The sequence below is a fragment of the Paenibacillus solisilvae genome, from assembly GCF_042656405.1.
Lineage (GTDB): Bacteria > Bacillota > Bacilli > Paenibacillales > Paenibacillaceae > Paenibacillus_Z > Paenibacillus_Z solisilvae.
Genome location: NZ_JBHSOW010000096.1, coordinates 57,672 through 114,103 on the forward strand (window position 1 = coordinate 57,672; position 56,432 = coordinate 114,103).

Genomic DNA, 56,432 nt, shown 5'->3' on the forward strand with positions numbered 1-56,432 from the left:
GCCGATGTCGTTTCAAACAAAATCTTTATAAAGGCTTTATCCTCTGTCGTCGACAGCACCATGGTGACGAATATGACGAGTGAAAGCGACAGCATCGTGATCGTCAGCGCCTTGAAAATCCGCTCGCGTGCAAGACGGTATCTGAATAGGACGATGTCCTCTTTTCCCCTCATCATGGCAACTACTGCACCGATCAGCACCGTGAAGGTCGTTGTCTTAATACCGCCCCCGGTTGAACCTGGCGATGCCCCGATGAACATCAGAATAATCGTGAAGAATTGGGTAGCCTGCCTGAGCGATGCGAGGTCAAGCGTATTAGCGCCCGCCGTTCTCGGGGTAACGGATTGAAAGAACGAAGCTAATATCTTACCGCCCCAATCCAGCGATCCCAGTGTCTTACTGTTGGAAAACTCAAAAACAAAGATAACTACCGTTCCGACTGCAATCAACGTACCCGTCATGGACAGGACGACCTTCGAATGAAGCGATAACCGTTTATTTGTTCGGTACTCCATGATGTCGGCCATTACGATAAAGCCGATACCCCCGGTAATGATTAGCAGCATTGTCACTATATTCACGAGTGGGTCATTCACATATTGGGTCAAGCTAATATAAGGAACGCCAAACTGGCCAAACAGATCAATACCCGCATTATTGAAGAAGGAAACGGCATGGAACATCCCGAAATAGATGGCTTTGCCAAGCGGCATATCAAAGGACCAGCGAATCGCGAACAAGACGCCTCCAACAAACTCAATGGTGAGCGAGTACAGGATAACCTTCCTAATCAGGCGGACAATACCCTCCATGCTGGTCTGATTCATGGCTTCCTGCAGGATTAACCGTTCTCGAAGTGAGATCCGCTTCCGCAGCACAATTGCGAACAAGGTCGACATCGTCATAAAGCCGAGTCCGCCCAGCTGTATGAGCGTCATGATAATAACTTGTCCTGGTACAGACCAATGGCTTCCTGTATCTACAGTAACCAGCCCTGTCACACAGGTTGCTGTTGTTGCGGTGAATACGGCATCAATGTATGGTGTAAATTCTCCAGCCGCCGATGCGAAGGGCATAGAAAGCAGCAAGCCTCCGACTAGAATGATAAGTGCAAAACCAGTGACGAGAATACGGGGCGGTGACCATTTGGATACATTAAAAAACGACTTCATTACTAACACTTCCACCCCTCTGACAAAGCTTTACGCGCACAAAAAAAAGCACTGGAAGCCCAATGCTGATGCGATGAGTCCTGTTCCATGAAGCCTACGAGGTTAGCTGACGGATTCGGGCCCGGACAGGCGGCCCTATTCGCAAGAATGATGCGCTAACTTGAGAAATTCACCCCGTGCTGCAGGTTTTATGCGAGTAGACAGTATGCCTTCGCATCCAGCAGCAATATGGTTCCCCCGTTTTCACTTTGAAATTCGGCTTAATATGCAATTGTTCACATTATATATGGGAAGCCCGGAAACGCCAAACGGCGATTTTCCAGATAATGAACCGAATTACGCCAAAATTGCGCAATCCTTGTCCTTAATCAATTGCTTGCTGGCTTTCTTGCCCGTTTACCTCTCTCCTAAATCGAGAATGAAAGCAATCGCATGGATAATTTCGGAACAACTATGATAAGGTAGTTATATGTGTTCAATTGCTTGTATACCATAAACAGAGGTGCATTCATGAAGCTAAATCGAATCCAGCCTAACTGGAGAAATTACTCCTGGTTAGCGGCAATTGGCGCAATTATCTATGTCCTGATTCAAATCGTTCCCTCGACCGCGGAATCCTTCTTCGGTACGAGCAGCGACCCGGTCATCTCCAAGAGCTCAGCCGAGCAGGCGGCCCTGGATTTTGCCAAACTTCAGTTCAAAGAACGGCCACTTAGTGTGCATGCCATTCATCAATCGGACAGTCTGCTGTTTGGCTACTTATCGAAGGAGAAGCTCAATTCTTCCTATGAGAAGAAATTCGACAAAGCCTTCCCCATCGATACGTTTCAAGTGCTTGCCGATATGCCGGACGGCTCAGAATTATTCATGTATGTTCATATGCAGCAAGGAAATGTTGTCAGTTGGAATAAATTAGGAGAAGCTGCGGCTGCAGAACCAGTAAAGAAAGAGGAAGCAAGTGCGGCTGCAATTGCTTTTGCCGTATCCAAAGGCTTCAAGAAGAGCGAGCTGGAGCTCGTCAAAGCAGCCGGCAGTGAGCTGCTGTTTCATGTTAAAGGGTACAGCTTGGGCCAATCACAGCTGGTCCTGAAGATGAGAAGCGAGAAACTGACCGGCGGAAGCTTCATCATTACGGAATATAAGCCTCAATTCACCGTTCCAGCCAGCTACGAGTCCTATGTGAATCAACAGAAGAAGCTGGCTTCTTGGCTCTCGCTGATCGGAAATTCTTTGCTTTCATTCGCACTGTTTGTACTGGCCATCATTTATGCAGCTCAATATCGGAGACATACTTCCTTCGTCCGCGGGATTGTTCTGTCTCTGCTCTTTCTCGCCATTTATCTGGTCAATGACTTTAACATGATGGATGGACTTCTTGCGACCTACGGTGAGAATACGAACTCTTCCGCTCAAGCGTTATTTGCTCTTATCATCACATTGGTCATTACCGGTGTACTCGCCATTTCGGTATATTTCTCCCTTGTCGGCGGCGATGGCTTATGGCGTTCCATGGGAGCCAATCTCTGGCCTAGATTCGGGGAGACAGGATATGGCGATCATGTCTGGCGCAGTATGTGGCTCGGCTATTTGATCGCGTTTATGCTGCTTGGGCTGCAAACCGTCATTTTCATTATTTTGATGCAGGCAACCGGGGCATGGTCGACCAGCGATGTCAGCCAGTCGCCTTACAACTTAGCTGCGCCTTGGATCTTCCCGTTAATGGCTTGGTGTGCGGCAATCTCGGAAGAAGCGGTTTACCGCTTGTTCGGTATCGGACTGATGAAAAAATGGTTCAAGAACACTTTCGTCGCCTCTCTGATTCCAACGATCATCTGGGCGCTCGGTCATGTTACTTATCCGATCTTCCCGTCTACAACGCGCCTGCTTGAACTGACGATTATCGGCCTTATCTTCAGCTTCATGTTTATCCGTTTCGGTTTCATCGCGGTCGTGTTCGCCCATGCTGTCTTTGACAGCATTATGATGGCCATCTCTCTGATGTTTATGGGCACGGCCGGCAATATTCTCCTCGGCATCGTATACATTCTGCTTCCGATTCCGATTGCTTGGATCATTCGTTGGTTCAGCTGTAAATTTCCACGAAGGGAACGGGCCGTCTAAGCCGATTTACCGTCACAAGAAAAAGGAGAAACCGCAGGTTACGGTTCCTCCCTCAATGCTTCTAATATTTGCGCGGCGAGCTTCTCGCCGATCGACAGGGGCCGGAAATCTTCAATTCCGGCTTCTTTTATTTTTTTAATGGAGCCAAAATGCTTGAGCAGCAGCTTTCTGCGTTTCTCCCCGATGCCTGGAATGGCATCAAGCTGTGAAGCGACCATTGACTTGCCGCGCTGCTCACGGTGGAAGGAAATCGCAAAGCGGTGGACCTCGTCTTGAATCCGCTGCAGCAGGTAGAACTCTTGACTGTCACGGCCAAGCGGAATGATTTCCGGCGGATCGCCGCTCATCAGCTGCGCTGTTTTATGCTTCGCATCCTTGACCAGTCCGCAAACAGGCACGAATAATCCAAGTTCGTTCTCGAGTACATCAAGAGCTGCCGAAATCTGCCCCCGGCCTCCATCGACAACGATAATATCCGGCAGCTGCAGACCCTCCTTCAGCACACGCTCGTAACGGCGGCGTATAACCTCGCGCATCGTCTCGTAGTCATCCGGTCCCTGAACCGTCTTCACCTTATATTTGCGGTACTCATTCTTATCGGGTTTCCCGTCCGTAAACACGACCATTGCCGATACCGGATTAGTCCCTTGAATATTGGAGTTATCGAATGCCTCAATTCGCCGGACTTCAGGCAGACCAAGCGCTTCGGCAAGTCCTTCGGCAGCCTTGGACGTCCGCTCCTCATTCCGTTCGATGAGCTTGAATTTCTCATCAAGGGTAACTTTGGCGTTATCGACAGCCATTTGAACGATATTCCGTTTCCGGCCCCGACGCGGCATGAACACCTTTACTTTCAGCCACTTCTGCAAGGATGAGCGCACTTCATCCGCTGCGGAGCCAGGCAGCACCTCATCGCTGTCTAGTTCGTCTTCAAGCACGGCGGCAGCTTCCGCCTCAACAGCCTCTTTCAGCTCACTCTCGCTCTCTATGAGAGCGGGCGGTAATGAAGCGTTTGTCTCGATCTCCAAAGCGATCGCTTCCTCCGGAGGTATCGGAAGCAGTATTTCTTTGGGAAGCGCCGGGTTATCGCTGTAATACTGGGTGACGAACGTCATGAAGTCTTCATATGCTTCGCCGTAGTAAGGAAACATCGTGGCGCGGCGCTCGATCATTTTGCCATGACGCATGTAGAGAATTTGCACGCACATCCAGCCTTTTTCGGTATAGTAGCCGAATACATCCCGATCCATGGCATCATTTATTGTAATCTTCTGCTTCTCCATAACGGCATCGATTGCGATGAGCTGATCTCGGAGTTCCTTGGCCCGCTCGAACTCCAGCGCTTCTGCTGCAGCCGCCATTTTGCCCTGCAGCGTCTTCTTCACCTCGTCATGCCCGCCGTTCAGAAACTTCGTGATTTCTTGAATCATGTTCTCATATGTTCCTGCAGGGATGTCGTATTCGCATGGAGCGACACATTGACCCAGGTGGTAGTAGAGGCACACTTTATCAGGAAGCGTATTGCATTTGCGAAGCGGATACAGACGGTCAAGCAGCTTCTTCGTCTCCTGAGCTGCATAAGCGTTCGGATAGGGGCCAAAATATTTTCCTTTATCCTTCACAATTCGGCGGGTAACCTCAAGCTTCGGATGTTTATCGCTTGTAATTTTAATATAGGGAAAGGTTTTATCGTCTTTGAGCAGTACGTTGTATCTCGGATGATACTGTTTAATCAAGTTGCACTCAAGAATGAGCGCCTCCATATTGCTGCCGGTCACGATATATTCGAAGTCCCGTATCTCGGATACAAGACGCTGCGTCTTTCCGTTATGACTGCCGTTAAAGTACGAACGAACCCGGTTCTTAAGCACTTTGGCCTTGCCGACATAAATGATGGCGCCTTCTGCATTTTTCATTAAATAACAGCCGGATTGATCCGGCAATAATGCCAGCTTCCTGCGAATATGGTCAGCCGCTGAACGCTGCTGCGCGGCAGAAAGTTCCTGTTGGTCGTTCTCCACCCTGGTTCCCCTCCCAGATTATTATAACTTCTATTGTAGCACAGCAAAGGGACGGCATGCGTTATGGCGCTCTCGCAAATTGCTGTATTTGAACCCGTTTCGCCTCACAATTGTCACGACCTGCGGCTTTACAATTATTCTGAAGTTTGGGTATACTAGGGGAAGCATTCGTTGTTTTCGAGGAGGAACTTAAGCTATGGAAAATGTTAGAGACCCGCGCGAGCATCTGAACGAAGAACCTCGCGACGACTTAATGGATGTAGCAATCGGCTTTGGTGGATTTTTCGGTGTTCTCACCGTTATTTTCGCCGCAGCGGTGATCATTAAATTTGTTATCTCCTAGCAAGACGATTGTTCCAATAAGGCTTCGACCGGCATGATAACCGGGCGGAGCCTTTTTACATCCTATCTATCAACAAACATGGTAACCATTGACAACCCGCTGCCAGTTGGCATACAATACAAAATATCTTATTTAAGGAGGCTGATGTAAATGGCAAATTTCAGAGCGAACGACATCCATCAATTGCATATGCAGCAGTCTCTTCGGATTAAGGCCTTCTAGCTAAAAGGTATCGTCACGGCGCAAATTGTTCTTCGCCCGTTTACGCATGCTACCTTTAGCCATACCTTTAAGAGCCGTAAGAGACCGCATTTGGTTTCTTGCGGCTTTTTCGATTTGTAAGCGCAGGAGCTCCTCTCCTGTGCTTTTTTGTCTTTCAGCATGAGCTGAAGGATGCTCTAAGACCTGTCATGTATACAAAAAACAAATTAGTTTAAGGAGCTACCCATTTGAATCTAATGAATATGAACAGCAATCAATCCGAACGATTGCAGCAATACGGCTGGAACGATTATTGGGCGTCATGTCTGAAAGAAGAGATGATTCAAAGCGGCCTCGTCCCCGCACGGATCATCGCTCAATTTACGAATCAATACCGAATCATCACTCCAGATGGCGAATCAGCCGCCGAAGTAAGCGGCAAATTTCAGTTTCATGCCCTTGCAAGAAGCGATTACCCCGGTGTCGGCGACTGGGTGGCTGTTCAACCGCTACCAGGTGAGGCGAGGGCGATTATTCATGCTGTACTGCCCAGACGTTCCGCAATGATCCGCAAGGCAGCCGGATCCGTTCCAGAGGAACAGGTAATCGGCGCAAATTTGGATACGCTGTTTATCGTCAATGCCCTGAATGATGATTTTAACGTTCGTAAGATCGAGCGGTATCTCATTACCGCCTGGGAAAGCGGCGCAACCCCTGTCGTGCTGCTGACTAAAGCAGATCTGTGCGAGGATACCGGGAGCCGCATTGCTGCTGTTGCCGCGGCTGCACCCGGTGCAGCCGTTCACGCCGTCAGCGCTCTGCAGGATGAAGGCAAGGAGGCTCTTGAGCCTTATATGCTGCCTGGCCGGACGTTAGCTGTAACCGGATCATCCGGTGTCGGCAAATCGACGCTGCTGAACTGGCTTGCAGGCGACAATTTACAGCAGGTGCAGGGAATTCGAGAACAGGATGCCAGAGGCCGGCATACAACCACACATCGGGAGCTCTTCCCGCTCCCATGCGGCGCCGTGATGATGGATACGCCCGGTATGCGTGAGCTTCAATTATGGGAATCAAGCATCGGCAGGCAGGAAGCTTTCGCAGACATCGAAGAAATTGCAGCGCTTTGCCGGTTCCGTGACTGCACGCATGATGCAGAGGATGGATGCGCCATTAAGCAAGCGATAGAGGAAGGAACCTTGGATGCCAGGCGTTTAGGAAACTATAAGAAAACTGGCCGTGAGCTCGCCCATCAAGCCCGCAAGGAACAAAGCATCAGCAACCGCCAGAAGAAAAGCTCAAACAAACGGTTAACCGGACGATTCTCAGCGAAGGATAGGAAATCGATCGAAATGGATTAATGAAGGCATTCCCTAAATAAAGACGATGCAGCTTGAACAGTATCAAGCCGCATCGTCTATTCTTGAACGTTAGGTTTATTTCAGATGATCCTTATCATAGATGACCACTTTGGTCGAAACCCTTCCATTGAGAGGGTAAATAGCACTTAAATGGACTTCAAACGATTCGTTGTATTCCCGCAGTGTATCGTTCAGGATTGGAATTTCGATCGTCTTTTTCTTCTCGCCGTCCGCGAATATCACCCATTCTCCATTTTACAAATAAAAAATGACGGCCCCCTCTCATTGAATGATGAGAAGCCGTCGCCATTTCATTACCTGCAATTCTAACCCTGTTTTCTTAGCCATTATTAACGGCTTTCAGCTTATCGCCGCCATTGTGAGATTGGCTCTGCTGCTTGGAGGCAGCAGCATCAAAACGTTTACGCTCGGTTCGATCGATCTGGACGACGCGGCCGTCATGAATGGTAATCAACACCGATCCATATTCAAGACCATCCACCTGTGTTGCAATTCGTTCCAGCCATTCTTGATCGAGTACGATTGGTTTTGCCATCAATAACCCCTCCTAATAGGAATAAGAAATTCTTCAGCCATGCCTATGGCTAAATATGGACAGGTGTCGGGTCGACTTTAAGCGGATTTTCCACCATGGTGGCTGAATCCTCTGAGATGACATACAAACGGTGAATCAGAACGGATACTTCTTCGCCTGGCTGCAGCGGCTCTTGATCCAACGATCGATGAGCCGAGAGCCGGTTATTGCCAACCTGAACGTCTAGCTCCAGGTGAGCACCCCGGAAGAAAACATGGCGCACGCGGCCTTTCTCGGCGGCAGATGGAAATGCAAGCTCCCGCTCCCGTCCGACTTCGACGAATTCCGGACGGATCAATGCCCTTGCTCCGCTTAGAACCTGTGTCTGTTCAAATCCCCTTAACAGGCCGGGCTGTTCCACTAAGTTTGAATGCCCGATGAACCCTGCAACAAAAGCGGTCTGAGGATCCGTATAAATCGAGACAGGCGAGCCCTGCTGCTCCAGCTTGCCCTGCTGTACAATCAGCATTTCATCGGCTACTTCGACTGCTTCATCCTGGTCATGGGTGACGAAGATGGAGGTGATGCCGATGGTGCTGATCAGCTGCTTCAGCCAAGTGCGCAGCTCCTTACGGACCTTTGCATCGATGGCCGCGAAAGGCTCGTCGAGAAGCAGGAGGTCCGGCTTCGGAGCAAGCGCTCTGGCGAAGGCAACACGCTGTCTTTGACCCCCGGACAGCTCATGCGGATAGCGGTGCTCAAACCCGCGAAGGCCTGTAAGATCAAGAAGCTCATTGACGCGTTCTTTGATTTGAGCTTTACCCGCTTTGCGTATGGTCAAACCGAAAGCGATATTATCAAAGACATTCATATGTTTGAACAAAGCATAGTTTTGAAATACAAAGCCAATACCGCGATGCTGGGGGGCGATGTCATTCACCCGTTTCCCATTGATATAGATATCGCCCTTATCCGGCGACTCCAGACCGGCTAATATACGCAAAAGAGTCGATTTCCCTCCACCGCTTGGACCTAGAAGTCCAATCAGTTTACCCCGATTAATAGAGAAGCTGACATCTGAAACGGCCTGATGATTGCCAAATGACTTTGATACGCTGCGAACCTCAATGTGCATCTTGAGCGCCCCCCTCCGGATCCCGTTGTGCGGTTTTCCATTCAATAAAGCTCTTAATGATAAGTGTCAAAAGCGCAAGGAGAACAAGCAGCGACGCAACTGCAAAGGCAGCGGAGAATTGATATTCATTGTACAAAATTTCAATATGCAGCGGCAGCGTATTAGTCTCTCCCCGGATATGACCGGATACAACAGACACCGCTCCGAACTCGCCCATCGCTCTGGCATTACAAAGGATGATTCCGTACAAGAGACCCCATTTGATGTTAGGCAGCGTGACCCGCCAAAAAATTTGCCAGCCCTTCGCGCCTAAGCTTGCCGCCGCTTCTTCCTCCTGTACACCCTGCGCCTGCATAAGAGGAATCAGCTCGCGGGCAACAAAGGGAAACGTAACAAAGGTTGTAGCCAGTACGATACCCGGTAAGGCGAATACAATCTGAATATCATGATCAGACAGCCAAGGCCCGAAGAAGCCTTGAGCTCCAAAGAGCAGGATAAAGATCATACCTGAGATAACAGGCGATACCGCAAAAGGCAAATCAATCAGCGTGATCAGTACGTTTTTGCCGCGGAAAGCAAACTTACTGATGGCCCAAGCGGCTGCCACACCAAATACCGTGTTAAGCGGAACGGCAACCAGTGCCGTAAGTAAAGTCAGCTTCAGTGCTGACAGTGCATCTGGATCTGTAATCGATGCAATGTACACCTCCGTGCCTTTCTTGAAGGCTTCAATGAAAACGGACAGCAGTGGGAGAAGAACGACTAAAGCTAGAAAAAGAAGTGCGATACTGATGAGAATCCAGCGTACCGCTCCCGATTCCGTAATATGCTTTGGACGCTGCGCTGCTTTTTCGGATAGATGAGTTGTAATTGCTCCTGCCATGTAATCTTGCCCCCTATCCCGTTACAACGCGGCGGTTCGAGCGCCATTGTAAGTAATTTATAAGAAGTAACAACAGGAACGAGGCAACGAGCATGACAAGCGCGATAGCTGTTGCTCCCTTGTAATCATACTGCTCAAGCTTCGTCATAATAAGCAGCGGTGCGATTTCCGTCTTCATGGGCATGTTACCGGAGATAAATACGACCGAGCCATACTCGCCGATTCCTCTTGCAAATGCCAAAGCAAACCCTGTCAGCAATGGCGGAATAAGCTCTGGAAGAATGATTCTGCGGAAGGTCCGCCAGCGGAAAGCACCAAGCATGACAGCCGCTTCCTCCGTGTCCTTCTCGAGGTCCTGCAGGACAGGCTGTACCGTGCGTACGACGAATGGTAAACCGATAAAAATAAGTGCGATTGTAATTCCCAGCGGAGTGAAGGCAACCTTGATGCCAAGCGGCTCAAGCCTCGAGCCGATCCAGCCGTTCGGTGCGTAGATCGCTGTCAAGGCAATGCCCGCTACAGCAGTTGGCAAAGCAAACGGCAGGTCTACTAAACTATCGATCAGCTTCTTTCCCGGAAACCGGTATCTGACGAGCACCCATGCAATGATTAAGCCGAATACAAGGTTTACAATCGCAGCGGCAAAAGCGGTTATGAAGCTGATTCGGTAGGATGCGACGACACGTGCATTCGTGACAGTGTGCCAAAACTGATCCCAGCTGAGGCCGGAGGTTTTGATAAACACGCCAGCCAGCGGAATCAAAACAATGATGCATAAGTAAAAGATCGTAAATCCGAGCGATATGCCAAACCCTGGCAGTATGCTGCGCGGCTTAGTCTTTGCGTTAATCGGTAATGTGGAACCTTTCATGTGAAGTCAGCTCCCCGTTCTGTTCGCATTATGAGCCCGGCGTGTAGATTTGATCAAAGACGCCGCCATCGGAAAAATGTTTCTTCTGAGCTTCAGCCCATCCGCCAAAATCATCGGTAATGTTAAGCAATTTAATGTCCGGGAATTGATCCTTGAACTGCTCGGCTACAGACTGCAGCTGAGGACGGTAAAAGTTCTGAGCGATTACTTTCTGAGCTTCTTCGGTGTACAGGAAATCAAGATAGGCTTCTGCTGCTTCACGGTTGCCGTCTTTATCAACATTCTTATCAACGACCGCTACCGGCGGCTCAGCCAAAATACTGATGGATGGGTACACGATATCGAATTTATCCGGCCCCAGTTCCTTCACAGACAGCAGAGCTTCATTCTCCCAGGCTAAGAGCACATCGCCGATTCCTTTTTCTACGAAGGTCGTTGTGGATCCGCGTGCACCTGTATCCAGCACCGGAACGTTTTTGAACAGCTGCCCTACGAATTCTTTGGCTTTGTCTTCATTCCCGGCATTTTTGCTGAGTGCATAGCCCCAAGCCGCAAGATAGTTCCAACGTGCGCCGCCGCTTGTTTTAGGGTTTGGTGTAATAACCTGCACTCCTGGTTTTACCAGATCACCCCAGTCTTTAATACCCTTCGGATTACCTTTACGCACTAGAAACACGATGGTCGATGTGTACGGTGAACTGTTATTGTCAAACTTTTGCTGCCAGTCTTTGTTGATGAAGCCTTTGTCTGCAATTGCATCGATATCATAACCAAGGGCAAGCGTTACAACATCTGCCTTCAAGCCGTCAATAACAGCACGGGATTGGGCGCCCGATCCGGCATGGGACTGTTTGATTTCAACTTCTTGATTTTTCTCCTTCTTCCAGTAGTCAGCGAACAATTTATTGTAAGCTTCATACAGCTCGCGGGTCGGATCATAAGAGACGTTAAGCAGTTCCAATTTTTCTTTTGGTTTTGCTGCATCATTACCTGCAGCGTCATCTTTCGTATTATCGGCAGCTGCGTTACCCGTGTTCGTGCTGCCGTTCGAGCTGCTGCTATTGCTGCCGCAGCCGGCTAAAGCAATGGCGGTTACGATAAAGGCGATTAGTGCGAGCAGCGGAAAACGTTTTTTCTTTTTCATGTTTGTCATGTAAAAGCACCCCTATTTCATTTAGTTACAGATATAAAGAAATGTCGTCTACTCCGATAAGATCGGTTGGTAAACAAAATTAATCCTACCTGTTTAGTTGGTTTATGATTGAATAATAGCAACGGACACGCTCCCTTGTCAACCAGTTTTTTCATTTATCTGATTGATTTGATAAATTCTTCTTATACCATTAATTGAGGTGATACAATGAGCTGCCGATTTTTCACGAAAAAATAATTCATAGTTGACAGGTTGGTATTGTCGGTTTATGATGATTCCATTGAGTCGACCGGACCACTGGAGGCCCCGAATGATAAAGCCATGCAGCTTGCAGCATGCTTCATTCGGGGCCTCCTTTTTTATACATAACCGGTCAGGTCTGCTTAGGGTCCGTACATATCATATTTTAGGGGAGAGATTGAGAATGAAGAGAAAATTATTAATCGGTTTTACTATTTTGACTTTGGTATTGTCACTGGGAACGAATGCATTTGCGGCAGCCCCAGTGAAGCCTAAGAAGCCGGATATCGAGCTCCTAAACGTATCTTACGATCCTACTCGCGAGCTGTATGAGCAGTACAACAAAGCATTCGCTGCTTATTGGAAGCTGAAAGCGAACCAGAAGGTAACGATTAAACAATCGCATGGCGGTTCAGGCGCACAAGCTCGGGCTGTTATTGACGGATTGGGTGCGGATGTGGTAACGCTGGCACTTGCTTATGACATTAATGCCATCGAGAAAACCGGTCTCATCAATGACGGCTGGGAGAAGCGCTTCGCCCACAACAGTTCTCCCTACACTTCGACGATCGTCTTCCTCGTTCGCAAGGGCAACCCTAAGAAAATTAAAGACTGGAACGATCTCATTAAGAAAGATGTATCCGTAATTACCCCGAATCCGAAGACAAGCGGCGGCGCACGCTGGAATTTCCTGGCTGCATGGGCCTATGCCTTGAAACAAAACAGCCATAGTGAAGCCAAAGCGGCAGATTTCGTTACGAAACTGTTCAAAAATGTACCTGTTCTTGACTCCGGTGCACGTGGTTCAACAACAACCTTTGTAAAACGCGGCATTGGCGATGTGCTGCTGGCTTGGGAGAATGAAGCTTTCCTTGCACTCAAGGAGCATGGCAAAGATTTTCAAATCGTAACGCCTTCTTACAGTATTTTGGCTGAGCCTCCGGTTGCTGTCGTGAACAAAAACGTAGAAAAGCACGGTACACGCGATGTGGCCAAAGCGTACATCGACTACTTGTACACCGAAGCAGGACAGCGGATCGTCGCTCAAAACTTCTATCGTCCTACAAACCTGAAGATTGCAGCCGAATATACGAAGAAATTTTCTAAAGTTGAACTGACGAACATTCAAGCATTCGGCGGCTGGAACAAGGCCCAAGCTAAATTCTTCGCTGACGGTGCAATCTTCGACGATATTTACGACAAATAAACTAGCAAAACACCAAAAAGCCTGGGTCTTATGCCCCAGGCTTTTTTGATAGGAAGTGAACGATTATGATTTATTTACCGCGTTTATTATGCCCTGTGACAAACACCGTCTCGACATAAGGTCTGATGCGATCCATGAGACGCTGCCCTTTATGCAGTTCATCGCCATCTTTATTCGTGAAGCTAAAATGCTTCTCAAGTGCTTCTAAGCCATAATTAGAGGTATAAAAAGTAGGCTTGCGATTCATACGGTAGTTCAATATGGCACCCAGCACATGATCCCGCACCCACGGATTCAAATTCTCCGCCCCGACATCATCGAAGATGAGCAGATCCGTCTCTTTGAGCAGATCCACCGTCTCTTTGAGCTTGCCCTGCTCATGCATAAGCGATTTGAGATCCTCCACGAAATCCGGCATATATACGATTGCCCCTGTAAACCCTGCCTTCGCAAGCTCATGAAGCATGTAGCACATAAGAAAGGTTTTCCCGGTTCCGAACGATCCCGCGAGGTAGAGCCCTTCCTTCTGAAGTCCCTGCTCCTTCGTTCTGCCAATATAATTAAGCACCTGACCGACAGCTTTCATCCGCTCCAGATCCTTGGATACGATCTCATCGGCGGAATACCCTTGAGAGAGAGCCCGCTCATCGACATAGAAGCTGCGGACACGGCTGCGGATTTGTTCTTCACTCTGGCGGGCCAGCAGCTTCTTGCAGGTTACTTTACGATCCGTCATTTGTACGCGCCCGCCTACAGTCTCACAATGGAGCAGTGTGTAGTGACCCTCATAATCATTCGGACAACGATCGAGCCCGGGACAGTTCGTACAGTTCTTGTATTCCTTCGTGTATTGATAAACCCGGTTCAGGTTCAGCCGGATTGTCCCATTATCCAGTTCAGGATATTTGGATCGCAGTCCTTCTACAAGCGGGTCTGCAAGCAGGTCAGCCATCAGCCGCTCCGCCTGCTGAAGCGCATTATTACCGTTTGGAAGCTGTTTAAGCATATCGCCCAGCGACTCCATTGCCATTGTTGAATCACCTCAAATCACGTTGATTTCCCATCCAATTTACGGGCCATCCTGCGTATTTCCTCCATCTCCTCCTGCGATAGCGCTGAACCGCCAGGTGAGTCTTGAATGATGGAAATGGATGGCTTACGGCTCGTCCCGCTGCGCGCGCCTCTGGTTGAGCCGCTTCTTGGAGCACTGCTGCTGCCCGTACCTGCACCGCTATCGCGGCGGCGGTCCTTGTCCTGTTCGAGCTTCACCTGTTCTCTGACGTAGCTGACCGCTTTCTCAAACGAATCGATCTGCTTCATAAGCATATTAGATGCAACGGCATCAATGTACGTCTTTGTAACGCGCTGCGCATCATTGAGTCCAAGTACATAATGAATAAGGACATTGATAACGGAACCCTGCAGCCGGTAATTAAGATCGATGACTTCAAAGACCCGGATGATCCATTCCGGTACCGCTCCAGGGAAAAACCTCGCTATAAACCGCGTATGCGGTTCGTTTCGCATCAGCATATTATATTGATGAATGTCGCACCGGGCAGCAAGCTGGGTCGGCACTTCCATGTAATATTCAACTTGAACCGCCACTTCATCAGGCATTTCATCGCTGGAAGCGTCGCTCTGCCTGTCGTTTCCGGTGCTTTCCTGCACCGCTGCCGTCCGGCCGAACACCCGCTGGCGTTCATCGCTGCGTTTACGGTCCTGGCGGTACATTTGGTTCGCCCTAAGCTGCAGTTCGTCCATGATAAGCTCGCCATTATTCGTAAATACATGATCCTCGTCCAGCAGCCTGCACAAATCAACCACGGTCAAACCATATTTGTAAGCGACATAGTTTAGTTGAGCCAGCTGCTCTTCATTCCCGCGCAGCCTCTCCACATGACGTCTGTTCGCAGAATTACGCGGAAACCGTATTATAATTTCACCATATTGAATGCCTGCCGTCTCATACTGAGGCTTAGGCTGGGCTGCTCTGGTCGGAGCCACCTCGGTAAGCGCCTGTTCAAGCTCCAGATCAATGCTCTGCGTATTTAGTCTAAAAATATCATAGAAAGGAACAGTAATATTCTCCTTCACGAGCTCTGCTCCGGCTAATTCATCCGCTTCCTTGGCGTAGAAGGATTCGCGCAGTGCAATAACCGAATGTTTCCCTACTTTGTCACGCAGGAGCAGCGTTAAATGCGGGCTTCCAAAAAACTCATCGGGGGTGAGCGGTTTAACCAGCTCGTATTCATAGATCACATCATCGCTATCCGCTATGCCAAGCCGTGATACTTGAAGCAGACCGACCGCTTCAAGGCGTGAGGCGTGAAGCACCAGCTCCTGCCTGCCCTTTTCATTCATATCCAGCCCTAAACCCAGGAACAGCTTGCGCTGCGGTTCAAGAGGAGAATAGCCTACTCGGTCATCAGCAACCTGCTGATAGAGCTGCTGATAGAGGCCGGCTGCAAATGCACCGATCATCGGTTGATAGATGAGACCGAGCATTTTACGATCCACTGCACTTAGCGAATAATCGCGAAAGATGTAATATCGATGATGCTCCGTAAATTGATGCAAGTTACCAATCCGCATCCTATCGACTCCATCCGTTTCAACTTGTTCTACTAGTTTAACATAAAAGAAGACTCTTTTAGAGGCGCGAAAAAAAGAAAATTCCCCCGAATGAGGGAACTTTCCAGGTAGGCAATTTTTTTTCATTACCGCAGCTCTTGGGCTCCTATTCCATTCATTCCATCCTGAACACCATGACTTACGAGCTCTTCAAGCAGCTGCTGCCGCTCTTCATAGGTATCCGCCATCTCCGGCTGCTCCTGCTTAGCCATCCACTGCTTAATGACCATCGCGGTCTTGATGGGCTCATCTGTTAGCAGCTGACGGCTCGCACGCTGCACGCCATAAAGCTCCGCATTCGGCAGATGACGATAGAGCTGCTCGGCGTAATCCCTGCTTATCTTATCGGCCGTACCATAAACTAACAGCATGGGATGTTTAATCTGGCTAAGCTCCCGATTAAAGGAGGCATTTAAACAAGCTGATGCGTATTCCCGCCATTTGACTGAATCTCCTTGCAGCGCATCTTCACTCAAGACCGCATAAGAAGCTTTATTCTGTACCTCTTGGCGGACCGCACGCTTCACAATTGTTTCCTTGGCTTTCAGAGCGCTCGATATAAAGGAAGCTTGAAGATTGGATCGCGTTAGGATATCACGGTATTCAGCCATCCCCGAGATCAGTATGCCCCCGCTGAACCGCTCCGGGTAAGCAAGTAAGGCTGCAAGTACCGGGAATGAGCCTGCCCCGTATCCGCAGAGATACGCTTTCTTAATGTTCAATTCGTCGAGCAGCTGTCTGGTATCTTCAGCAATCATCGCATGTGTTAGCGTACCGTGACCTTCTTCGCTGCTGCCATGTCCGCGTATATCCAAGGAGAGAATATGATGATCTTCCTCAAGTTCCCTGCCGAGCGTATCAAACAATTGACCCGTGATACATGGCGGGTGTAGGCATACGATTGCCGATTGACCCGCACCTTGTTCCCGATAATGGATGGACACATCCTCAATATGAAAAAACGGCACCCTGCAACACCTCGGATTTTTATCCTTAGTATGGCCGTACCGCCCACTTTTTCATGATTAGAACATTTTGTAACCTCCGCGGCGAAGCAGGCGGATCGTGTAACCGCTGATATAAGCTCCGATAAGCGCGCCGATTGCAGGTAAAATATCGACAAAGGTAAACTCGCCGAAGTTACCGGCAAACGATTTGGTATGATCCCACGTCTGCCAAATGAATATCGGGAGCAGGATGATAATGAACAAATAAATCGGAAACCATGTTGTTTTGAGAAGCATATTTAGTATAAACCCGATTCCGAACATCATAACGAAGAACAAAACCGTCGCAATGATAAGCTGCAGGAAATCAACATCTGAATGCATACCGTTTCGTATTCCCCTTTCACTACGATTAGTGTAGTAGATGCCCGCTTGGAAGTCAATTTCATTTGCCATGTTGTCACAAGTCCGTCATTTGCTCTCCTTTGGATCGTTACGATACAATAGTGACGACAAGTAAATGATAAGGGAGAGATCATCATGAGTGAAGCGGCACAAACGCTGGAAGGCTGGTACGCTCTGCACGATTTCCGTTCCATCGACTGGACGGCTTGGAGACTCGCAGACGCCAAGGATCGCAATACCGCTCTGGACGAGCTTCAATCCTTTTTAAAAGAGTGGCAGGCTGTTGAAGAAGCCGGTAACGGAAGTACGGCCTTTTATTCAATCGTCGGTCAGAAAGCTGATTTTGTATTCATGCATCTGCGTGAAACTTTGGAAGAGCTGAATGCCATCGAGACTGCCTTCAACAAAACAACGTTCGCCCAGTACACGATTCCTGCTCATTCTTATGTAAGCATCGTCGAGCTGAGCAACTACATGGCACCGCCGGGAACAGACCCGATGCAGAATCCGGATATTATCGCTCGCCTTAAGCCTGTTCTGCCGAAGTGGGATCATATCTGCTTCTATCCGATGAACAAGCGCCGTGAGGGCAATGACAACTGGTATATGCTGAGCATGGATGAGCGTAAAACGATGATGCGCAGTCACGGTATGATCGGCCGGGGATATGCGGGTAAAGTGAAACAAATCATTACCGGATCTGTCGGTTTCGACAACTGGGAGTGGGGTGTAACCCTCTTCGCTAACGATGCCCTTCAGTTCAAAAAACTGGTTTATGAAATGAGATTCGATGAAGTCAGCGCCCGTTTTGGTGAATTCGGTGAATTCTATGTGGGCAATATCCTTACAGAAGAGAAGCTCGGACAGCTGCTCAGCCTGTAAAATAAAAAGCGGTTGAAGCGCAGGAAAGCCTGCTCCTCAACCGCTTTTTTATTTAATCCTCATCGTCGTCCTCTTCCATCAGCCGCTTGGCTTCCAGGTAAGCTTCTGTCTGACGATCGCGTTCTCTGCCCTTTTCCTTCAACCGTTCGATTGCAGGAAGGATAAGTATGTCAACTTCCTTCTGCACCGTATAAGCCAAGTCACGGCGGTCCTGAGACTCCAGATAAGAGCCAACCTCCATCAGCGCGTTATATCTGTCCAGTTCATCGCGCGTCAAGAGTCCGCGAACCTGTACGCTGCAGTGGCGCATTATAGGAATTTCCCTTTACGAACAACGAGTGGAATTCCGCCGATAATATATAGATAACGGATGTCGATGGCTTTCTTCAGCAGCGCAGCGACGCCGCCTTTGTATTTCTTCCCGAAAGCAAGACCTACCGCTTCACCCTTACCCAAGGAAGCTACCGTGCCTTTATTCTTGAATTCAAATTTCTTCAAGGGCTGATTGCGGATGGAAGCAACCAGATTATGAGCGCAAGTAACGCCCTGCTGCATCGCGATTTGTGCTGTAGGCGGGAAAGGACGGCCTTCCGCGTTAAACATAAGCGAGTTATCGCCAACCACGTAGATGTTATCATTGCCCGGAACGCGCAGCGAATCATCCACCTTTACACGTCCGCGCATAGTTTCAATACCGGCTTCTTCAATCAGTCGGTTGCCGCGAACTCCGGCTGCCCAAATAACGGTAGCTGCTTTAATTTCTTCGCCTTCGCCGACGATAACCCCATCAGCTGTACATTCTTTAATCGCCGTCCCAATACGGAAGGTGACGCCCTTCCTCGTAAGAACCTGCATCGCGTATTCAACAAGCTCCGGATCAAAGCCCGGCAGCGCTGACGGTGCCGCTTCGATGTTGTACAGCTTGACGAGCGCTGGATCAACATCATTTTGTTTAGCCAGTTCAGGCAAACGGTCAGCCAGCTCACCGACAAACTCGATGCCTGTGAAGCCTGCCCCGCCAACTACAAAAGTAAGATAGTCCGTGCGGTGCGGTTCGCGTTTGTAACGGGCAAATTGATATTCAATATGCTCGCGAATCAGACGGACGGAATTTATGCTGCGGATGTTCATTGCATGCTCAAGCATACCTGGAATACCGAAAGTTTCTGGTTCGCCGCCCAATCCGATAACGAGATAATCATAGGAAAGTGTACCGTCTTCCAAAATGACCTTCTTATCTTGTGTACGGATTTGCACTACTGTCGATTTAACGAAATCAATTTTAAATTCGTCAATCAGCTTGGAGATGCTCACGCGTGCATTTTCTGTCTTATCCGTACCAGCTGCAGGCATGTGCAAATGTGTTGTGAAGTAGTGATAGTCATGCTTGTTTACAAGCGTGACGTCGGCTTCGTTATAGTTCAGTTCCTTTTGTAGACGAAGCGCAGTCAGAACGCCACCGTAACCGGCACCGAGTATAACAATTTTCGGTATGTTGCTCATCGCAGAATCCCATCCATTCCATATATATCTTTTTTTATTTTTACTTTGTGAAAAATTACACAATCCAAGACAAATTTTATATCTCTAGTTTGTGAACCGCGTAACGCTTTTATGTCATTCGCGCACCGTTTCGACAAAGCGTTGTTAATACCTCACATATTACAAACTTTTCACATAAAATTCAAGGGTAAAATATACGAAAAACTTTAGAACAACATCCAATTTTCTTATTTCCTATCTGCTTGTCGCAGGGATATAATGGACGAATAGATTGAACACAATTTGGAGGTGCCATCCGTGTTAAGCTCTTCAATCCCACCTGTTTCTGTCGATATCGTCATCATCGGGGGCGGCCCCGCAGGAATGTTCGCCGCGTTCTATGGCGGCATGCGCCAAGCTTCGGTTTCCGTTATCGAAAGCATGCCTGAACTCGGCGGCCAGCTTGCCGCGCTTTACCCCGAAAAATATATTTATGACGTCGCCGGATTTCCAAAAATCACTGCCGGAGAGCTGGTCGGACAGCTCAAGCAGCAGATGAGTCTTTTCAAGCCTAACATCCATCTCGAGGAAAAGGTCCTCAAGGTCATCAAGCATGATGAACGCTCGTTTGAAATCATCACCGACAAAGGCCGCCACTTGGCAAAAGCAGTCATTGTTACAGCAGGAGTCGGCGCGTTTGAACCCCGCCGTCTGGAACTTCCGGAAGCAGCTGCTTTCGAGAAGCATAATTTGCATTACTTCATTAATGATTTGAATCATTTCATCGGACAGCATGTCCTCATTAGCGGTGGCGGGGACTCTGCTGTGGACTGGGCGCTTATGCTTGAGCCGATCGCTGCGAGTGTAACCCTTATTCACCGACGGGATAAATTCCGCGCACATGAGCATAGCGTCGAGAATTTGATGAATTCGAAGGTAACGATTCTTACTCCGTATGAAATAACTTCCCTTCAGGGGAATGAACGGATCGAATCCGTTATTCTGCAGGACGTCAAAACGAAAGAGACCAGAGAGCTCTCTGTTGATGCTGTGATCGTTAACTTCGGATTCGTGTCTTCACTGGGTCCGATCGCCGATTGGGGCATTGCGATTGACAATGGATCCATTCTAGTCGATTCTCGGATGGAAACGAACATTTCGGGTATTTTTGCCGCTGGTGATATCACAACCTACCCGGGTAAACTGAAGCTGATAGCCGTCGGTTTTGGCGAAGCTCCAACTGCGATCAACAATGCGAAGGTATATCTGGACCCAACGGCTAAACTGTCGCCTGGACACAGCAGTAACATGAAGATGTAAGGCGTGGATGAATGTACATTTCCGCGCGATTGATTTGTATTTGATACAAATGAGGGTATCCTATTCTTTAGCCTAAAGAAAGCCGCTTCCATGCGGTACAGGCAAAAGGAGGATACCCTTTATGTTATGTCCCATTTGTAATGGATTCGAGCAGATCGCAGCAGCATGTCCTTCATGTTCGGCAGTGATGAATGACTATGGCCGAACCGACGATTTCACTGCTCCTTATGCACCTTACCAGCCCTTTTCGGATCCGGGTGCAGAAGCGACCAACAATAGGGGGACGATGGCTTCGGATTTACGTTCAGAACTTAGCTGCAGACATGTCATTTATTGTCCAAATTGTGCGAAAACCTACGAAGCAGCTGTTACAAAATGGCTTTGATGGAATAAGATCAGAAGCTGTATGGTGCATTAAGCTGTAATACGTTCAAGATCGGGATTAAGCTCCCTGCGAATCATTTCCGCGCTTAGTAATTGGATGAAATCCGGCTCTAGATCGAACAGAATCGCCGAATGATAGGCATCAATGAGAAGTTCATCAGACAGCACTTCCATCTCCTCACACTCCCTTCCTTTTTATTCCTGTTCATCTTAGCATGTCTTTTTTTGGAGAACAAGCGTTCCGATTATCCACAATTGAATGTGGACAGCATGTGTGTAACATGTGGGTAATCGTCGAATAAACAGGAATATCAAAGAGGATAGTGTGGATACCTTTATACACAACCCATATGTTTACAAATCCAATAAAAAACTTTGATAGCACTCTCTGAACCTATCAACCAAATATATTAAGCCCCTCCATCATCTTGTTCCCAATTACTGAGGACGCGTATTCACTTCGAAAATCCATATCTTCCCGCTCTTATCAATCCCGTAATCGAAGCCTAACTGACCGATCCCCGGGAATTTGCTTTCCAGCAATTGTGTCGACAATCGGGTTAAGAAGCGCATTTGCTGTTTTTTCGAAGATACAGCAGCCGCGGAGATCGATCGGCGAATCCCCTCAGAGCCCGAAAGCATCGTGCCGCCGCGGCATAAATTCGTTACGAATAGACCCGGTCTAGCCAGTCTTCCCACTATAGCCGTAATGACCCATCTTCCATCAGCCTGCTTGACATGCTTCACCCGGTAATCGATAGGCCTGCCTTGTATGGTTGCCAGACGTATGCCTTTTTGAATCAAATACCGGCGTCCATTACGCATCGCATTCAAAGATTGATAGAACGCATCAAAGGATACGAAATGCCTGGTTTTGGAGTAATACGTATGATTGTAACCGCTGCTTTGCTTCGTAACCTTAATCACACCATGACCGCCGGCACCGCAGACCGGTTTAATAACAACCATACTGTGAGAAGCAAGCATATTCCTCAAATTACCCTTCGTAAATATCCGCGTCGGCGGTATATGCGGTGCAATTTGCGAATTTGAGAGCAGCACCGCAGTTTTCGCCCATTTGCTGGCCAGCTGCCTTCCCTGTCCATTACCCATTATCAGTCTTCCCCTTTCATTCAATCCTACCATTTAATATATGCCTCAAAGATATCTGTCTCTTGGATGATTGAAGGGGTTAACTCGCCTGATTTAATAGCCTGATAGAGGAAATCCACTCTTGTCTTCGTCATATGTCCAGTGCTTGAAGTCACTACAAAAGTCATGACCTGCGGTGAAAAATGATGACTGTCCCGGATAAAGCTTTCTCGTATAATAGAAGAAGACAATGAACGGATCAGGATCAGAATAGGAGCCAAGAAGACATGACCATAAAAATTATCATCGCCGACGATCAAACCTTAATGCGCGATGGGCTTCAGACGATCGTTCAGTTAGAGGATGACATGACGGTTATGGCAACAGCAGAGAACGGATCAGAGGCGTATAAGCTCGTTCGTCAGCACAGCCCCGACCTTGTTCTGATGGATATTCGAATGCCCGTCATGGACGGGATCGAAAGTACCCGATTAATCAGGCAGCATTTTCCGAATACGCTTGTCCTTGTTTTGACAACTTTTGCAGATGATGAGTATATCGTTGATGCGATGGTTAGCGGCGCTTGCGGATTTCTGCTCAAGGATATGCCCGGGGATAAACTGCTGCAAGCCATTCGCGATGCTGTGAAGGGTGAGATGATGATGCCCGCTCCGATTGCAGCCAAACTAGCCAAACGCATTTCGTCGTTATCTGAACGACAATCGCCTCGTCTCCAAGCCGCCCGGGACGGACAGCCCAGCAGCAGCAGAGGGAAGAATCACGTCGACGGCGTGCGGTTCACTGAGCGGGAGAAAACAGTCATTGCGCTAATGATCGAGGGCAGAACCAATCGGGATATTGCCGGAAAGCTGTTCATGAGTGAAGGAACCGTTAAAAATTACATCAGTACCATCTACGATAAAATCGGTACGAATGACCGGACGCAAGCAGTTCTCCTGCTGAAGGAGAGCTTATATTGAACCTTGCCAATTGGCCCAAACGGCTTCGACTTCCTTTTATCATGATCCTGCTGATGTCGGTTCTAGGCCTTGTCGCAATTGCCAAGATGCATTTCTACAAGGACGAATATATCGCCAATCCCGTCTCCGGGAAGAACATGCTGATCGCCAAAGCGCCAACTTCCCCGGGTGAAGGAGGAGGCGGCATGTCGCAGAATCTACACTGGGGCAAGGTGAGAGAAATTGTTCCCGCATATGACGGTATGCTTCCCGCAGGCTCCTATTGGCTCAAAATGACGCTCAACGGTGGAAATTGGAATCCCGCTCCCTCGTTATATCTATATAATATCGTCTACTTCCGCCTTTACCTGGACAACAAGGAGCTTTACCGCTTCGATGCCGATACCCATCCTGCTTACGTCAACGGGTCCTATAATTGGCATCTGATTCCGATCAACCAGGCTTCTCGGGGTAAAGAATTGATGATCTGGATGACCAGCGATGGACGGGATTTATTTTTGCCCTCCGTTATTGTAGAGCAGCCGGAGCATTTATATCAAACCTTATTCAAATTGGAGATCAGCAACTATTTGCTGGCTGCTTTGTTTTTCTTTTGCGGTACGGCTGCTGCCTTTTTCTATATCCTGCGAAGGGAACGGGCGCATCTGTACCTGATGTTCTTCACGATCGCTGCCGGTTACTCGTCATTCGTACGAAATCATTCCTTTCAATTATTAATTGATAATACCTGGTATGCCTATCTGCATGATATTTCACTGCCATTTTGCGTATATGCATTTGTAGGGATACTAGAGCATTTGTTTCCAGAGCTTTATCCAAGAACGCACCGGTGGCTGCGATGGCTTCTGCTTGCTTTCTCTGCTTTATGCGCGCTCTCCTCCCTAACATCGCCGCACTGGTACTATGCCTTGTTTTATACCTTCTTCCCGCCTCTGTTCTTCGTCTCGTTCGCTGTGGTTACACATACCATTTATCGGGCTTATCGAAGATATGACGGCGTTGAGACAAGCTGGGTCATGGCAGGGTTCGCACTTGTGACGTTAAACGCACTGATCCATTTATTAGGAACGACTTTTGCATCCGTCTATTTCTTCCTGATAAAATGGTTCCCTCCTCTGCTCTATTGGGATCATAGTCTGCTCTTCTGGAGTATTTTTCTGCTCATGTTATGCTTTATTCGCGTCATCTACGCCCGGTATGAGACGGTTAACCAGCAGCTCGAAATCTTTAACCGTTCACTCGAAGAAATGGTCAGCCAGCGGACGCTGGAGCTTAACAAAGCGCATATCCAGCTTACGGATTCCTTGCGCGATTCCTCTGAAGCGATGGCAGCGACTCTTGTGATGGAGGAAAGACAGAGGATCGCCTATACGATCCATGATACCGTCGGCCATACGCTGACAGCCTCGATCGTTCAGATGGAAGCGGCCAAACGGCTTCTCGAAAAGGATGCGGATCTTGCCCGCAGCAAATTTGATGCTTCCCAGCAGCTTGTCCGCAAGGGATTAGATGAAATTCGCGGCTCCGTTAGGCTGCTGCAGGAGGATCCGGCTGATTATAATTTATCTGCGGCGATTGAAGGACTAATCTTTCAGACCATCGCGGCTACAGGGGTGGAGATCATCAGCCATTTTGACGAGCTCCCGGAAATACTGACCATTTTACAAAAAAGAGTGCTGTATCATGCGCTTCAGGAGGGATTAACGAATGGCATACGGCATGGAGGCTGCAGCCAATTCACGTTCAATCTCGCAGCTGATGACCGGGCCCTCACCTTCCGGCTCAGTAACAACGGGGCTCCCTATAGTAAAGCGGAATTCGGTTTTGGACTTAAAGCGATGGAGGAGCGCGTACGGCAGCTGGGCGGTCTTTTGAAGATAGAGCCGGATGGAACAGGCACTGTATTATCCCTCGTGCTCCCTCTTAGACAGGGATGAGAATCCCGCTCTTTCTAAGCAGGATGACAGGCACACTTGCCGGTGTTCGTAAGCCAAGAAATCCCTCTTCGATGAGATGCCGTGATGGGTTGATTGGACCCAAGCATCTGTTGAAGAGGGATTTATTTTTAGAACTATTTGACGATGAAGTGCACCTGGGTTCCATTCTCGTATTTCTCCAGCTGATTGCTGACCCAAGAACCGGCCCCGCGATTATCCGAGGGGCTTATGTATTCGATATCGGCACCAAAGCCGCCTTCCGCACACATCGCCATCGGCCACTCATCGCGATCATAGCCCTTCTTGGTCGGAATGCCCTTGAGAGATTCTTTACGATTCTCATCTGCTTCATCACGGTCAATCGTACAGACCGCCGACTCTCCTGATGCAATCGCATCCTTGATATGCTTGCCGGTCTCAGGGAACCGGTCTTCAGGGAAGAGCAGTGTAATTTGGCTGGAAGAATCGACTGAAACGGGCTGCTGCACGTGATCCGGCTGATCCGGCTGCTGAAGCTTCTGATATCCGATAATGAGTAGGATGACAATAATAATAAGTAGAGAAATCATCTTTCTGTTCACCCTGTTCTGACACCCCCTGATGTAAATGACATTCCAAATTGTAGCACAGGGGTGCTCTTATGAACAGAATGCAGAGCAGAATGAACCGTTTATTATAGATGCTGCTTGATTAGGAGGACGGCGTTTCCTGCTTCACTCCCGTGTAATTGATGTTCTTCCCGTAGAAAATCTCGTCCATTTCCCATTTCACGCTCTCTGTAATATCCTGCTGCTCCGCGTCGGAAAGCTTGTCCTTCGTATAACCGAACAAATAATTGTTCAGATCAAATTCCCTAAGCTTACATTTGGTATGGAAGATGTTCTCTTGATAGACATTGACATCAATCATATGATATTGATCCTTGATATCCTGCGGAATGTAGTTCTGAATCGAGCTGATATCATGATCAATAAATAGCTTGTGACCATTAATATCTCTTGTGAAGCCTCTAACCCGGTAATCCATCGTCATGATGTCTGTATCAAACGAACGAATCAAATAGTGGAGCGCTTTAAGCGGTGAAATCTCCCCGCATGTGGACACGTCAATATCGGCTCTAAACGTGCTTATCCCCTCGTCCGGATGGTATTCCGGATACGTATGGACGGTGATGTGGCTTTTGTCCAAATGCATCAGCACCTTGCCTGGGATCGGTCCCGGCGATTCATCGAAGGATTCCGCCTCTGCACCGGCTACCGGCCCCTCGGATACCAGCATCGTCACACTTGCCCCTTGAGGATCATAATCCTGTTTGGCAATATTGAGCACATGCGCACCGATTATATCGGACACTGTTGTTAAAATATTCGTTAGACGTTCTGCATTGTACTGTTCATCTATATATTCAATATAAGCTTCCCGCTCTTCTTTGGTTCTCGTGAAGCAAATATCGTACATGTTGAAGCTTAATGATTTCGTCAGATTGTTAAAACCATGCAAAGTAATACGCTGCTCTGGCGTTAATTTCATCCTTCTCTTCCCCCTCCGGTGTTGTCCAATCCTTGTAATATTTCCTTTTTCAAAACTGATAATTCCTCATCTTTCATTAAACATCTTTGCCGATCTCGTACCCTCAGCCCCGGAAGCCAAATTATATCATGGAAGTATCATTGAGTTTCAGCAGAATTATTAATTGCATTTTCAAAAAATAATCTGAATGGAACATTTCTCCCTGCGCATGCGTCAATTGAAAGAGGCAATCGGGGAAGGTGAGAGTCATGATTATTTGGATAAACGGTTCATTTGGAGCTGGTAAAACGCAAACCTCATTTGAGCTGCACCGAAGATTGCCGGATTCCTATGTATATGATCCCGAAAATGCAGGCTATTTTATAAGAAAAAACATCCCTAAAGAAACCTTAAGGAGCGAAGTGTCAACCATTTCACTTTGATGGCTTCCAGGGAGAAGATTCTGCATCGATTGCGTTCGAGGGGAGATCAGGCTGATTCATGGGCTGCACAACAGATCGACCGCTGTTTGGAAGGTCTGTCTAATGAAGTGTTCAAGCTGCATCTTCATACGGATAACATGCCGATAGAGGCCGTCGTTCAACTCATTGCCGCGCAGCTGCACCTATCCTTGCTGCCTGATAACAGAAGCATGCTTTGAAAACAACTCGACCGATTACGAACACAACTCAGACATATCATTTTTTCAATAACATTTAATAGAGAAGTTGTACTTATTTGCAGAAAGGGGACGAGCTTGGTTCAAACGGGGATTAGCTTGATCTCCCTCGTAGGGAGGTCTGCTTGGCTTATGATTTGGGGGCGGGCGGAGCCGAAGAAATAGATCATTTCACAATTAACAATATGTGAGCGTTATTTAGCCTTCCAGATCGGATTGTGGCGCCCCAAAGTAACTTAGCGGAATCTCGACCTCTTCAACGACAACATCCTTGATGCTTGTATCTCTATCAAACTTCCAAGCCTCGTAATAATCCTTTTCCATATAGGCTTTCACATGAAACCGGCCAATTTTAAAGGACACTTTAAATCCAATAAATTTATCATTGCTTAACATTTGTATTTGATGTCCTCCTTGAAGCTTATGCTAAAATTTATCAGTTGTAGAAAGCTCTTACACTGTCACAGTATACATACATTTCGGCACTTTTTCCAGATTTACTTCATCCCAATAATTCAAGTAACTACTCTATATGCGATTTCCTTTTCTTTTGCTATACACAAAAGACTGTCTGCACGTATAATGGGCCACATACATGTTCCGCAGACTTTTACTTTAGGAGGTCATTATGGTAATCTCGCTTGTTTTCATATTCATTTCAGGCATTATTTAAGCGGTACTAGGAATTCCAGTCATCGGTGGACTCATTGTAATCGGTACCTCATGGTCGATACTTGGATTTATGTTCATCCTTCACCTTATCACGCTAATTTTATGCGTTCGAAGCAAGCACAAGGTAACCGGAAGTATTCTTGGCTTGGCTGCGTCTATTTTCGGCTGGATTCCATTTCTCGGTATGATCATGCATATACTCACGGCTGTATTCTTATTAATTGCTGCAGCTAAAACTAGAAGAGCGTAAAATGCTGATTTCAGCAGCTCGCCGCAATCCTTCAACTGTGCGAGCTTTACATGTTTTTTCACACAAAAAAAGAACGACCTCTCGCAGCGATATTAGCGCTCTAATATCGTTTACAAGAGGTCGTTCACTTCTAGCTCAAACGATTAACACTCCCCGGCTGCAGCCGGTTTGCCTGCATCCGCAGCCGTACGGAAGCTCGATCCGCAGCCGCATGTAGCGGAAGCGTTCGGGTTATTGATGGTGAAGCCGCCGCCCATGGCGGATTCCTTGAAGTCGATTTCGAGGCCGTTCAGGTATTTGATGCTGTCTGTATCGACAACAACTTTAAGACCGTTAAGCTCAAGCGCCTTATCGTTCTCATGCTGCTCATCATCAAAGCCCATTCCGTATGAAAAACCGCTGCAGCCGCCTTCCTTCACACCAATCCGCAAGAACAAATTCGGCGTGTCCTCAGACTCCAGCATTTCTTTTATTTTCTCATTGGCAGATTCGCTAATGTTGATCATTTTCGTTTCCCTCCTAAGTTTTACAATGTAAAACAAGTCCTAACCGCAATCTAAAGACTTCTGAGTTACTTACTTTTATTATACTCCACCTTGTCAATGGTCTCAATACACTCTTGTGTCCTACCAAGGCAAAATAAACATGAGGATGGCAAAGAAATGAAGAACAGACCCGGCTAGAACAAAAACATGCCAAACCGCATGATGATAAGGAAAGCTCCGCCACATATAGAATACGGTTCCTACAGTATAAAATAAGCCGCCGGCGATTAATAGGTGCAGGCCGTGAGGCGCAAGATGTGCGCTAAGCGGGCCCCAGGCAAATACAATCAGCCAGCCCATCAGAATATAGAGAATGGTTGACGTGAACAGAAACTTTGATGCGAAGAAAGCCTTGAAGACTACGCCGCAAACCGCGATTCCCCAAACAATACCGAATAAAGTCCACCCTGCCGCACCTTGAACCATATGAAGAAGAATCGGCGTGTACGTACCCGCAATAAATAAGTAAATGCAGGAGTGATCCATAATTTCAAAGACTCGCTTTGCTTTGCCCTCCGGAAAACTGTGCACCAAGGTTGAACTGATGTATAGGAGCAGCATCATCGTTCCATAGATCGTAAAGCTGACGACATGAGAAGCATCGCTCTTGATTGCAGCGAATACAATGAGCAGCACCAGTGCAGCCACACTGAGCACCGCGCCAATTCCATGTGTCACCGCATTGGCTACTTCTTCTCTGCGTGAATAGGTGTGTGTATTGGCCATCTTTCACCTCGCTTGCTGACGAGCCTTGGAAGGCCGCCATTTTCTTCTATTGTACCGCAAATCCATATGTTTCAAAAGGCGCACAGCAGTCGCTGGATCGTTCATCCATAATCACTGGCTGGAGTTTACTTGTCTTTAATAGTTGCCGCTCTCCGTGCAGAGGTTTATAATAAGGTCAGTTCATCAATGTGGTCGGCCATTACAGAGCGAGTAAGTTACTTTTTTCACAAAGTACAGGTCGATTGCTATTTTCACGTATTTCGGCTGTATTAGTCACATGCGTCACACGTCACAACATTATATTAAATCCGGACCTATAACAAAGTGCCCGGCGGACTAGGAGGAAGCCGTCATGAACATCGCAATTCCCACAGAAGACAAGCAAATGCAGCTGATCGTAGAGAAAGTTCGTTCGGGGCAGCGATTAACCCAGGAAGATGGTGAGTTCCTGTATCGTTCCGATGACCTGCTCACAATCGGACAGATGGCCAATGAGGCTAATCTGAAGAAGAACGGACGCAAAGTTTATTTTATCGAGAACATGAGTTTATATTTCACCAATGTTTGTGAAGCTCACTGTGCCTTCTGCAATTTCCGTAAGGACCAAGGCGAAGAAGGCTCTTACACGTTGTCAGGTGAAGAAATGATTGCCTATGTGGAGCAGCATATCCACCCGGATGTCCGCGAGTTCCATATCGTTGGCGGGCATAACCCGCATGTGCCTTTTCAATACTACGTCGATTCGTTAAAAGCGTTGCATGAAAAATATCCGCAAGTTGCGCTTAAAGCTTACACAGCAGCAGAAATTGATTTCTTCTCCCGTATTAGCGGCCTTACTTACAAAGAGATCATTCAAGAACTTATGAAGGCTGGCCTGCAAAGCCTTACCGGCGGCGGGGCAGAAATTCTGTCCGATGAATACCGTAAAAAAATGCGCGTCGACAAAGCGGATGTCTCCCAGTACCTGGAGGTTCATCGCACGGCGCATAATTTGGGGCTTCGCACCCATACAACGATGCTTTACGGATCTGTGGAGAAACATGCGGACCGCATTCATCACATGGTGCAAATTCGCGAGCTTCAGGATGAGACGAACGGGTTTCAGGTCTTTATTCCCCTTTCCATGCAGCCAATCAGTCCTAAAGCCGGCATACGCCGCCGTAACTCTGCATTCGAAGATCTCAAAACGATCGCGATCAGCCGCCTAATGCTTGATAATTTCCAACACATCAAAGCCTATTTCATTAACATCGGCACCCAACTGACGCAGGTTTCCCTGACAATGGGCGCGTCAGACGTTCACGGGACGATGGTTAAAGAGCGGATCAGCCACTCTGCAGGTGCGTTAACACCAGATGGAATTACTCGCGAAGACTTGGTTTGGCTCATTAAAGGTGCAGGCCGCATTCCTGTAGAACGCGATACCTTCTATAATGAAGTTAAGGTTTACGAATAAGAAGGTTTTGCCTCTTCAGCAAGCAACATCACCCATGATGGCTGAAGGGGTTTTCGCGCATACTACTCCATATAACAACAGCAATGATTTAAACGCATAAGAAGGTTGGGATTGTCCATGAAAAGATTTGTGATTCTCGGTGGAGGTTATGGGGGGCTAACAGTTGCACAGCAGCTGCTGGAAGGAGATCTTCCTGAAAATACCATAATTGTACTCATTGATCGAATGCCTTTTCAAGGTTTGAAGACGGAATATTATTCCTTAGTTGCGGGAACGGCTGCAGATATCGATTTAAGAGTTGCATTTCCTTCCGATCCGCGTCTCATTGTGACATATGGCGAAGTCACGGATGTTGACCTTGATGCCAAACAAGTTATTATTGCGGGACAAGAGCCGCTTGAGTATGAATGGCTTGTTGTTGCGCTTGGCTGTACAGATAAGTATCACGGCATCGAAGGAGCCGAGCTGTATTCCAACAGCATTCAAACGTTCTCTGGCAGCCGTAAAACCTATCAAGCCTTAAATGATGTAAAGCCGTATGGTCAAGTCACCATTGTCGGGGGCGGGCTCAGCGGTGTTGAAGTAGCTTCGGAGCTTCGTGAGGGACGCCCGGATCTGAACATTCGTATTATCGACCGCGGACCAAGCATCCTGTCTGCTTTTCCAAACAAGCTGCAGTCGTATGTATCATCCTGGTTCATTGAGCATGAAGTGGAGATGCGAGGACATGTTTCCTTAAGCCGCCTCCAAGAAGGCGTGCTGTATGACAGCAACAATCCAAGCCATATTCTGACCGATGTGACCGTATGGACAGCTGGCATTCAGCCTGTACCGATCGTTCAGCGCATGAACCTGCCTAAGGACAATCAAGGAAGGCTCGTTATCAATGAATACCATCAGCTGCCGGATTACAACGAAGTATTCATCGTCGGTGATTGTGCATCCCTTCCCTTCTCTCCAAGCGGACAAGCTGCAGAGGCACAGGGCAAGCAGGTAGCAGAAGTGATGCAGGCGATCTGGAGCGATAAAACACCTAAGCTTGGCAAGATTAAGCTTAAAGGCGTTCTGGGTTCTCTAGGTAAAAAGGCCGGCTTCGGGCTTATGGGCCGGACGCCGTTAATGGGCCGTGTGCCTCGTGTGCTCAAAAGCGGTGTATTGTGGATGTCGAAGCATCATTTGGGTTAGCAGAATTTGAAGCTGCTTGGCTTCCTGCTGAGCCTTGGCTCTGCAGGATTTGGAATTACAGATCATCGATGAGCCGATCCAAGGCTTCACGCTCCGCTTGCTGATTGTCAATCGCCTGCAGGATCAGCACCTCTAATTCTTCAACAGATGAAGCGGCTATAATTTGACCGTCAACCATGCCGAATGGCGCTAAGTAGCATTCACCGCAATTGCCCAGGCAGCCGTATTCAATAACATCATAATCCGGATTTTGTTCCAGCTTCTTCATCAATGTCCCCGTGCCGTGATGCATGTTGCTTGCGCAAAATTCAATAATTGGTTTTATCATTTATGATTTCTCCCGGCTATACGTGTTGATATCCATTTTCATTTGATCTACTTTGTACTATAATAGGGGAGAAAGGAGTGGATTGCAATGAGTGAACAAGTTCAAAGCTCGATGTATGATGAAGTATTGGACGTTCTCGATAAGCTGCGTCCCTTTCTACAACGCGATGGCGGTGACGTTGAGCTTGTAGACGTAGAGGATGGCATCGTAAAGCTTCGTTTGATGGGCGCTTGCGGCAGCTGCCCAAGCTCTACGATTACGCTTAAAGCAGGTATCGAACGTGCTCTGCTTGAAGAAGTTGAAGGCGTGCAAGAAGTTATGCAAGTATTCTAAACCAAGCCGTTCAATAATGGTTTAACAATAAGAGTCTTACCTCCGATTCCGACGCCTCGAGGCAGGGAATCACGGGTAAGACTCTTTTTCTGCTGTATCTTAGTTCGTTATGTAGGCAAAATATTTGTTTTGATGGGATCAAACCCGCCTGTCACATCCATAATATTGCCGGTTAAATAATCCGATTGAGGTAAGCAAAGAAAGGCAATAACGCGTGCGACATCTTCACCGCTTCCCGGGCGGCTGCTTGGCGATTCCTCATCCTGTTCACCTTGAACCTCATTTATGGTCCGCTCTTTATTCCCGCCCCTTATGTCACCTGGGCAAACCATATGAACGGTAATGCTGCTTGCAGCTTCCTCAACTGCCAATGTCTTCGTGAAAGACACCAGGCCGGTCTTTGCTGATGCATACACTGCGCGCTGGGGCCACCCTCGGCCTTCGCCCGCATGACCGAAGCCAAAATGAATAATTCGGCCCCATTTGTTCTCACGCATTCGCGGAAGCAAATGATGATCCAGCAGCATAACGCCAAGCAAATTCCCATTAAGCAATGTGATGATATCCGCTTCATCGTAATCAGCAAACAACCGTCGTTCCCGTATGAAAGGCCCTGCATTATTAATTAGAATATCAATACTGCGGTTATGCGACCAAGCCAGAGCATCTGCTGCAAGCCTTGCTACCTCATCTCGCTTGGCGATATCGGCCTGTATGGCGGTAGCTCTGACACCGAACTGCTGTATGAGGTCAGCAGCAAGATGAAGCGCTTCCTGTTCACTTGTCACATAATTGAGAACAATGTCGCAGCCCATACGGGCCAGCATAAGTGCAGTCATTTTCCCTAACCCTTTGGCACTGCCGGTTATTAAAGCCGTTCTGCCTGTTAGCTCCATTCGATCCTCCTAAACGTTTTGCGCAGCAAAACCATAAGCATTCACCCAAGTTTTACGGAGCAAAACTAACTTCGTAAGCATTCCAATATCATCACTATAGCATATTGGAATCATTTCCTCATCTGTCTGATCGCTTGCTCGAAGGTGACTTTAAGAATGTCCATAACCATGGTGAACCCATGTGCCAGATCTTCCGTTTGTTCGGCCAGATTCTCCAGTCGATGCAGCTCGCCGTAGGCTTCGTGGCTTTGCTTCAAATCATCTTGAAGCTCAGCATTCATATAATGAATCTCGGTGTTCCTCCGTTTGCGGAGTCTGGCGGTGGCCTCCTTATACTTCTCCTTGAGTGCCGTTAATGCCTGCGTAAGCTGAGGATAAGCATGCCGCTGATCCATGGTCCGCAGGACGGTAAAATAAGAAAAATGCACTTTGACCCGCTCTGTCTGCAAGCTGAAGATTTCGTTCATCAGCGTTCCCAATTTATCAAGCAGCGAAAACAATCGGATGAAAGCATTCTTGTCAAAATATACATGTCGATGATAATGAAGGAGCTCCTCCGGGGACATCTCATCCACCGATGCTGAGGTGATGAATGCAGCAAATTTTTGGGCGGCATACTGACTTTGCTCCAGCTCATCTAACGAGGCCAACAGGCCAAGGGTCCAAATTTCATATTTACGCAGTTTATGATTCTCATCCTGATTGACCGCAATTCGTTTATGCAGAAGAGCAGCAAACTGCTCCATTACTTTCATCGTCTCCAGAAGCTTACCCTCCGTCTTGCGCGGCGGTTCACCAAACATCATACGAAGCATCGTTGCTCCCCCCAAGCCATAAGCCATAACCAGCCATGTTCCCTAGAATACCCCGATATGGGCTCCCTCAAGCATGAACCAGCAAAAGCGGTTTATGCATCTACCAAAGAAGCCGTATACGCGCAGCTTCCTGCCTTGCGTATACGGCTTCAGTATCATTTAATATAGAATCAATCACACGGCGCTTGAGTTTCTGCCGGGCTGTGAATAAAGATCAACCGGTGCATCGATAAGAACCGAGCCGCCTTCCCGGCATAATGTTTCTATTCATCCGCGCAATTGGAAACTCATCCATTTCCCCGCTCTTCACGACGCCTTTTCCATGCACGAATCATCATATCCGCTAGTATAGCGAAGAACCCGGAAACAATCATATTATGCAGAATACTCGTGAAAACGAGCCAATCGGAATTGTTCAACGTGGTGGTTAGGACAGCACCGCTCAGAATTTGGCAGCAGACCAGAATGAAAGCAAGTGCTGCCGATCGGCGCAGCTCCGGAACATCCCTGCATACGCTTCTGACATGCAGCCACATGCCGACAGTAAGCAGAAACAGGACAACAGCGGCCAGCCGGTGGATAAACACATACAGCGTAGCACCCGTCAGCTCAGGCACAAACTGCCCGTTGCATAACGGCCATCCATAGCAGCCGCCTGCCGAGTCGGTATGCCGGACGAAGGCACCAATGTAAATAACCAAGTATGTGTAAACCAATGAAACCAGCAGAACCACAATAACGGACCGGGGTACAGGACCGCTCAGCTTGTCTCCTCTGCCTCCGCTGCGGATCATCCGATTAGCCCACAGCACTAAGAGCAGCGTACTTGTGAAAGCTAAGATTGAGATGCCAAAGTGCAGCGCCAATACAGCAGAAGACTGCGGCCAAACTACAGCTATTGCACCCAGTACAGCCTGAAGCACGGTAAAAAAGCCCGCGCAAGCCGCGTGTACGATTGCTTCGCGATATTGGCGATAGAAAACGATCGTCACAATAAACGTGGCGAGCACGAGCAGCCCAACTAATCCGCTTATGAGCCGATGTGAATATTCAATGAGAGATTCTACTGTATAAGCAGGAATAAATTTACCATTGCAAAGCGGAAAATCATCCCCGCATCCACGACCAGAATCTGTATTCGTTACAAGTGCGCCGGCCAGCAGCACGAGAAGCATTCCGATGCACGTCGCGAGCGCGAGCGTGCGATACCGGCTAGATATCAAAGCCATCACCCTACTTCCGGAAATAATCATTCTCAATTATAACGAACAAATTCGACAAATACCATGTTGAAAATGTGAACACGAGGACGGATCAGCCTCATGCTCCGCTGCCGCTTAAACCGAACCGGGTGCAGCCCCAATCGCACGGCTTGGCGGTGCATGCTGGCTGTCAATCACATTAGCCCTTGAATACAAAAAAAGCGCCCCCAGGCAGCCGAGGGGTCGCCTGAGGACGCATTAATACGGAAAAATTACTCCTGAAGCGCTCCTGCCACTTCAAGCGCACGATCCAGAAACTGCTCGATTTCCTCGCGAGATTTGCGCAGTTTATTCACAAACCGGACTAGCTCTTTGCCGCCTTGAAAGGCAATAAAGCTTGGGATACCGAGAATGTTCAGTTCACTGCAAAGATCCGGCAGGTCATCCCGGTCGATTTGAACAAATTGTATGCGGCCGGCATATTTGGCTTCTACATCCGGCATGAACGGATCAATGAAATGACAATCCGGACACCAGGTTGTTTTGAAGACTGCAACGGTAACCAGCGCTTGCTCGGCGACCGTCTCGCGGAACGCCTCATCTGTTTGAATAATTTGCATGAATCCATAACCTCCTATCTTTGTTGAACGTATTATAGAGCTTAAGGTTCGCGTGTAATACTCAGCATGCTGCTGTTACCATATAGCTTCTCCCAAGAAACGTTTCCGCCAATCGCCTTAGCAAAATCACGGACAGGAACATACGTTACTCCGCGAATAACAGTTGTTGGGAATGCCCACTTTACGGTTTTCCCGTCTACGACAGCTGCATTACTGTTCATCTTCAAGATAATGGTTGAAGAAGTAGCATCGTCATATACACTAATCGTACCGGGTTGCGGCAATTTAGTCAAAATAGCGCCGAAGCTTTCCGCTGTTTGGCGGAGCGGAATAAGGGTTACGCCAGACGGTGTATGGATGATCTCGCTCTGCCTCTCGCCGGAGTAGTAGGTTACAGATTGACGGGTAATATGCGCTTGATTACACAGAATTCCGTACACGACCGAATCACTGTCGAATTGACGAAGCATTTGGTAACCCTCCATGTTGAAGAGCGCCTCCGCATCGATGGCATTCTTCGTTTCAACCGGCGCCTCCGGAGTTACCGTCCCGTTGACATTAGACATTTCAGTGGTCATCTTCATCCAGATGCCCTCTATCGGGGATTGTTCTATAACATCCGCATAGCCAAAATCTTCTACATCCGATTCCCAATCTTCTGCATTCTCTTCCTTAGATGAAGCTTCAGCAGCTGCAAATTGAGGCTTGATCATCGCTTCAACGGTTGATTTGCGAATATCCAGCTTACCGTCAACGAACATATCTGCTTTGACATACGTTTGCTCATTAAAGATTTGATCGATAGTAGCTTGATCTTCCTTCTCTGCCTTCGTCATTTCGGTCTTTAACTGTGTCAGCATCTCCGTTAAGCTGTCTGCCGCTTCATTGATGGCATCAGCCTTCTGATCTTCCTCTGGAATAGATCCGAAGATACTTTCTCCACCTGCCGAGCTTGCAAGATCAGACTGGCTTTGAATAATATCAAACAGTCCCGAAAGCATGGATTTAAGTCCTTCTTTATCCGTAATAAGGGCATCGATAAAGGATTTGAACCAGGACCAAATTTGTTTGCCGTTCATTTCAGCTTGAATGTGCATTCCATTAACTGTTTCCCCGCCTACGGTAACTTGACCGGCCTTTACAGACAATCCGGTTGGATTAGGCAGGTTGTTGATTACATAGCCGCCTACCGTATCCATGAGCTGATGTCCGGCCTCAACCAAACTCTGTTCGGCTGCCGCCTGGTCTGCAGTGTTCTCCTCCGAGTCCGTATCCGCCGGATCTGCCAGCTCTTTCAGATGAAGAATGAACGGGCTTTTCGCGCCGTCCAGCTCTACGATGGCCAGCTCATCATTCATTTTGAGCGAGAAGCCGATGCTCTTCGCACCCAGATCCAGCTGACCGTTCATGGACATCTGTCCTTCGCTTGATACTTTCATACTTGATAACTGCAGTTTGATATTCGAGATAAGATCTAATAATTCCGCTTCTTCTGCTGAAATATCCTCCAGCGCATCTTCCTTCAATAGGAGCTTAAATTCCATCGTTTCATTACCCTCAAAGGATGTCACTTTAACCGCCTGCTTCAGCATTTGGTTAAAATCAATCCCGCCCACCGCCTGGCATCCCGCCACCACGATCAGCATGACCGAGAGCAGCAATAAACAGACTGCTTTCTTGCTCCATTTCCATTTTTTCAATAGAAAAAACTCCTCTCTAGGTAAAAAGACTAATGTCTATTCTACCATTAAGAGGAGTTTATTGGAAGATTATTCATTTACTAGAATCGCTCTTTGAACGAGCCGTTAAACGCATTACCGGGTTAAGCAGCTTGCGCAGAGGCCCCGGAAATTGACGCACATCATCAGGTGTAACCACCTTCAATAATACGAGTAGTGCAACGTATAACCCAAGTGACACCATTCCCGCTGCTGCAGCCGACAAGAAGAAGACTGCCCTTGCAGGCAGGTCACCGAGCCAGCCCCGCACAAGCCCATCGATCAACCAGCCTGCAGCTGCCGAAATGACGATTGTCACCCCATATCCGAACCAACGCGTACCTAGAACGGAAAGGCTGACTTCCTTGCGGATCACCCGCAAATTGAGCGATGCAATCGTCAAGAAACAGAGTGTAGAGGCTATGATTAGTCCGTATACGCCTAAGAATGGAGCCAGCAGCAAGCTGGCAATCACTTTTACAACCAGACCGATAATCGTATGGCGCATCGGAATTCTTGTCTTGCCAAGCCCGAATAGAATCGAATTGCTCGTCATCATCGTGATTTGAAAAATCGTTCCCGCCGTAAGCGCGGCCACAATCCCGCTTCCGCCCGCTTTTGGATCACCAAACAAAAATCCGGTTACAGACACGGCTGCAACCGTTAATAGCAGTGCAATCGGCACCCCCGTAAACACTACAATCCGCATCACCAATGAGGTTTGCCGCTGAACTTCCTTCAAGTTGCGGACCGAATAAGCCGAGGAAAGCACAGGAATGATCGATGTGCTCAGTGCAATCGCCAGAATAGGCGGAATGCCTGCAATACCTTGCGCCCGGAAGGCAAGCCAGTTATGAAATTGCTTCGCAATGTCCGCCGTTGCATAATAGGAGCCTGTCAGCCGGTTAAACAGCATCGTATCAAAGTTGTACACGAATTGAACGGTCATCGCCGCAATGACGATTGGAATCGATATCGCAAATAATTCCTTATAAATCGAACGGTAAGACGGCTTCGGTCCTGCAGCGCTGTCAGCCGTAATACGCAAAGCCGGATCGGACAGATCCTGCCGCTTCAGCTTCTTCGCGTAATAAAGCATGACTCCAAAAGCCCCGATGCTGCCAAGAACACTGCCGAATGTAGCGACAGCTGCGATTTTGCGATCACCAAGATCCCATGAAACAACAACCATCACAAGTCCAACCGCTGTAATAACACGCAGAATTTGTTCGACGATCTGAGAGATACCGCCAGCCATCATCATTTGACGCCCTTGAAAGTACCCTCTCATCATCGCAATGACAGGAAATAATAGCAGTGCAGGCGCGATCGCTCTGATCGAAGCATCCAAGCCTGGTTCAAGTGAGATATGAGTCGCCACAAACGGCGCGAATACAAACAACAGCAAGGAAACCAGAATCCCTGTAACCGTTCCAAACCACAGAGCAGCCCGGTAAATACGCTGAGCTTCATCCGGACGGCCAAGCGCATAGCGCTGTGAAATCATTTTGCTGATTGCACTTGGAATACCGCCGGTTGCCACGATTAAGAGCATGAGATAAATGTTATTGGCGTCATTGAAGTAAACGCCGCTTTGGGTTGACATTAAATGATCAAGCGGAATACGCTGGAAGATCCCGAGAAACCGGGCTACCAGCGCTGCCGCCGCAAGTATAATCGTTCCTTTAATTAATGAGTCCTTTTTAACCATGAGCCAGCTTGATTCTCCTAGTCTGTTCCTTATTTCGCTTTGATTTCTTCAAGCGGCTGGTGATTGCCGCGAACCGGAGCTGCTGCTCCTGACGGCACTGCCCATTTGATTCCGTTCTTAATGACCTGCAGGACCGTCTCGTTATAATAAGTCGGGTAAGTTTCGTGCCCTGGACGGAAGTAGAAGACTTTGCCTTGGCCGCGGAAGAATGTGCAGCCGCTGCGGAACACCTCTCCGCCCTCGAACCAGCTGACAAACACAAGCTCGTCCGGTGCAGGAATATCGAAATGCTCCCCGTACATCTCTTCACGCTCAAGCGTGAAATGCTCTGGAATCCCTGCCGCAATCGGGTGCGCCGGATTAACCGTCCAGATCCGTTCCTTCTCGTTTGCCTCGCGCCATTTCAGGTCACAGCCTGTCCCCATAAGCTTCTTGAAGATTTTGGAGAAGTGAGCCGAGTGAAGCACAACAAGCCCCATTCCGCCGAGGACGCGAGCTTGAACACGGTCAACAATTGCATCATCCACCTTATCATGACCCATATGTCCCCACCAGATCAGAACGTCCGTATTGGCGAGTACTTCTTCGGTCAGACCATGCTCGGGCTGATCAAGCGTAGCCGTGCGAACTTCAAATCCGTCTGTTCCGATGCCGGCTGCAAGTGCATTATGTATGCCATCAGGATATACATTGCGTACTTCCTCATGCTGTTTCTCGTGCAAAAATTCATTCCAAACCGTTACTTTAATCATTTCTCATCGTCCTCCTCAAATTAAATCCATAAAAAGAACAGTACTATCATTGCAGCCTGCAGAATGATTTTGACAATCATACTGGAAAATAACCCCACCACAGCACCGAAGCCTACCTTGAGCGATTGACTCCAATTAGAACCGGCTATCAATTCGCCGATTACCGCTCCCAGCAGCGGACCAAGAATAAGGCCGAATGCAGGAATGACGAAGGGGCCAATGATAATGCCAATTGTACTGCCGATCACTGAAGCCTTAGATCCCCCGTATTTCTTTACACCCCATGCATTCACGGCATAATCCGCGATGAACAGCGCGGCTACGATCAGCGTCTGAATGGTCCAAAACCAGAACCCGAACGGTTCGAAGGAAATGAAGAAGCCATAGACGAAAAAAGCGGCATAAATAGCGAGCGCTCCCGGTAATATGGGGTAAATCGCACCAGCTAGTCCTACGACGAATAAGACAATGACGATAATCCAACCGGCTATTTCCAACGATCCGTCACCCTTTCAGTACGTAATCCCGAATGAGATGCGCAACCGCATCTTCATTATTGGTTACCGTAACTGCGTCGGCTGCCGCTTTAACCGCATCCTGGGCATTGCCCATTGCAACACCAAGACCCGCCTCGCGAATCATCGCGATATCGTTCAAGCTGTCTCCCATTGCCGCAACCTGGGACATATTGATATTAAGCAAGGTACAGAGCTCACGAATAGCGCTTGCCTTCGTTACCCCCTGCGGATTCATCTCCAAATTCCATGGCGATGAGTTCGTAATCTCCATTCCGCCCCAGCTGGACGCCTCCGCCAGAATCTGAGCCCGTGATGCATCATCCTCAGTATGATAGCCGAATTTAAGCCAGTGATGCGCTTCAAAGTCATCCGCCGGTTCAAACCACTGCTCCTTGTTGTAAATGCCCTCAACCGTGTACGACCAGAACCAGCATTCTTCATGCTGAAGAGCCAGCTGGTGCAGGCGTTTAATGGTGCTCGCCGGCATTAACGAGCGTCTGTGCAGCACATTCGGCCGGCGCCATATTTCTCCGCCGTTTACGGTAATCATGGGCGTATCGAGCTTTAGCTGCTCCGCATACGGAAGGGCACTTTGATAACCGCGTCCCGTAGCAAAGCAAACCGTTATTCCAGCATCCAACGCTTTTTGAATCCAACTTGCATTTTCACTGCTAATCTCTTGAAACTCATTGAGCAGCGTGCCGTCCATATCGAGCGCAATCAACTTAATTGAATCCATCTATGCCTTCACTCCTCAAGCCTGATATTGCAATTTTAGCACAGTTCAGATCGAATCCAAACCTGCCTGCGTGAAAAACCTATCTTCTTTACGACTCTCATTATAAAGAATCCCGGCCGGAACTTCGCTACTCATTCTTGTCCACTTTGTGTTTCATCTTGTTATTGGAGCACCACAGCTGCAGTCAAGAATAAGATCGTCCAGAACCAGCGGCGGATAGATGGACTTATTTTACGGCGCATATCGGATTACCTCCAATCAATGGATATCGGATGCTTTTTCTTTATTCTATGCAAATATGTTTCCCGCGTGCAACATTTGAGCAGGCTTCATTCGGCAGCTTTCACATCGAAAAAAGCTCCCCCTAAGGAGAGCCTTCTGCTGCCTGCCATAAAATCCGGCCTGGTGTGAAATTAAGGGTTTCCTGCCGATCCATCTGGCGTTACCGGTTTCTTCGGCACACCATGCAGACCGATCGCTTCATCATACGCATCAAAGATTTCACGGGCTATTGGTGCCGCTCCGTTAGAACCGAAGCCTCCCTCAGGAACGACGACTGCCACGGCGAGAACCGGATCCTCTGCCGGCGCAAACGCTATAAATACAGCATTATCAACCGTTTTTCCGCTTACCTGCTGCTCTGAGGTACCTGTCTTTCTAAGAACCTTATAGGGGGCATCATCAAAGGAGGATACCGCTACATTAGCCATACCCGTCTCAATTTCTTTCCAGTATCCATCCGGAAACGTTATGCTGTTAATCACTTCCGGCTGGAAGGTTTGCACAACCTTGCCCGCTGAATCCCTAATTTCCTTCACAAATTGAGGCTTCATCCGTTTGCCGTGACTAGCCAGCGTCGCCGCATATTGTGCAAGCTGAAGCGTCGTGTACCGCCCCATCTGCCCGAAGGAAGCAAAGATCAGGGCCGACTGGGAGCTGGCCGCTTCACGTTCATGAAAATATCCGATAACGCCTTTGCTTTCGTTAGGCAGGCCGCTCTCAGTCGATACCCCAAGACCAAACTGCTTCACGTAATTATCCCAGACATCGACACCTTTATCGCCGTCCTTCAGATAAAGCGCATTGCCTACCATCTTGGCCATGAAAGGGTTAGAGGATTTAGTGATCGCTCTGGCCGGGTCCAGCAGTCCGTATGCATGGCCCTTGGCATTACCGATTCTGCGGCGTGATGAGCCTTCCTTACCGTAATAGAATGCCCCCGGGTCATTCCATGTGGTTGAAGTCGTAAACAGCTTCTCGTTTAGTCCAATGAGAATCGACAATGGCTTCATAGTAGAGCCTAGAAACACAACCGAAGAGGGATGCTTCCTCTGCTCCTTAGGGTCAGTATATGGCCCAATGACTGAGCTGATCGTTCCGTTCTGCAGCACATTGGCAATCGAATTATATTGATCCGTACCGATCCTGCCGCCTTCCCAAATATTAGGGTCATAATCCGGCATACTCGCCATTGATATAATTTTCCCGGTTTTCACTTCCATCGCCACGGCATAACCTGTCTTCGCATATCGCTGATACTTATCCCTCTGCGAGGTTGTCTGCAGAAAATGAAGCTGAGCCATAATCGCTTTCTCGGTTTTCTCCTGCACATCACGATTGATGGTCAGATACAAATTATCGCCTTTCTCGGGCTTGGTAATCGTAGGCGGTCCAATGATCCGGCTTGCAGCGTTTACCGGATAAGTCTTCAGCCCATTCTTGCCGCGCAGAATATCCTGGTACATATATTCGATGCCATCATAGCCGACATCCTCCTGCTGCAAATACTTGAGCCGGGGATCTTCTGTCTTTGCGCGGTCTTTATACAGATTATTTTCCGCACCGCCGCCGTATTTCTTCAAATAGCCCACGAGCTGTACCGCGAGCTTGCTCTTATCGTAGTGGCGGATACTTTCCTCCACAATATCAATCCCTGGATACAGATCGCGATTCTGCATGAAATAAGCAATTTCATCAGAGGCAAGCCCGCTCTTGATACGCCGGGGGACAGATACGTTGTTCTTCTTATAATCAAGATCCATATTCTTAATGATTTCTTCAAGCGTTATCGCGGCGCTCGGATTTCCGTACTTCTGGAACTGTTTGAGCAGCTTGGCAGCCATGGCTTCGGAATCCGCTTTCTTCGTCCCTGGCTCAATGCTGTAATAGAGTGTCTGCATCGATGTCGAATAAGCAATTGCTTTGCCGGATGAATCGTAGATATTTCCGCGAATCGGCGGAATGAGGACATCCGTCTGTCCCCGCTTCGTTTCTTCTTCGCGAAGGGAAGGTCCCTCAACGAACTGCAATATGGCCAGCCTTACGATGAGGACACTGAATAAGAAGAATGTAACAAAAAAGAATAAATTGAGCCGAAATGAGAAATTTCTGCGGTTCGCTATTTCCCGTTTTTGCGGATCGTCTTGCACAAACAATTCCCCTTCCAGTGTCGAACTTTATGCCTCCCGAAGATGGGTACTGGAGAATCCGCTTGGATTAAACCAATCACCTGATGAAGCCCACGTGGCATCAAGCGGTATCCATGCTCCATTCTGGTCAGCAAGCCTGACCTCATTCCAAGCATGCGGGCCATAGCCCCCATTACCGGTCGCACCCAGGCCTGTAACAACACGAACCTCTAAGCCCGCCGAACGGGCCATAACCGCGTATAACCTAGCTACATCTATACAGACGCCTTTATGGGTATTAAAAGTTTCGGTCGGCGTCTGCTCTTTCCAAATGCCATGCTGCTCATAATTACGTGCTTTGTCCCAATCATAGGCAATCCGCGTGCCAACCCAGTCATATAACGCACGCGCCTTCTTCTCATCCGATCCCGCGTTTTTCGTAACAGTTAAGGCAGCTTGTTCGATATTCGCAGGTACAGCGGAGTCGATTACCTCGTACTTACGCTGCAGGACGCGGCGGAACTCTTCTTCCACCGCCTCGGTAAAGACCGGTCCGCGGGCAAGCACATCCCCGGCAACGGGAGTGAGCAGCTCAGCCGACGACTTGTTATAGAACGCGGATGCCCGAATCGAGTCCGTTAACGGCCCGCTTGGCAGCATGGAAACATAGACAAAAAGAACAGCAATAACCACAAAAGCCCGCCCGGCTCCCAGCAAAGCGCCAATTAATGCCCCGGTTGCCCGGCTTGCAGCTCCTGAGAACCGTGAATAACCTTCATCTGTTCTTGTATCCCTGCTTCGAAGGAAGGATTCAAAGAACATGCTGCATAGAGGCTCCAGCCAGCTGAGCAAGAAGCGGAAAACCGCATAAGCAAGCAGAAAGGTCACCCCAAAGCGAAGCAGCTCAAAATCCCTCAAGCTCGTCACGATCGTGTACCAGGCCTGCTTCAGCGTGCTCAGCTCCTGCTGCGGGACCTGCACATTCTGCTTAATAAGCCAGTCACGGAGCAGCGGTGAAAGCCATTCCGCAGCGCGTCCTGCCAGCAAAAGGGACAGCACGACAGTGACTGCCTGCCAAATAAAAAAGAAAAGATGCTTCGCAGAACCCGATGCACCTCTTCTCATGCCTTGAATAAGCGAGCTAATTATGACCAGCAGAACCGTAATCGCAACCGGTTCCGGTCTAAGCAGCGCATGAACCCATGTGTTCATGGCAAAGCCTCCTGACTGAGTACCCTGGCATCTGATCTACCTGTTTTAATTAGACGTTTTTCTTTGCCTGATCAATTAAACTTTGAATGGTATCATCGATTTTCCACTTGCCCAGCGATGTACCTCGGAACGACACCTTCACTTCGTTATCGCCCGGTGTACCGACAAGCTCCAGGTTTTTCGTTGTAATTGTAAAAGTTCCATCTCCATTGGATGTGTACTTAGCATCCTTTGCTTCCCCGGCCATTGCTGAAACAGCTTCCTGCTTCACGCTTTCGGCCACCTTAGTTCCAATGGTGGAACCGATTGACTTCAAATCCTCCAATGAATAACCGCTGTAAACAATGACGGCCGCAATAATAACAACCACGACAAGCCATTTCACGACGGTCTTCACAATCCGCACGACAATGAACAACACGATTAAAGCAATGAGAAGAAACAGCCACTTATCTTTGAAAAACTGTAACCAAGTTTCTGTGTCATAATTAAAATCAAAGCTCATCGTCAATCTCCCCCATTATACCCCTTAAAAAGCTTGAATACAAAACATTATACCCTATGCGCGTATTAGCGTAAACCTGCGCCGCTCTAGACATAACCAAGCTTATCCAAGCGTACAAGTAGTAACATACTGTTTATCGAACACATGCTTCCGGGGGCAGGCTGTGACTTAAGCTTCCCGGAACGTCAGGAGGGTGTTATTGTGAAGACGGCAATATGGCTTTACTTGTTTCTGTTCATCGCTTTTTTTGATCTGCATGCGCAGTATCCGATTCTGACTCCATTTGCGATTTCACTTGGTGCCGCCCCTTCATTTATCGGGCTCATGATGGGGCTCTACTCGATTACGCATCTGCCGGGCAATGTAATTGCCGGGTACGGCGTCGACCGGTTTGGCAGCCGTTTGTTCATCGTCTTCAGCCTTGCTGCGGCAGGCGTAGTTCTGCTCCTGCAATCTAAAGTGACGGATCCATGGCAGCTGCTCACGCTTCGTTCGATCAGCGGTTTCGTGCTGGCCTTTTTATCCCCTGCTTGTATGTCCCTCCTTGCCAAAATAACGTCAGACCGCGTAAAGCAGGGAAAATTAATGGCGGGCAACGGACTGGTTCATACGATCGCCTCCGTTGTTTCCCCTGCAGCCGGCGCGTATTTGGTTGCTCAGATCGGATTCACCACCGCCTTCACCGTGCTGGGCTGGATCTTAATCGGCACCGCAACCTGTGCAGCGTTCTTCATCCGTGAAGGAGCTCATTCCTCGCTTGCTGCAGTCGAATCATCGGGTTCAGTTCCCGTAAATTACCATTCCCATGCCCCTGCTGCTGTCACTTTATCAGGCATGGAGGAGGATCAAACCGCAGTAAAGAGTGCCAAGGTGCCTTGGCTTGTCTATACGCTGCCTATCGCGATGAGCTGCGCGCAGGGCATCCTTTCTTTCGAGCTTCCGCTCATGTCGACAACCAAAGAAGGCATGATGCATACCGGCATTCTCTTTTCCGTCGTCAGCTTCGGCGCTCTGATTACACTCAGCATGCTGTTCCTGAACCGGATGTCGCCTTACTTACGCTCTCTCTGGGGGGCCTTCATGCTGGCGCTCACCTATTTCGCCATCGCTTCAGGAGCGCCGCTTCCATTCTTCACGATGCTTCTGCTGCTCGGTATGGCAAAGGGCATTATCTTCCCCGCACTCTCTTCGCTTCTCATCGAGCTAAGCGGAGGAGCCAGGTATGGACGCACATTCTCGATTTTATCCATCGCTTTCTCCATCGGTGCCTTTATGGGACCTCTGCTGGCCGGACAGCTGCGCAGCTTCGTCTCTCCCTACTACATTGCGTTCCTGGCCCTGATGATAGCCGTTACCCTGCTCCCTTTCTACACGATCAGACGTACAACCGGTGCTGGTGCCCATTTTTCCCGGACTGGGTAATGGCACAGGGCAATTATCTCTAAGGGCATATGATACATTGTGAAAGGGAGGTCAGCTGCGTTGGCTGACAGCAGCGGGGCTAATCGCCCTTGAGAAATTGCCAAGAGAGAGGTGATTTCATAATGACTCAATATGTTGAATCAGCTCAAGACCGTGGATATGGACACGGCCATGTACACGGCGCCTTCACATCGGCAGGCAGCATTCTTGTACTCTTCATCCTGCTGGTTATCGTAATGTGCGGCGTATTCTGCTAGTTCCATCTAACTTGAACAGGGCGGCTTGCTCCCAGGCAGGCCGTCTTTTGGTTTGAGCGGACTATCGTTTACAATAGGGCTTGAGGTGAAGACGATGGATATCGCTATTATTGTGGAAGGCAAAAACGACCGGAGCCGGCTTCGCCGCGTCCTTAAAGGCGAGGTGCCGATCTACTGCACATTCGGAACGCCGGGCACCGATCGTCTGGAGAAGCTGCGCCGTGAAGTCGGGGACAAGCAGCCCTACTTATTCACGGATAATGATTCATCCGGCAAACGAATCCGCGGTATGCTAAGAGATGCCTTTCCCGATGCCGAGCACATTCATACCCGCAGAGGCTACCACGGCGTTGAGAAGACGCCCGAGGACTATTTAATTGAACAATTAGAAAAAGCGGGCCTGGAGGCGTACATCGTGTACCCGCCTCAGGATCCCGCTCCCTGGAAGAAAGAAGATTTTACATAATGGCTGTTTGCTTGGGTGATTCTTAGACATGCAGTAAATAGATAACACCAGTCACTGTCACAATGCTGAATACGGTGGAGACAAGTACGACCTGTGAAGCAAATTCCGGTTCATTATCGAACTCAACGGCCAGCAGGACGCTGGAGAGGGAGGTCGGAACGGCAGAGGATACAATCAAAGCCTTCGCCATCATACTGTCGATCCCTATTGTCAGGTCCATTCCCCATACGATTAAGGTGGCAAGCAGCGGTCCGATCAGAAGCCTTAATCCACTTGACAGCAGGACATCAACCATCAACAAGCTTCGGACTGACCATTTCATGCTGCCAAGCTGGACACCCAGCGTCACTAGTGCAGTGCCGAAGAACGCATCTGCTACATAATCCAAGGGAGTTGCCAGGAACCCCGGAAGCGGAATGTGAAATCCATGCAGCAGCAGGGCAAGCGGGATCGCATAGATAACTGGCTGGGATGCAATGGTGCGCAGCACTTCCCTGCCGTTGCTCCGATGGGCATTGACGCTGTAAATGCCGTATGTATTAGGCACCAGCGACTGCATAACCATAATAAGGAGCTGCACTGACAAAGTGAACGGATTCGCAGCAAAAGCCAGCTGGTTCAGCGGGATTCCGTAATTGGCACTGTTATAAAACAAGACGCTGTTGCGCATCGTCGCCCGCTTTCCGCCTTTAAGCCCTCTGATGCGGACCGTTATCTCAACAGCCCCGTACAGCATCAGCATGAGGATCAAGAAGAACAATAACACCTTCCCTACCAGCTGAAGGGTTAAATCCGTCGTATATAATAAGCGAAAAATAACGGCCGGGGAGAACAAATAAAAGTTAAGCTTGGATAACGTCTTAATGTCTAATGAAAAAGCCCGCTGCAGCGTGATGCCAATGGCGATCATAACCGACAGCGGGAGAACATTGTTCAACAAAATGGACCAGAAGATTGTCATGAGTGACCTACCTATTCATCAACTAGTGTATTGACGACATTCGTGATCTCGTCTGCTTTCGTATTTTGAATCGAACCTGTCATATATTTGCGGACCTCACCTTGGCGGTCCACAATGGTGATGGTGTCTGTGTGGGTGAACAATCCGGTTTTCTCATCTTTCAAGAGATCCAGCCCGAAGTCCTTCATCAGCTTCTTCGTATCTTCCTCGCTGTCCTCGCGCAGGAATTTCCAGCCGCTTGCATCGATATCGAACTTTCCTGCAAACTTACTCATCGCTGCGATGGAATCCCGCTTGGGATCGAAGGTGATCGACAGGAACTCCACATCCTTGCCGAATGTTCCTTTTTCCTTAAGCTGGTTCTGCACTTGAGTCATTAAGTAAGTCGTCGGCGGACAGATATCCGGGCAATTGGCATAGAAGAAATAAATAACTCTGACCTTCCCCTTCGAATCATCAAGGGTAACCGTCTTGCCGTCCAAGTCGGTTAATTCGAAATTCGGAGCTGTGATAATCTTATCCAGCTTCGGTGTTGTATCCTTCGTATTTGACAAGTACAAATAAAGTCCCATTGCCGCACACAAGGCGAGTACAGCAATTGTAAAGCCATATTTTCGTGCAAAACCCATCCTGCAGTCCCCCTAAAAAAGACTAGCCTATTCCGTTCGTATCCAGAACCATGACGAAGAAAACAACCATCAAATAATTAATTGAGATCATAAAGTTCGTCTTTGCCCATTTCGTGTCATCCTTTGCCTTCAAGCCCATTAACGTATGGACCAGCCATAGAACGCCGCCAAACAATGAAATAACGAGGAAGAAGTAGCCAACGTAATCATAAGTAAACATAAAAATTCCTGTCGGAATCAGCAGCAGAATATACGGAATCATCTGCAGCTTCGTACGTCTAATCCCTTTAACTACCGGAAGCAGCGGATATCCCGCAGCACGGTATTCTTCGACCCGGCGAATCGCAAGCGACCAGAAATGCGCGGGCTGCCAAAGGAACAAAAGAGCGAACAGAATCCACGCTCCGGCGTCCACCGGATTAATCGCACAATAGCCGATAACAGGTGGCATTGCGCCAGAGACACCGCCAATGGATGTACTCCATGTCGATGTGCGCTTCAGCCACATGGTATAGATCACGATATACACAAACATACCGAGAAGCCCAAGCCAACCTGTCCGTGTGTTAACCAGTGTGAACAGGATTGTAATTCCCACTGCGCCAAGCACGATGCCATAAATCAGTACCGTAGCCGGATTCATGCGATTGGTAGGCAGCGCACGATTCTTCGTACGTTCCATCTTCTTATCCAGTTCACGATCCCAATAGTTGTTAATGACGCAAGCCGAGGCCATCGTAAGTGCGGAGCCCACCAGCATGTAAATCAGCAGCAGCCAATCGATATCCCATTTGGAAGCGACCCAAAACCCCCCGAACGCCGCAATCGCATTAAGTCGTATGATGCCAGGTTTTGTCAGGGCCACATAATCTTTAAGCACATCCAGCCTCCCCGTTCCTATAACCGTATGGGTAAATTTCACCCATCTTCTTTGTTTTAAAATCGTTCTTAATCATACCGAAAAAACAAGCTGTTGACAATGTTCGCGCTTCTTGTTCATGAATTTGACACGGCATAATAGGCGGAACGATGAACGAAGCTGCTGTGAGCCAAGGCATTGCAATTAATTTTGCCCGGAAGGAACCCTTTTGCCCAGATCACAATACACTGTCATTGTGGTTATTGGCCTAGGCGGAAGCGAAAGGAAGTGATTGTTCAAAGATGGCAGTCGTTAAAGCAACTTCCGAAGATGTTAAACTGCTAGCCAGATTGCTGCGTGCAGAGGCAGAAGGTGAAGGCGCTCTTGGTATGCTGATGGTCGGCAATGTGGGCGTCAACCGCATACGTGGAAACTGTATCGATTTCAAAAACATTCGTACAATTCGTCAGATGGTTTATCAAAGCCCCGGAGGATTTGAGGCAACGCAGAAAGGATACTTTTACCAGGCTGCGCGCGATAGCGAAATTAAGCTTGCACAGCGTGCCATAAATGGTGAGCGTCAGCATCCTGCATCCAATTCTCTGTGGTATTTCCGCCCAGCCGGCAGCTGCCCGGCAACATGGTGGGATCAACGATTGATCGGTAAATATAAGGCGCACTGCTTCTACGCGCCGGTCCGGGGCGATTGCCCTAACGTATTTTAGAAGTCCTCCATCTCAGGGTGGATACACCAACATGCGGTAAATCATGAAAGCGAGGAATTATTACCATGTCCAACGGTTATGGGTACAAAACTGCGGTTAGTCCAGCAAGTACAGGAGGATTCCCCGGGTATAGTTATGGCTACCCTTCGCAAGGGGCTACGACATTGCCTGCTCCTGCTCCAATGCCGACTCCACTGCCAGCTTCGATGCCCTCTTCAATGATGAATCCGATGGCGGGCCAAATGCCAATGGCAAACCAAATGCCAATGGCAAACCAGATGCCAATGGCAAACCAGATGCCTCTTGTTGCGGGCGCTCAAGCTTTCCCGCCAAGCGTTCCCAGCGGTTCTTTTGTAACGCCGCAAGGGGGAAATGTGGTAGCTATTCCAGCTGTAGAAGAGTCCTACGTCGAGAACATTTTACGTATGAATCGCGGTAAAATAGCGACTTTCTACATGACTTACGAGAACAATCGTGAGTGGAATGCAAAGATTTTCCGCGGCGTTATTGAAGCTGCTGGTCGCGACCATATCATCATCAGCGATCCATCTACCGGCATGCGTTACTTACTGCTTACGCTTAATCTGAACTATGTCACGTTTGACGGCCCGATTAATTATTCTTTCACCTTCCAAGGCACGACAATTACGAATACATCTCCAGTCAATTCCACAGCTGCGCCAACTGCCACAATGGGCGCTGCTACACTTGGACGTGAACCGGTTTAAACGTCCATGCATGGATTTTGGGTGCACCGCCCCGCACCCAGTCCGCCATATGAAACCAAGAAGAACGCTCACTGCAGCGTTCTTCTTTTATGGCCGCTGCCGCCGCCTCATCCGCAGCTTCCCAAACTTCAACGAATAAATGCGGCTGATCCGTCCCCTCGTACAGCTTAACTCCGCTCTCTTCCGACAATTTTTCCGCAATCCATTCACGATATGTTAAGACGAATTGCTCCTCAATGTGGTATTCTACAAAACAGATGTACATGAAATTTACTCCTTCGTTATAAACGCCCAAGATTCAGAAAATACTATTGCGTACATATAAAAGTATACACAAAAACCCATGATACTAACTATCATGCTTACGTTGCTGTGTTTGCTCCGCAAACACCAAGTCGATGCTTACGATGCTGTGTTTGCTCCGCAAACACCAAGTCGATGCTTACGATGCTGTGTTTGCTCCGCAAACACCAAGATGATGCTTACGATGCTGTGTTTGCTCCGCAAACACCTTAGGAGGGTTTATACATGGACAGCGGAACACATTTGGTGATGGGACTCGGGCTCGCAGGGTTAGCTTCTGTCGATCCGGCCATCGCTTCCGACCAGACACTTTATGCCGCCGTTCTCATCGGTACAGTGGTCGGTTCGCAAGCGCCGGACCTTGACGGTTTTCTTCGATTAAAAAGCAATGCCGTATACATTCGCAATCACCGGGGATTATCCCATTCCATACCCGCTATAGCGATATGGAGCATCCTCATCACCTTCCTCATTCAGCTTGGTTTTGGGTTTAATTTACCTTGGCAGCATATCGGGGGCTGGGTACTGCTTGCCGTGGTGCTTCATGTCTTCGTGGATTTGTTCAATACCTACGGGACGCAAGCCATGAGGCCTTTCACGGAGAAATGGATCTCGTGGAACATCATTCATATTTTTGATCCGGTTATCTTTATTTCTCATGTTATCGCGATCCTGCTTTGGGCGCTTAAGCTTGGCGACCCAACCATTATTTTTCCGACGCTGTATGCTTTGCTGGTTGTCTATTATATCTGGCGGACGGCAGCTCACCGTATGCTGGGGCAGCGAATCAAACGGATCGATACGGATTATCATGAAGGGGATCATTATATTATCATCCCGACAATTTCCTTGTACGATTGGAACATCGTGAAGAAACGTCCAGACGGTGTTTTTATTATCGGCGATTTCCGGCGCGGCCATCTTCGATGGGTGGACCGCACACGCTGTATGGAGCATCCCGCTATTGATCAGTCCCGAAACGATCCTTCAATCCGCGCGTTCCTCTATTTCACCTCAACGGCTTGCGCCGAGGTCAAAGAGCATTCATGGGGCTATGAGGTCCGTTGGTCAGATGTTCGTTACCGGCATCGGAAACAGTATCCCTTTGTAGGCGTTCTGCTCATGGACACGGATTATAAGACGCTCGGCTCTTATGTCGGCTGGCTCAGTGAAGATCGGCTGCAGAAACGGCTGCGCATGAATACGTATTGACGGATAAGGGCCCCTTCTTGCACAATAGAAGGGGCCCTTTGTCGATCAAATCGAGGCAGAGTATTTTGCGCAACCTGCTTATTCACATAAAGCAAGAGCTCAAGGTTTCCCTTGAGCTCTTGCTTTGTTACTGCTCGGGTTTATAGGGACGACGACTTAGCGGAACTGGGATTGACCTGACAGTTGTTGTTCGGCAATTTGTACGAGTTTACGCGTGATGTAACCGCCAAGCGATCCAGCGTCGCGAGTGGCGAAGTTGCCATAATATCCGTCTGCCGGAATTTGGATACCTAGCTCTTGAGCCGCCTCATATTTTAATTGGCTAAGCGCTGCGCTTGCTTGTGGTACTACTAGTGTGTTGCTGCTGCGAGATTGAGATTGTCCTGCCATGTGGAATTTCTCCTTTCGTCCCGAAGACGATGATGTAATGCAAGCTTGCAAGCTTATTATGATACGTTTACAAAAAGAATATGCTTAAGATAATGAAATTTATTTGAGATAAGGAGAACCGTATCATGACGAAGTCCATGTCCCTCTTTTTTGCGATCCTTTCTGTCCTGCTAATGAGTGCAACAGCGATTGCGATAAGCTATAACGGATGGGTTGCCGTTTTATGTTTCCTGCTGACGATTTGCAGCATCGGCGCTGGTTTTGTGGTCAAAGCCAGAATGCGAAGACAAGGCTAGTCTCTTCTTGTATGACAGCAAAACGGCTCATGACGCAATGCGCGTGAGCCGTTTGTCATCTATTCAATCCTACATAACTAGCGCGGGAGAATGAAACCCATGCGTTCTTTGACCTCAAGCAGCGTCTTGTTCGCCACCTCAGAAACTCGCTCGGCACCCTGTTTCAAAATATCATGAATGGCGCCGGAGCTGCGAATTTCGTGATACCGGGTTTGGAGCGGTTCGAGCTTAGCGACTACATGCTCCGCCAGATCCTTCTTAAAGGCACCGTAACCTTGACCTTCATAGCGGGCGGTGATTTCATCCAGAGACACATCCGCACAATGCGCGTAGATGCTCATTAGATTGCTGACCTCCGGCTTCTCTGCCGGGTTAAAGATAACGTCACGGCCGGAGTCCGTAGTCGCCCGGCTTATTTTCTTGCGAATGACATCCGGCGGATCAAGCAGGGCGATATAGCTGGCCGGATTGGGATTGCTTTTACTCATCTTCTTCGTTCCATCATCCAGCGACATGATACGTGCGCCTACCTTAGGAATATAAGGCTCAGGCACGGTGAAATATTCACCGAAGCGCGTATTGAAACGATGCGCAATGTCGCGCGTTAATTCCAAGTGCTGTTTCTGATCGTCTCCGACCGGCACAAGATCTGCATTATAGAGCAGGATATCTGCCGCCATAAGAGCCGGATATACGAAAAGACCCGCGCCAACCGAATCTTTGCCGGAGGATTTGTCTTTGAATTGCGTCATACGTTCAAGCTCACCCATATAGGTAAGTGTCGTTAACAACCAGCCTAGCTCCGCATGCGGTGCTACGTGGGACTGCAGAAAAACACTAGCTTTGGCCGGATCGATGCCAGAGGCAATAAACAGCGCTGCTACTGCTTCCGTTTGTTCACGAAGAGCCGCTGGCTCCTGCGGGACGGTGATCGCATGGAGATCAACGACCATGAAGTAGCATTCATGCGTCTCCTGAAGCTTTACGAAATTCTGAATCGCACCAATGTAGTTGCCGAGGGTCAGCTGACCGCTTGGCTGAATTCCTGAAAGTACGCGTGGCATTGAAATAGCCCCCTTTTGATAATTGTTCGTTGCTCTGGTTTGACTGAAATGTGAACGCAAAAAGGCCCTTCGCCATAAAAGGGACGAAGGACCGTGGTGCCACCCTAATTTGTTCGCTCAGGCTAAAGTGAAATACTGTTTAGCTTGAATACGAACCTTCACATATTCCATAACGCGGAACGACACGGAGACATATACTTACAGCTCGAAGCTGCTTTCCTCATCTCAACTCCGGGATCCATTCGGTCTCAGACACTCGCATCGGTTTGCACCAGCCACCGACTCTCTGCAGCTTGCATCTGTACTTACTTATTCCCATCATTGCAGTTATGACGATTATACTCCTGGAGGGGAATATGTCAAGGGGATGCCCCTTAGTCTTAACCCCATTTTCAAAATATCAACCTTAATACCTGTAGATCCTTTCACTTTTAGCGGCTGCTGCCCCTTGCATGACAGCTTAAATCAAAAAACTCTAACTTGCTTGCGCAAAGTTAGAGTCCGGAAATGATGAATATGATTTTGGGAAAAGTGCTGTTATTGAATTTGCTTGAGATAAGCGATTAAATTGTTTATTTCTTTGGCGGATAAGCTGCTTGTTTGGCCATGTTTATCGCCGGCGCGTTTGAGTACGTCTTCGAGTGTTGCGGCGCTTCCGTCGTGCAGGTATGGTGCTGTGGCGTAGATGCCGCGAAGCGTCGGAGTGTCATATCGGCCGCGTATGCGCTTGTTCTTGAACGCTCCGCGGGCGTCGCCTGCATAATCAGTATCCGTCTTGCTGACTGTCCCCACGTCGTGCAGGAAACCGGTATTGTCCGTCGTCAGCTTCCCTTGGCTATCCGCTGCTTTGACACTGTCTGTCATCACATCCGTGGCATGACAGGCGATACATTGCGCCTTACCTTCAAATAGAATCTTCCCCTGCTCTGCTTCGGGCGTCAGCTTACCATCTTCAGTCCGATAAGGACTCTCTGGAACCGGGAAAGCATCCGGCATGCGCATGTACGCTTCCAGTGCGTCAAATATTTTCTGCTT

The 56,432-nt window shown here is 48.5% G+C and carries 60 protein-coding genes, 1 pseudogene, 1 riboswitch and 1 other annotated feature (2 of these 63 cut by a window edge); of the genes and pseudogenes, 20 read left to right on the forward strand and 41 right to left on the reverse strand.

Going from position 1 to position 56,432, the window contains the following annotated elements; all coding sequences use genetic code 11:
* Positions 1–1,172, reverse strand: the 5' portion of a protein-coding gene (locus ACFPYJ_RS25485; RefSeq protein ID WP_379191046.1) for a TrkH family potassium uptake protein. Its footprint begins 181 nt before the window's first position; 1,172 of the gene's 1,353 nt are visible here — the first part of the coding sequence; it begins with the start codon at positions 1,170–1,172; its stop codon lies beyond the left edge, outside the window.
* A 76-nt stretch (positions 1,173–1,248) separates the two neighbouring features.
* A riboswitch (cyclic di-AMP (ydaO/yuaA leader) is annotated at positions 1,249–1,443 on the reverse strand.
* Positions 1,444–1,682: 239 nt separating this feature from the next.
* Here ACFPYJ_RS25485 and ACFPYJ_RS25490 point away from each other — a divergent pair.
* Positions 1,683–3,293, forward strand: coding sequence for a CPBP family intramembrane glutamic endopeptidase (locus tag ACFPYJ_RS25490; RefSeq protein WP_379191047.1), 1,611 nt, complete (start codon positions 1,683–1,685; stop codon positions 3,291–3,293).
* A 38-nt stretch (positions 3,294–3,331) separates the two neighbouring features.
* Here the strand turns inward: ACFPYJ_RS25490 and uvrC are convergent, their stop codons facing one another.
* Positions 3,332–5,314 (reverse strand): excinuclease ABC subunit UvrC, encoded by a 1,983-nt coding sequence (gene uvrC / locus ACFPYJ_RS25495; protein ID WP_379191048.1) that lies wholly within the window; start codon positions 5,312–5,314, stop codon positions 3,332–3,334.
* Between the two features lie 196 nt (positions 5,315–5,510).
* Here uvrC and ACFPYJ_RS25500 point away from each other — a divergent pair, with 196 nt between their 5' ends.
* Complete coding sequence (locus tag ACFPYJ_RS25500; RefSeq protein WP_379191049.1) at positions 5,511–5,657, forward strand: YqzM family protein; 147 nt, start codon at positions 5,511–5,513, stop codon at positions 5,655–5,657.
* 458 nt (positions 5,658–6,115) lie between these two features.
* A complete protein-coding gene (gene rsgA / locus ACFPYJ_RS25505; protein WP_379191108.1) occupies positions 6,116–7,219 on the forward strand; it encodes a ribosome small subunit-dependent GTPase A in 1,104 nt (367 codons plus the stop codon).
* Between the two features lie 75 nt (positions 7,220–7,294).
* On the opposite strand, the gene ACFPYJ_RS25510 is transcribed toward rsgA, so the two are convergent.
* From ACFPYJ_RS25510 to ACFPYJ_RS25535, 6 genes are all read right to left on the reverse strand, one after another.
* The gene (locus ACFPYJ_RS25510) at positions 7,295–7,462 is read right to left on the reverse strand and encodes a hypothetical protein (RefSeq protein ID WP_379191050.1); all 168 of its coding nucleotides are present in this window, start codon (positions 7,460–7,462) and stop codon (positions 7,295–7,297) included.
* 97 nt (positions 7,463–7,559) lie between these two features.
* Positions 7,560–7,775, reverse strand: coding sequence for a YezD family protein (locus tag ACFPYJ_RS25515; RefSeq protein WP_379191051.1), 216 nt, complete (start codon positions 7,773–7,775; stop codon positions 7,560–7,562).
* Between the two features lie 49 nt (positions 7,776–7,824).
* Entirely contained in the window at positions 7,825–8,889 is a 1,065-nt protein-coding gene (locus ACFPYJ_RS25520) for an ABC transporter ATP-binding protein (protein ID WP_379191052.1), read from the reverse strand.
* Positions 8,879–9,772, reverse strand: a complete 894-nt coding sequence (gene cysW / locus ACFPYJ_RS25525; protein WP_379191053.1) for a sulfate ABC transporter permease subunit CysW — start codon at positions 9,770–9,772, stop codon at positions 8,879–8,881. Before cysW ends, ACFPYJ_RS25520 begins: the two co-directional genes overlap by 11 nt.
* Positions 9,773–9,785: 13 nt before the next feature.
* Positions 9,786–10,643: a sulfate ABC transporter permease subunit CysT gene (gene cysT / locus ACFPYJ_RS25530; RefSeq protein ID WP_379191054.1), complete on the reverse strand. Its 858-nt coding sequence runs from the start codon at positions 10,641–10,643 to the stop codon at positions 9,786–9,788.
* A 28-nt stretch (positions 10,644–10,671) separates the two neighbouring features.
* The gene (locus ACFPYJ_RS25535) at positions 10,672–11,787 is read right to left on the reverse strand and encodes a sulfate ABC transporter substrate-binding protein (protein WP_379191109.1); all 1,116 of its coding nucleotides are present in this window, start codon (positions 11,785–11,787) and stop codon (positions 10,672–10,674) included.
* 433 nt (positions 11,788–12,220) lie between these two features.
* Here ACFPYJ_RS25535 and ACFPYJ_RS25540 point away from each other — a divergent pair, with 433 nt between their 5' ends.
* Positions 12,221–13,243, forward strand: a complete 1,023-nt coding sequence (locus tag ACFPYJ_RS25540; RefSeq protein ID WP_379191055.1) for a sulfate ABC transporter substrate-binding protein — start codon at positions 12,221–12,223, stop codon at positions 13,241–13,243.
* 70 nt (positions 13,244–13,313) lie between these two features.
* Here ACFPYJ_RS25540 and dnaI read toward each other — a convergent pair whose 3' ends face one another.
* From dnaI to ACFPYJ_RS25560, 4 genes are all read right to left on the reverse strand, one after another.
* Complete coding sequence (gene dnaI / locus ACFPYJ_RS25545) at positions 13,314–14,267, reverse strand: primosomal protein DnaI (protein WP_379191110.1); 954 nt, start codon at positions 14,265–14,267, stop codon at positions 13,314–13,316.
* Positions 14,268–14,290: 23 nt separating this feature from the next.
* Positions 14,291–15,838 (reverse strand): replication initiation and membrane attachment family protein, encoded by a 1,548-nt coding sequence (locus ACFPYJ_RS25550; protein ID WP_379191056.1) that lies wholly within the window; start codon positions 15,836–15,838, stop codon positions 14,291–14,293.
* 125 nt (positions 15,839–15,963) lie between these two features.
* A complete protein-coding gene (locus tag ACFPYJ_RS25555; protein ID WP_379191057.1) occupies positions 15,964–16,845 on the reverse strand; it encodes an alpha/beta fold hydrolase in 882 nt (293 codons plus the stop codon).
* Positions 16,846–16,902: 57 nt separating this feature from the next.
* Positions 16,903–17,208, reverse strand: coding sequence for a YuiB family protein (locus ACFPYJ_RS25560; protein WP_379191058.1), 306 nt, complete (start codon positions 17,206–17,208; stop codon positions 16,903–16,905).
* Positions 17,209–17,364: 156 nt separating this feature from the next.
* Between ACFPYJ_RS25560 and hemQ the strand changes: the two genes are divergently transcribed.
* Positions 17,365–18,111 (forward strand): hydrogen peroxide-dependent heme synthase, encoded by a 747-nt coding sequence (gene hemQ / locus ACFPYJ_RS25565; protein ID WP_379191059.1) that lies wholly within the window; start codon positions 17,365–17,367, stop codon positions 18,109–18,111.
* Between the two features lie 52 nt (positions 18,112–18,163).
* On the opposite strand, the gene ACFPYJ_RS25570 is transcribed toward hemQ, so the two are convergent.
* Positions 18,164–18,421 carry a hypothetical protein gene (locus ACFPYJ_RS25570; RefSeq protein WP_379191060.1) on the reverse strand — a complete coding sequence of 86 codons (258 nt, stop codon included), beginning with the start codon at positions 18,419–18,421 and terminating at the stop codon, positions 18,164–18,166.
* The gene (locus ACFPYJ_RS25575; protein WP_379191061.1) at positions 18,421–19,614 is read right to left on the reverse strand and encodes an NAD(P)/FAD-dependent oxidoreductase; all 1,194 of its coding nucleotides are present in this window, start codon (positions 19,612–19,614) and stop codon (positions 18,421–18,423) included. The genes ACFPYJ_RS25570 and ACFPYJ_RS25575 overlap by 1 nt, the downstream gene beginning before the upstream one ends.
* Before the next feature lie 297 nt (positions 19,615–19,911).
* On the opposite strand from ACFPYJ_RS25575, the gene ACFPYJ_RS25580 reads away from it, so the two are divergent.
* Both ACFPYJ_RS25580 and ACFPYJ_RS25585 read left to right on the forward strand, forming a co-directional pair.
* Positions 19,912–20,913: an NAD(P)/FAD-dependent oxidoreductase gene (locus ACFPYJ_RS25580; RefSeq protein WP_379191062.1), complete on the forward strand. Its 1,002-nt coding sequence runs from the start codon at positions 19,912–19,914 to the stop codon at positions 20,911–20,913.
* Positions 20,914–21,034: 121 nt separating this feature from the next.
* Complete coding sequence (locus tag ACFPYJ_RS25585) at positions 21,035–21,298, forward strand: hypothetical protein (RefSeq protein WP_379191063.1); 264 nt, start codon at positions 21,035–21,037, stop codon at positions 21,296–21,298.
* Between the two features lie 29 nt (positions 21,299–21,327).
* On the opposite strand, the gene sda is transcribed toward ACFPYJ_RS25585, so the two are convergent.
* Entirely contained in the window at positions 21,328–21,471 is a 144-nt protein-coding gene (gene sda / locus ACFPYJ_RS25590; RefSeq protein ID WP_379191064.1) for a sporulation histidine kinase inhibitor Sda, read from the reverse strand.
* 264 nt (positions 21,472–21,735) lie between these two features.
* On the reverse strand, positions 21,736–22,410 hold the full coding sequence (locus ACFPYJ_RS25595; protein ID WP_379191065.1) for a YheC/YheD family protein: 675 nt from the start codon (positions 22,408–22,410) through the stop codon (positions 21,736–21,738).
* Positions 22,411–22,676: 266 nt separating this feature from the next.
* Between ACFPYJ_RS25595 and ACFPYJ_RS25600 the strand changes: the two genes are divergently transcribed.
* The gene (locus tag ACFPYJ_RS25600) at positions 22,677–23,369 is read left to right on the forward strand and encodes a response regulator (RefSeq protein WP_379191066.1); all 693 of its coding nucleotides are present in this window, start codon (positions 22,677–22,679) and stop codon (positions 23,367–23,369) included.
* A complete protein-coding gene (locus ACFPYJ_RS25605) occupies positions 23,366–25,306 on the forward strand; it encodes a sensor histidine kinase (protein ID WP_379191068.1) in 1,941 nt (646 codons plus the stop codon). The genes ACFPYJ_RS25600 and ACFPYJ_RS25605 overlap by 4 nt, the downstream gene beginning before the upstream one ends.
* Positions 25,307–25,440: 134 nt before the next feature.
* Here the strand turns inward: ACFPYJ_RS25605 and ACFPYJ_RS25610 are convergent, their stop codons facing one another.
* Both ACFPYJ_RS25610 and speD read right to left on the reverse strand, forming a co-directional pair.
* Complete coding sequence (locus ACFPYJ_RS25610; RefSeq protein ID WP_379191069.1) at positions 25,441–25,887, reverse strand: NucA/NucB deoxyribonuclease domain-containing protein; 447 nt, start codon at positions 25,885–25,887, stop codon at positions 25,441–25,443.
* A 109-nt stretch (positions 25,888–25,996) separates the two neighbouring features.
* Entirely contained in the window at positions 25,997–26,836 is an 840-nt protein-coding gene (gene speD, locus ACFPYJ_RS25615) for an adenosylmethionine decarboxylase (RefSeq protein WP_379191070.1), read from the reverse strand.
* Between the two features lie 248 nt (positions 26,837–27,084).
* On the opposite strand from speD, the pseudogene ACFPYJ_RS25620 reads away from it, so the two are divergent.
* Positions 27,085–27,476: pseudogene (locus tag ACFPYJ_RS25620) on the forward strand (hypothetical protein).
* 216 nt (positions 27,477–27,692) lie between these two features.
* Here the strand turns inward: ACFPYJ_RS25620 and ACFPYJ_RS25625 are convergent.
* The 3 genes from ACFPYJ_RS25625 to trhA form a co-directional block, all read right to left on the reverse strand.
* On the reverse strand, positions 27,693–27,890 hold the full coding sequence (locus ACFPYJ_RS25625; protein WP_379191071.1) for a hypothetical protein: 198 nt from the start codon (positions 27,888–27,890) through the stop codon (positions 27,693–27,695).
* A gap of 669 nt (positions 27,891–28,559) precedes the next feature.
* Entirely contained in the window at positions 28,560–28,922 is a 363-nt protein-coding gene (gene erpA / locus ACFPYJ_RS25630) for an iron-sulfur cluster insertion protein ErpA (RefSeq protein ID WP_379191072.1), read from the reverse strand.
* A gap of 120 nt (positions 28,923–29,042) precedes the next feature.
* On the reverse strand, positions 29,043–29,687 hold the full coding sequence (gene trhA, locus ACFPYJ_RS25635) for a PAQR family membrane homeostasis protein TrhA (protein WP_379191073.1): 645 nt from the start codon (positions 29,685–29,687) through the stop codon (positions 29,043–29,045).
* Positions 29,688–30,039: 352 nt separating this feature from the next.
* Between trhA and mqnE the strand changes: the two genes are divergently transcribed.
* Both mqnE and ACFPYJ_RS25645 read left to right on the forward strand, forming a co-directional pair.
* Entirely contained in the window at positions 30,040–31,143 is a 1,104-nt protein-coding gene (gene mqnE / locus ACFPYJ_RS25640; protein WP_379191074.1) for an aminofutalosine synthase MqnE, read from the forward strand.
* A 117-nt stretch (positions 31,144–31,260) separates the two neighbouring features.
* Positions 31,261–32,328 (forward strand): NAD(P)/FAD-dependent oxidoreductase, encoded by a 1,068-nt coding sequence (locus tag ACFPYJ_RS25645; protein WP_379191075.1) that lies wholly within the window; start codon positions 31,261–31,263, stop codon positions 32,326–32,328.
* Positions 32,329–32,383: 55 nt separating this feature from the next.
* Here the strand turns inward: ACFPYJ_RS25645 and ACFPYJ_RS25650 are convergent, their stop codons facing one another.
* Positions 32,384–32,653 (reverse strand): YuzB family protein, encoded by a 270-nt coding sequence (locus ACFPYJ_RS25650; protein ID WP_379191111.1) that lies wholly within the window; start codon positions 32,651–32,653, stop codon positions 32,384–32,386.
* Between the two features lie 90 nt (positions 32,654–32,743).
* On the opposite strand from ACFPYJ_RS25650, the gene ACFPYJ_RS25655 reads away from it, so the two are divergent.
* Positions 32,744–32,989 carry a NifU family protein gene (locus tag ACFPYJ_RS25655; protein ID WP_379191076.1) on the forward strand — a complete coding sequence of 82 codons (246 nt, stop codon included), beginning with the start codon at positions 32,744–32,746 and terminating at the stop codon, positions 32,987–32,989.
* A 107-nt stretch (positions 32,990–33,096) separates the two neighbouring features.
* Here ACFPYJ_RS25655 and ACFPYJ_RS25660 read toward each other — a convergent pair whose 3' ends face one another.
* From ACFPYJ_RS25660 to ACFPYJ_RS25715, 12 genes are all read right to left on the reverse strand, one after another.
* On the reverse strand, positions 33,097–33,885 hold the full coding sequence (locus ACFPYJ_RS25660; protein WP_379191077.1) for an SDR family oxidoreductase: 789 nt from the start codon (positions 33,883–33,885) through the stop codon (positions 33,097–33,099).
* Between the two features lie 110 nt (positions 33,886–33,995).
* The gene (locus ACFPYJ_RS25665; RefSeq protein WP_379191078.1) at positions 33,996–34,700 is read right to left on the reverse strand and encodes a Cthe_2314 family HEPN domain-containing protein; all 705 of its coding nucleotides are present in this window, start codon (positions 34,698–34,700) and stop codon (positions 33,996–33,998) included.
* Between the two features lie 287 nt (positions 34,701–34,987).
* Positions 34,988–35,929, reverse strand: a complete 942-nt coding sequence (locus ACFPYJ_RS25670) for a COX15/CtaA family protein (protein WP_379191079.1) — start codon at positions 35,927–35,929, stop codon at positions 34,988–34,990.
* Between the two features lie 245 nt (positions 35,930–36,174).
* Positions 36,175–36,522, reverse strand: a complete 348-nt coding sequence (locus ACFPYJ_RS25675) for a thioredoxin family protein (RefSeq protein ID WP_379191080.1) — start codon at positions 36,520–36,522, stop codon at positions 36,175–36,177.
* A gap of 41 nt (positions 36,523–36,563) precedes the next feature.
* A complete protein-coding gene (locus ACFPYJ_RS25680) occupies positions 36,564–38,222 on the reverse strand; it encodes a copper amine oxidase N-terminal domain-containing protein (RefSeq protein ID WP_379191081.1) in 1,659 nt (552 codons plus the stop codon).
* A 73-nt stretch (positions 38,223–38,295) separates the two neighbouring features.
* Positions 38,296–39,951 (reverse strand): putative polysaccharide biosynthesis protein, encoded by a 1,656-nt coding sequence (locus ACFPYJ_RS25685; RefSeq protein ID WP_379191082.1) that lies wholly within the window; start codon positions 39,949–39,951, stop codon positions 38,296–38,298.
* 29 nt (positions 39,952–39,980) lie between these two features.
* On the reverse strand, positions 39,981–40,703 hold the full coding sequence (locus ACFPYJ_RS25690) for a ThuA domain-containing protein (protein WP_379191083.1): 723 nt from the start codon (positions 40,701–40,703) through the stop codon (positions 39,981–39,983).
* A gap of 20 nt (positions 40,704–40,723) precedes the next feature.
* Positions 40,724–41,200: a DUF456 domain-containing protein gene (locus ACFPYJ_RS25695; protein WP_379191084.1), complete on the reverse strand. Its 477-nt coding sequence runs from the start codon at positions 41,198–41,200 to the stop codon at positions 40,724–40,726.
* Positions 41,201–41,207: 7 nt separating this feature from the next.
* Positions 41,208–41,960 (reverse strand): Cof-type HAD-IIB family hydrolase, encoded by a 753-nt coding sequence (locus ACFPYJ_RS25700; RefSeq protein ID WP_379191085.1) that lies wholly within the window; start codon positions 41,958–41,960, stop codon positions 41,208–41,210.
* Positions 41,961–42,373: 413 nt separating this feature from the next.
* Complete coding sequence (locus ACFPYJ_RS25705; protein ID WP_379191086.1) at positions 42,374–44,389, reverse strand: peptidoglycan D,D-transpeptidase FtsI family protein; 2,016 nt, start codon at positions 44,387–44,389, stop codon at positions 42,374–42,376.
* A 27-nt stretch (positions 44,390–44,416) separates the two neighbouring features.
* On the reverse strand, positions 44,417–45,580 hold the full coding sequence (locus ACFPYJ_RS25710; protein WP_379191087.1) for a transglutaminase domain-containing protein: 1,164 nt from the start codon (positions 45,578–45,580) through the stop codon (positions 44,417–44,419).
* Positions 45,581–45,629: 49 nt separating this feature from the next.
* Entirely contained in the window at positions 45,630–46,085 is a 456-nt protein-coding gene (locus ACFPYJ_RS25715) for a hypothetical protein (protein ID WP_379191088.1), read from the reverse strand.
* 201 nt (positions 46,086–46,286) lie between these two features.
* Here ACFPYJ_RS25715 and ACFPYJ_RS25720 point away from each other — a divergent pair, with 201 nt between their 5' ends.
* The 3 genes from ACFPYJ_RS25720 to ACFPYJ_RS25730 all read left to right on the forward strand — a co-directional run bounded on the left by ACFPYJ_RS25720 (position 46,287) and on the right by ACFPYJ_RS25730 (position 48,230).
* A complete protein-coding gene (locus ACFPYJ_RS25720) occupies positions 46,287–47,507 on the forward strand; it encodes an MFS transporter (protein WP_379191089.1) in 1,221 nt (406 codons plus the stop codon).
* Positions 47,508–47,629: 122 nt separating this feature from the next.
* Positions 47,630–47,764 (forward strand): YjcZ family sporulation protein, encoded by a 135-nt coding sequence (locus ACFPYJ_RS25725; RefSeq protein WP_379191090.1) that lies wholly within the window; start codon positions 47,630–47,632, stop codon positions 47,762–47,764.
* Between the two features lie 94 nt (positions 47,765–47,858).
* Entirely contained in the window at positions 47,859–48,230 is a 372-nt protein-coding gene (locus ACFPYJ_RS25730) for a DNA primase (RefSeq protein WP_379191112.1), read from the forward strand.
* Between the two features lie 22 nt (positions 48,231–48,252).
* Here ACFPYJ_RS25730 and ACFPYJ_RS25735 read toward each other — a convergent pair whose 3' ends face one another.
* The 3 genes from ACFPYJ_RS25735 to cyoE are packed head-to-tail and all read right to left on the reverse strand — an operon-like array spanning position 48,253 to position 50,700.
* The gene (locus tag ACFPYJ_RS25735) at positions 48,253–49,191 is read right to left on the reverse strand and encodes an AEC family transporter (protein ID WP_379191091.1); all 939 of its coding nucleotides are present in this window, start codon (positions 49,189–49,191) and stop codon (positions 48,253–48,255) included.
* Between the two features lie 11 nt (positions 49,192–49,202).
* Positions 49,203–49,820: an SCO family protein gene (locus ACFPYJ_RS25740; protein ID WP_379191092.1), complete on the reverse strand. Its 618-nt coding sequence runs from the start codon at positions 49,818–49,820 to the stop codon at positions 49,203–49,205.
* A 22-nt stretch (positions 49,821–49,842) separates the two neighbouring features.
* Positions 49,843–50,700 (reverse strand): heme o synthase, encoded by an 858-nt coding sequence (gene cyoE, locus ACFPYJ_RS25745; RefSeq protein WP_379191093.1) that lies wholly within the window; start codon positions 50,698–50,700, stop codon positions 49,843–49,845.
* 281 nt (positions 50,701–50,981) lie between these two features.
* Here cyoE and ACFPYJ_RS25750 point away from each other — a divergent pair, with 281 nt between their 5' ends.
* The gene (locus ACFPYJ_RS25750) at positions 50,982–51,404 is read left to right on the forward strand and encodes a cell wall hydrolase (protein ID WP_379191094.1); all 423 of its coding nucleotides are present in this window, start codon (positions 50,982–50,984) and stop codon (positions 51,402–51,404) included.
* A gap of 65 nt (positions 51,405–51,469) precedes the next feature.
* On the forward strand, positions 51,470–52,132 hold the full coding sequence (gene gerQ / locus ACFPYJ_RS25755) for a spore coat protein GerQ (protein WP_379191095.1): 663 nt from the start codon (positions 51,470–51,472) through the stop codon (positions 52,130–52,132).
* Here gerQ and ACFPYJ_RS25760 read toward each other — a convergent pair.
* Positions 52,107–52,397 (reverse strand): hypothetical protein, encoded by a 291-nt coding sequence (locus ACFPYJ_RS25760; RefSeq protein WP_379191096.1) that lies wholly within the window; start codon positions 52,395–52,397, stop codon positions 52,107–52,109. The genes gerQ and ACFPYJ_RS25760 overlap by 26 nt on opposite strands.
* Positions 52,398–52,660: 263 nt before the next feature.
* On the opposite strand from ACFPYJ_RS25760, the gene ACFPYJ_RS25765 reads away from it, so the two are divergent.
* On the forward strand, positions 52,661–53,647 hold the full coding sequence (locus tag ACFPYJ_RS25765) for a metal-dependent hydrolase (RefSeq protein ID WP_379191097.1): 987 nt from the start codon (positions 52,661–52,663) through the stop codon (positions 53,645–53,647).
* Positions 53,648–53,803: 156 nt separating this feature from the next.
* Here ACFPYJ_RS25765 and ACFPYJ_RS25770 read toward each other — a convergent pair whose 3' ends face one another.
* Positions 53,804–54,037, reverse strand: coding sequence for a small, acid-soluble spore protein, alpha/beta type (locus ACFPYJ_RS25770; RefSeq protein WP_379191098.1), 234 nt, complete (start codon positions 54,035–54,037; stop codon positions 53,804–53,806).
* 125 nt (positions 54,038–54,162) lie between these two features.
* On the opposite strand from ACFPYJ_RS25770, the gene ACFPYJ_RS25775 reads away from it, so the two are divergent.
* The gene (locus ACFPYJ_RS25775; RefSeq protein ID WP_379191099.1) at positions 54,163–54,333 is read left to right on the forward strand and encodes a DUF5325 family protein; all 171 of its coding nucleotides are present in this window, start codon (positions 54,163–54,165) and stop codon (positions 54,331–54,333) included.
* A gap of 77 nt (positions 54,334–54,410) precedes the next feature.
* On the opposite strand, the gene trpS is transcribed toward ACFPYJ_RS25775, so the two are convergent.
* Positions 54,411–55,397, reverse strand: a complete 987-nt coding sequence (trpS, locus tag ACFPYJ_RS25780; RefSeq protein WP_379191100.1) for a tryptophan--tRNA ligase — start codon at positions 55,395–55,397, stop codon at positions 54,411–54,413.
* Between the two features lie 76 nt (positions 55,398–55,473).
* Positions 55,474–55,728 (reverse strand) — a binding site (T-box leader).
* 206 nt (positions 55,729–55,934) lie between these two features.
* A protein-coding gene (locus ACFPYJ_RS25785; protein WP_417629243.1) for a beta-propeller fold lactonase family protein crosses the window boundary here: on the reverse strand, positions 55,935–56,432 show its 3' end. 1,518 nt of this gene lie beyond the right edge of the window; only the last 498 of its 2,016 coding nucleotides appear in the window; its start codon lies beyond the right edge, outside the window; it ends in the stop codon at positions 55,935–55,937.

Excerpts from the sequence above, each read along its gene's own strand:
- ACFPYJ_RS25490 (WP_379191047.1), top strand. The coding sequence starts at position 1,683 with ATGAAGCTAAATCGAATCCAGCCTAACTGGAGAAATTACTCCTGGTTA.
- ACFPYJ_RS25500 (WP_379191049.1), top strand. The coding sequence starts at position 5,511 with ATGGAAAATGTTAGAGACCCGCGCGAGCATCTGAACGAAGAACCTCGC.
- rsgA (WP_379191108.1), top strand. The coding sequence starts at position 6,116 with ATGAATATGAACAGCAATCAATCCGAACGATTGCAGCAATACGGCTGG.
- ACFPYJ_RS25515 (WP_379191051.1), bottom strand. The coding sequence starts at position 7,775 with ATGGCAAAACCAATCGTACTCGATCAAGAATGGCTGGAACGAATTGCA.
- ACFPYJ_RS25520 (WP_379191052.1), bottom strand. The coding sequence starts at position 8,889 with ATGCACATTGAGGTTCGCAGCGTATCAAAGTCATTTGGCAATCATCAG.
- cysW (WP_379191053.1), bottom strand. The coding sequence starts at position 9,772 with ATGGCAGGAGCAATTACAACTCATCTATCCGAAAAAGCAGCGCAGCGT.
- cysT (WP_379191054.1), bottom strand. The coding sequence starts at position 10,643 with ATGAAAGGTTCCACATTACCGATTAACGCAAAGACTAAGCCGCGCAGC.
- ACFPYJ_RS25535 (WP_379191109.1), bottom strand. The coding sequence starts at position 11,787 with ATGAAAAAGAAAAAACGTTTTCCGCTGCTCGCACTAATCGCCTTTATC.
- ACFPYJ_RS25540 (WP_379191055.1), top strand. The coding sequence starts at position 12,221 with ATGAAGAGAAAATTATTAATCGGTTTTACTATTTTGACTTTGGTATTG.
- dnaI (WP_379191110.1), bottom strand. The coding sequence starts at position 14,267 with ATGGAGTCGCTGGGCGATATGCTTAAACAGCTTCCAAACGGTAATAAT.
- ACFPYJ_RS25550 (WP_379191056.1), bottom strand. The coding sequence starts at position 15,838 with ATGCGGATTGGTAACTTGCATCAATTTACGGAGCATCATCGATATTAC.
- ACFPYJ_RS25560 (WP_379191058.1), bottom strand. The coding sequence starts at position 17,208 with ATGCATTCAGATGTTGATTTCCTGCAGCTTATCATTGCGACGGTTTTG.
- hemQ (WP_379191059.1), top strand. The coding sequence starts at position 17,365 with ATGAGTGAAGCGGCACAAACGCTGGAAGGCTGGTACGCTCTGCACGAT.
- ACFPYJ_RS25570 (WP_379191060.1), bottom strand. The coding sequence starts at position 18,421 with ATGCGCCACTGCAGCGTACAGGTTCGCGGACTCTTGACGCGCGATGAA.
- ACFPYJ_RS25575 (WP_379191061.1), bottom strand. The coding sequence starts at position 19,614 with ATGAGCAACATACCGAAAATTGTTATACTCGGTGCCGGTTACGGTGGC.
- ACFPYJ_RS25585 (WP_379191063.1), top strand. The coding sequence starts at position 21,035 with ATGTTATGTCCCATTTGTAATGGATTCGAGCAGATCGCAGCAGCATGT.
- sda (WP_379191064.1), bottom strand. The coding sequence starts at position 21,471 with ATGGAAGTGCTGTCTGATGAACTTCTCATTGATGCCTATCATTCGGCG.
- ACFPYJ_RS25595 (WP_379191065.1), bottom strand. The coding sequence starts at position 22,410 with ATGGGTAATGGACAGGGAAGGCAGCTGGCCAGCAAATGGGCGAAAACT.
- ACFPYJ_RS25600 (WP_379191066.1), top strand. The coding sequence starts at position 22,677 with ATGACCATAAAAATTATCATCGCCGACGATCAAACCTTAATGCGCGAT.
- speD (WP_379191070.1), bottom strand. The coding sequence starts at position 26,836 with ATGAAATTAACGCCAGAGCAGCGTATTACTTTGCATGGTTTTAACAAT.
- ACFPYJ_RS25625 (WP_379191071.1), bottom strand. The coding sequence starts at position 27,890 with ATGTTAAGCAATGATAAATTTATTGGATTTAAAGTGTCCTTTAAAATT.
- erpA (WP_379191072.1), bottom strand. The coding sequence starts at position 28,922 with ATGATCAACATTAGCGAATCTGCCAATGAGAAAATAAAAGAAATGCTG.
- trhA (WP_379191073.1), bottom strand. The coding sequence starts at position 29,687 with ATGGCCAATACACACACCTATTCACGCAGAGAAGAAGTAGCCAATGCG.
- mqnE (WP_379191074.1), top strand. The coding sequence starts at position 30,040 with ATGAACATCGCAATTCCCACAGAAGACAAGCAAATGCAGCTGATCGTA.
- ACFPYJ_RS25645 (WP_379191075.1), top strand. The coding sequence starts at position 31,261 with ATGAAAAGATTTGTGATTCTCGGTGGAGGTTATGGGGGGCTAACAGTT.
- ACFPYJ_RS25655 (WP_379191076.1), top strand. The coding sequence starts at position 32,744 with ATGAGTGAACAAGTTCAAAGCTCGATGTATGATGAAGTATTGGACGTT.
- ACFPYJ_RS25660 (WP_379191077.1), bottom strand. The coding sequence starts at position 33,885 with ATGGAGCTAACAGGCAGAACGGCTTTAATAACCGGCAGTGCCAAAGGG.
- ACFPYJ_RS25665 (WP_379191078.1), bottom strand. The coding sequence starts at position 34,700 with ATGCTTCGTATGATGTTTGGTGAACCGCCGCGCAAGACGGAGGGTAAG.
- ACFPYJ_RS25670 (WP_379191079.1), bottom strand. The coding sequence starts at position 35,929 with ATGGCTTTGATATCTAGCCGGTATCGCACGCTCGCGCTCGCGACGTGC.
- ACFPYJ_RS25675 (WP_379191080.1), bottom strand. The coding sequence starts at position 36,522 with ATGCAAATTATTCAAACAGATGAGGCGTTCCGCGAGACGGTCGCCGAG.
- ACFPYJ_RS25685 (WP_379191082.1), bottom strand. The coding sequence starts at position 39,951 with ATGGTTAAAAAGGACTCATTAATTAAAGGAACGATTATACTTGCGGCG.
- ACFPYJ_RS25690 (WP_379191083.1), bottom strand. The coding sequence starts at position 40,703 with ATGATTAAAGTAACGGTTTGGAATGAATTTTTGCACGAGAAACAGCAT.
- ACFPYJ_RS25700 (WP_379191085.1), bottom strand. The coding sequence starts at position 41,960 with ATGGATTCAATTAAGTTGATTGCGCTCGATATGGACGGCACGCTGCTC.
- ACFPYJ_RS25710 (WP_379191087.1), bottom strand. The coding sequence starts at position 45,580 with ATGAACACATGGGTTCATGCGCTGCTTAGACCGGAACCGGTTGCGATT.
- ACFPYJ_RS25715 (WP_379191088.1), bottom strand. The coding sequence starts at position 46,085 with ATGAGCTTTGATTTTAATTATGACACAGAAACTTGGTTACAGTTTTTC.
- ACFPYJ_RS25725 (WP_379191090.1), top strand. The coding sequence starts at position 47,630 with ATGACTCAATATGTTGAATCAGCTCAAGACCGTGGATATGGACACGGC.
- ACFPYJ_RS25730 (WP_379191112.1), top strand. The coding sequence starts at position 47,859 with ATGGATATCGCTATTATTGTGGAAGGCAAAAACGACCGGAGCCGGCTT.
- ACFPYJ_RS25735 (WP_379191091.1), bottom strand. The coding sequence starts at position 49,191 with ATGACAATCTTCTGGTCCATTTTGTTGAACAATGTTCTCCCGCTGTCG.
- ACFPYJ_RS25740 (WP_379191092.1), bottom strand. The coding sequence starts at position 49,820 with ATGGGTTTTGCACGAAAATATGGCTTTACAATTGCTGTACTCGCCTTG.
- ACFPYJ_RS25750 (WP_379191094.1), top strand. The coding sequence starts at position 50,982 with ATGGCAGTCGTTAAAGCAACTTCCGAAGATGTTAAACTGCTAGCCAGA.
- gerQ (WP_379191095.1), top strand. The coding sequence starts at position 51,470 with ATGTCCAACGGTTATGGGTACAAAACTGCGGTTAGTCCAGCAAGTACA.
- ACFPYJ_RS25760 (WP_379191096.1), bottom strand. The coding sequence starts at position 52,397 with ATGTACATCTGTTTTGTAGAATACCACATTGAGGAGCAATTCGTCTTA.
- ACFPYJ_RS25765 (WP_379191097.1), top strand. The coding sequence starts at position 52,661 with ATGGACAGCGGAACACATTTGGTGATGGGACTCGGGCTCGCAGGGTTA.
- ACFPYJ_RS25770 (WP_379191098.1), bottom strand. The coding sequence starts at position 54,037 with ATGGCAGGACAATCTCAATCTCGCAGCAGCAACACACTAGTAGTACCA.
- ACFPYJ_RS25775 (WP_379191099.1), top strand. The coding sequence starts at position 54,163 with ATGACGAAGTCCATGTCCCTCTTTTTTGCGATCCTTTCTGTCCTGCTA.
- trpS (WP_379191100.1), bottom strand. The coding sequence starts at position 55,397 with ATGCCACGCGTACTTTCAGGAATTCAGCCAAGCGGTCAGCTGACCCTC.